The following is a 57,671-nucleotide window of genomic DNA, read 5'->3' as shown; positions in this document are numbered from 1 at the left end:
CGCGTGCTCGAACGCTTCGTGGAAAAACCGCGGCGTGAGATTGCCGAGCAATATCTGGCATCGGGCGAATACTTGTGGAACAGCGGCATTTTTGTGTGCCGTGCGTCCGTGTGGCTCGCCGCGATCGAACACTTTCAACCCGCCATTCACGCCGCGTGCATTGCCGCGTTCGAACGCGGGCTGCATCAGGACGGCTTCACTCAACTCGATGTCGACGCGTTCGAAGCGTGTCCGTCGGACTCCATCGATTTCGCGGTGATGGAACGCATTGCGCACGAGCCGGGTTTCCCGGGCGTGGTCGTGCCGCTCGCGGCCGGCTGGTCCGACGTCGGTGCGTGGGACGCCGTGTGGGACATGTCCAGTAAAGATGAAGACGGCAACGTGGCGCGCGGCCGCGTGCTTTTCGAAGGGTCCGAAGACAGCTTCGCGCATTCGGATGGCCGGCTCGTGGCGTGCGTGGGCGTGAGCGGCGTGGTCGTGGTTGAAACGGCCGATGCGGTCCTGGTGGCGTCGAAGGACCGGGTGCAGGAAGTGAAAGCGATGGTCGGCCGCCTGAAAGCCGCGAAAGGTACGGAGGCGCACGATCATCGCAAGGTGCAGCGTCCCTGGGGCTTTTACGATTCGATCGAACACGGCGAGCGCTTCCAGGTGAAGCGGATCGTGGTGCAACCCGGTCAGCGGCTTTCGCTGCAGATGCATCACCATCGCGCGGAGCACTGGATTGTCGTGTGCGGCACGGCGCTTGTTACACGAGGTGAAGAGACGTTCCTCGTGACTGAAAACCAGTCCACTTACATTCCGCTTGGCACCACGCATCGACTGGAAAATCCCGGCAAGACGCCGCTGGAAATGATCGAGGTGCAGTCGGGCACATATTTGGGCGAAGACGACATTGTCCGCTTCGACGATCAGTACGGACGCGTCGCGGATAAAAAGAAGCGCCAGACGGATGCATGAACCCGGCCAGCGAAGCTGACTCCAAGGAAGTTTGCGGGTCAAGGCGGGGCACAAAGGCAACAGGGAAGCACGGAGTACTTACTACAGCGGTTGCCGAAGCAGCGCTGCGGCGCCGGCAGGGATAACCCTTCAAAGGGACTTTCCGACTGGCGTTCGCGGTATTGAACACGCAATTTATCGAGCACGGTGTGGCATTGCCGGTTCATTGGCACGGCTCAGGCGTGCGGTTCCGGGAGCTTGGGGAAGCTTGCCGGATACGCAGGGACACAATGCAGGGCGCAAGGGGAGAGGGGTGATGGACGAAAATAAAGAGCGATCACTGGTAGCCAAGGTGATGGACGGGCTCGTATCGGGCATCGTCGAACAAAAGTATGGCGCGATCCTGCCGCCGCAGGACGTTCTGTCGAAGGAGTTCGACGTCAGTCGGACCGTGATGCGAGAGGCGCTCTCCATGCTTCTCGCGCGTCACATGCTGGACGTGCGGCCCAAGACGGGCACGCGCATCCGGCCGATGAGCGACTGGCGGCTGATCGATGAAGACGTCGTGAGCTGGCGCTTTCGGGCCACGCCCGATCAGGCGTTCCTGCGCGACGTGATCGAGTTCCGCATGTTGATCGAGCCGCGTGCGGCTGCCCTGGCGGCGGCGCGTGCAACGCCTGACGAGATTGCCGGGATTCGGGAGGCGTTCGACGCCCTGTCGTCGCTCGAAACAGGCGAGCCCGAGTTCCAGGCCGCCGATGTCGCGCTTCACACGCGCATTGTCGCGGCGAGCGGCAATCAGTTCTTCCAGCAGATGACCGCTATCGTGCGCGGTGCGCTGGTGACGGTGTATCCGATCGTGGAAGGCATTGCGACAATGCGTGAAGCGACGCTCGGCGCGCAGCGTGAGGTCGTGGAAGCGATCGGTGCACGCGACGCCGCTGCGGCCGAACGCGCGATGAGCCGGCTGATCGATGTCACGGCCGAGGAAGTCGGGCGTGCATTTTCGCTTGAACGGCGCGAGGATGATTCTTCTCCGCCTGTCGGCGAATCGCAGTCAGCGGGCGCTTGATTCCGCAGGCTGCCGTAACACGGCTCCACGCTTGACACCGGGACAGTACCGGCGGATTTCAAGCGAGGGCTGCCCGGATTCTGGTCACGTCATTCGTGGCCGGGCGCTTCTGGCGCCGGATTCAGGGTTCTTCCCTACGCAAACGTTACACTCCCTTTCTTCGCGTCATCTTCCGCTTCCCCCCGCTTCCTGCTTCCCGACAATCGCGCCCTTAGTGGACAATGAGCGCTGACCGAGTCACGACCATCAATTCAGGAGCGCAACAGATGAATGAAGAAAGCACGATTCGTTGGGGTATTGTCGGTGCCGGACGGATTGCGCACCGGTTCGCCGAGGGGTTGGCCTTTGTACCGGGAACGCAACTCGCAGGCGTCTGGTCGCGCCGGCCCGAACCCACGCGCGCTTTCGCCGACAAGTTCCAGACAACTGCTTTCGAGAGCTTCGACGCGATGCTCGGCAACATCGACGCGCTCTATCTCGCGACCATGCAGAACAGCCATCCCGAGTACGCGCTGCGTGCTTTCAAGGCGGGCCGTGCCGTGCTTTGCGAGAAACCCGCGGCCGTCAACGCGCGTGCGTTGCAACAGATGATCGATGCCGCGCGGGCCTCGAAAATCCTCTTCATGGAAGCCATGAAACCGCCGTTCTATCCGCTCTATACCCGGTTGCGCGGGCATCTTGCAGCGGATCCGGTCGGCCAGATCGGGCTGGTTCGAGCCGGGTGTTCCATCGCGAATGTTCCGCTCGACCATCCTTCCTACTCCATGGAAATGGGCGGCGGCGCGTTACTCGACATCGGTATCTACGAGGCGTTCCTTGCGGTCGACTGGCTCGGCGAACCGCTTGAAGTGCAGACGTTCGGGCGGCTCGGGCAAAGCGGCGTAGATAGTTTCGCGAGCCTGAATGTCCGGCACGAACGCGGCGTGGCGCAACTGTTTTGCGGCATGGATCTTCAGGGCAAGGGCGACGCGTTGCTCGCAGCTACGGGCGGCACCGTGACGATTCACGAGAACTGGTGGAACCCGGCGCGCGCGACCATTCGTTATCTCGATGGCCGCACGGTCGAGCTCGATGAACCGTTCGAAGGCGGCGGCCTCAACTACGAGACCGCGCATTTCTGCGAACTGCTGCGAAGCGGGGCGACTGAAAGTCCCGTCATGCGGCATGCGGTATCGATGCAGATGATCTCCATCACCGACGCCGCCCGCCGCGATCTTGGCGTGCGTTTCCCGTTCGAAACCGAGTGACGGACCGGCTTGACGTACGACCCTGTTTAAGCGTCGTTTCAGGTTTGCACGATACCCTGCGACGTCTTCACCTGCCGGGCATTCCTACCATGCGATTCTTATCCCGACTCTGGCGCGACAATCGCAAGCTGGTGGCGTTTCTGGTCCTGATGGCCCTGTTTCGAAGTGCGATTGCGGACTGGAACGTGGTTCCGAGCGGTTCCATGTTGCCGACCATTCGCGAAGGCGACCGGATTGTCGTCGACAAGATGGCTTACGATTTGCGCGTGCCGTTCACGCACATCGCGATCCTGCATCTTCATGATCCGCAGCGCGGGGATATCGTGACCGTGGATTCGTCGGCGGCGCACGAGCTGATCGTAAAAAGGCTGATCGGCCTTCCCGGCGACGTGGTCGCAATGCGTGACAACGTGCTTTATATCGATGGCAGGCGGGCCGCGTATCAGCCGGCCGACATCACGGGCGTGGCGGGCGACGCATCGTCACCGGGCGAGTATCTCGATGAAAAACTGGGACGCGTTTCGCATGTCGTGAGGTTATCGGTATTGGCGCCGAGTCCGCGACGCTCGTTCGGACCGGTCACGGTGCCGAAGGGACAATATCTGATGCTGGGAGACAACCGCGACGACAGCGCGGATTCGCGGTATTTTGGTTTTTTCCCGCGCGATGAGTTGATGGGGCGGGCACGAAGGGTGGCGTATTCGCTGGATCCCGAGCGCCACTACTTTCCCCGCCTGGGAAGATTCGGGGCGCGGCTGGACGGATAGGCGTCAGGCGTTCCCCAGCGCCGTGATGCTAATGCCTTCCCGGCAAAGCCAACCGTCGCTCGAACCGCCGCTGCACGAATTCCAGCACGCTGCAAAGCACCCAATAAACCACGGCGGCGGCCAGATACAACGGCAAAGGCTGATACGTGGCGGCGATCACTTCCTGAGCGCTGCGCAGCAATTCCGTCACCGTAATCACGGACACCAGCGACGTATCCTTGATCAAGCTAATGAGGCTGTTTGAAAGACTCGGCACGGCAATGCGCAGCGCCTGCGGCCCGATCACATAGCGCAGCGTCTGCGTCCTTGAAAGTCCAAGGCTGTAAGCCGCGAGCCACTGCCCGCTCTGGATCCCGAGAATCGCCCCGCGCATGCTTTCCGACAAATAAGCCGCGGCATTCGCCGACAACGCGATGACCCCGGCCGGCGTTGGATCGAGTGAAATCCCGATGCTCGGCAGCCCGTAGTAAATCACGAAGATCTGCACCAGCAGCGGTGTCCCGCGCATCACGCTCACGTAGGCGCGCCCGATACCCACCAGCGTCTTGCTGCGGCTGATACCCATGACCGCGAGCACGATGGCCGCGATCAGGCCAAAAAACATCGAGTAGACCGCGAACTTGATCGTCAGCACGGCGCCTTGCGCAAGAGCCGGTATCGATTGAACGAGGAGAGATGTCGTGGACATGAGGGAATGAAGTTGGCTTCGTGACAGTCGGGCAGGCATCAAAAGCCAAGGGCGGCATCAGGAAGACGCCGCCCCGATGCCGAAGGCGTAAAAGAAACGGTTGCTGCTTGACAGGCTTACTTGGCGGGCTTCGTCACGTCGATACCGAACCACTTGTCCGAGATCTTCGTGAAGGTGCCATCGGCTTCGAGCTGGGTCATCGCGTCGTCAATGGCTTTCTGGAACTTCGGATTGCCCTTCTTGAACGGAATGCCCGACGGATTGCCCGGACCCACATTCGCGCCGGTACGCAGCGGCAACTGCGAATTTTTCATCAGGTACGCGAGCATCAATCGGTCGTTCAACGCGGCGTCCAGCCGGTTCGACGCCAGATCGCGCAAGTATTCCGGCGCGCCCGGATACGTCTTTACATCGATACCCGGAACCGCCTTCGCCATGTCCATGTAGTTGGTGCCCAGACCCACGCCGAGCTTCTTGCCCTTCAGGTCATCGAGCGTCTTGAACTCACGCGTGTCGTCCTTGCGCTGGATCAGTTGCGCATTCGAATACGTGTAGGCCGGCGAGAAATCGAGCGTCTGCTTGCGCGCGTCGGTGATGCCGACCTGATTCACGATCACGTCGAACTTGCCTGCCTGCAGGCCGGCAATGATCCCGCTCCATTCGGTCGTGACAAATTCGGGCTTCACGCCGAGCTTCGCGGCAACGGCCTTGGCAATATCCACGTCGAAACCGACCAGTTCACCTTGCGGCGTTTTCGAGTTGAACGGCGGAAAGGTGCCTTCCAGCCCAATGCGCAACGTACCGCGCTGCTTGACGGAATCCAGCAGGTCTTCGGCATGAGCAACAGCCGAGAGCGACGCGCCGATCAATCCTGCCACGAGTACTTTCTTGAAGAAGGTCAGTTTCATGTGTTGTTTGCCTTTGTCTGAATCTGTGTTGGGTAAATCCGAAGTGCGGCGATGATAGCGAAATCGCAGCCGCGGTTTCATATCGATTCCTCATGTGGGTATGAGGTCAGGTAGTGATGCAACGCGCCTCAGACAACTGCGCCGTGACTCGCCAGCGCTTCGACGCACTCGGTCACGAGCGCCGGTCCGCGATAAATCAAGCCCGTATAGATCTGTACCAGCGACGCGCCCGCCGCGAGCTTCTCGCGCGCATCGTCGCCGGACATGATGCCGCCCACGCCAATGATCGGCACCGCGTCGCCGAGCTCCGCGCGCAGTTTTCGAATCACCGCATTCGATGCCTCGAACACCGGCTTGCCGGACAATCCGCCTGCTTCGTCGCTGTGTTTCATGCCGGCGACAGCCGTGCGCGACAACGTGGTGTTGGTCGCAATCACGGCGTCTATTTTGTGGCGCAGCAGGGTGGCGGCGATCTCCTTGATCTGTTCGTCGTCGAGATCGGGGGCGATCTTGAGCGCGAGCGGCACGAGCTTGCCGTGCATGTCGGAGAGGCGTTGCTGCTTGTCTTTCAATGCGCCGAGCAGCGCGTCGAGTTCGCCCGCGCCTTGCAACTGGCGCAGGTTCTTCGTATTGGGCGACGAGATGTTGATGGTCACGTAGCTCGCGAACGGATACACGCGCTCGAGGCAATACAAATAATCCTCCGCGGCGCGCTCAATCGGCGTATCCGCATTTTTCCCGATGTTCAGCCCCAGAATCCCGCGATACCGCGCGGCCTGCACGTTCTCCACGAACTGGTCGACGCCGCGGTTATTGAAACCGAGCCGGTTGATGAGCGCCTGTGCGTCGGGCAGCCGGAACATGCGCGGACGCGGATTGCCGGGCTGCGCGCGCGGCGTGACCGTTCCCACTTCGATAAATCCAAACCCGAGCGACGCCAACCCGTCAATACACGCGCCTTCCTTGTCCAGCCCGGCCGCCAGCCCGACGGGATTGCGAAAGTTCAGGCCCATGACCGTGCGCGGGGAATCGGGGGCGCGCTCGGCGAGCATGCCGGCAAGCCCGGTGCGGCCAGCGGCGCCCAGCATGCGCAGCGTCAGGTGATGGGCATCTTCCGCATCCATGCGAAAAAGTTGCGCGCGGGCAAGCGGGTAGAGGGAACTGAACACGAGAAGAGGCCGGAACGGCGAAAATTGAGACGCGCCATTTTAACGGCTTTACCGGCGGCGGCTGAAAAGCTGTTTCGGAATGGTGAAAATGGGGAACGAAGCGCCGTGTTCCGCAGGACGATCCTTCATCAACGACGCGGCTTGTCCGCAGCCATCTTGCCGGGCATTGGCGGTGTTCCGGCGGAGTGCATCGTGACGGGATCGAGCAGCCCCCAGCGGCCGTCGATCAATCCTTCGAGCGGCCGGAAGTTGGCCTTGTACGCCATTTTTTCGCTTTCGCGGATCCAGTAGCCAAGATACACGTACGGCAGGTCGAGGCTGCGCGCCTGCTCGATTTGCCACAGGATGTTGTAGGTGCCGAAGCTGGTATGCGGCAGGTCCGGGTCGAAGAATGTATAGACCGAGGACAGACCGTCCCCAAGGATGTCGATCATGCTGATCATGCGCAGGACGCCCTTTTCAGGGGGATCGCTGTTGGGCTTGCCGTCGCCGCTTTCCATGCCCTCCATAGCCGTCACCGGCTCGCGAAATTCCACGAGCCGCGAGTTGATCCGGCTTTGCAGGAGGAACTGTTCGTACTGGTCGCGGCTGTCGCGGTCCATGCCGCCGCCCGCGTGCCGTGCGGACTGGTAGCGCATGTAGAGTGTGTAATGCTCTTCGTCGTAGTGCAGGGGCGCGACGCTCGCGACGAGCCCGCCATGCAGTTTCCAGACGCGCCGCTGAGTACGGTTCGGCTTGAATCCGTCAATGGGCAGCCGCACCGGCACGCACGCGCGGCAGCCGTCGCAATAGGGCCGGTAGGTGAACACGCCCGAGCGCCGGAAACCCGCCTTGACGAGCTCGGTGTAGACGTCGGAATTGATCAGGTGGCTTGGCGTCGCGACCTGGGAGCGCGCAATGCGCCCGTCGAGGTAGCTGCAGGGATACGGCGCCGTTGCATAGAATTGCAACGCCGAAAGCGGTGAAAGCGGCAGCTCATTGGGGTGAGTCACGTTGGCAGCTCTCGTTCTAGGCTTCTGTCGTCTCGCTGTGTTGCCGGTTAAACGTCGCTGTTAAGCAAGGCACACAATGCAAATTACTCAATGATCTTCGATCGGCGCCGCTGATCTCAATGCGGTTTCAGCTTTCCGCGCGAACCCGCATTCACAACGACACTTGCGCGCCGAGCGTTGCGAGCAGCGCCGATTTATCGAACTGCCAGGGTATCGGCGGCTCGAACACGGCATCGCGCAAATGTCTCAAAAAAGCTTTCCGCGTGATCTCGCGCCCGCCCAGCGACGCCAGATGCGACGTATTCTGCTGGCAGTCTATCATCTCTATTTTATGGTGGCGCAAGTGTCCGACGAGTCCCGCGAGCGCGATTTTCGAGGCGTCGGTTCTATGCGCGAACATCGATTCGCCGAAAAACATCCGTCCGAACGACACGCCGTAAAGACCGCCGACGCGTTTGCCTTCGAACCAGGTTTCAATGCTGTGCGCCCGCCCTTCGCGATGCAGCGACGAATACGCCTCCACGATATCCGCCGTGATCCACGTGCCGCGCTGGCCTTCGCGCGGCGTCTGCGCGCACGCGCGCATCACGCCCGCAAAATCATGGTCCACGCGGATCTCCCACGCTGCGTCTCTCAACACGCGCCGCAGCGTCTTGCGCAGCGAATCGGAGACCTTGAATTCGTCTGGAACCAGGACCATGCGCGGGTCCGGGCTCCACCAGAGCACTGGCTGGCCATCGGAATACCAGGGGAAGATCCCGTGCTGATAGGCGTCGACCAGCCGCGCGCCTTGCAGCTCCGCGCTCGCCGCGAGCAAACCCGGCGCGCCGCTCGCCTCGCCGAGCGCGCGCTCGACGGGAGGAAACGGATCGTCGGAAGCGAGCCATGGAACCATGATGCGCTCGCCGCTCAGCCTTCGCGCAATGAGCGGAAGATGTCGCCGGTGTGCAGGGAATAGGTGCCGGCGGCGCGATCGGCGAAAAAGAAGCGCAGCGTCTGGCCAACGGTCGGGAATGCGATCTCGTCCCAGGGGATCTCGCTTTCATCGAAGAGTTTCACTTCCAGGCTTTCCTCGCCTGCATCGATGTCCAGGTCCAGCAGGCGCGCGAGGTAAAACAGATGCACCTGATGAACGTGCGGCACATTGAGCAGCGTGAAAAGGCTCTGGATCTCCACGCGCGCGCCGGCTTCTTCCAGCGTCTCGCGCGAAGCGCCTTCGCTGGTCGTCTCGTTCATCTCCATGAAACCCGCTGGCAGCGTCCAGTAGCCGTAGCGCGGTTCGATCGCGCGACGGCACAGCAAGACCTTTTCGTCCCACACGGGCACGGTTCCGACCACGTTGCGCGGATTCTGATAATGCACCGTGCCGCAGTTGCCACAGACGAAACGTTCGCGGTTGTCGCCGGGCGGAATAAGCAGGCTGACTTCATGACCGCAGACGGAGCAGAATTTCATAGGGGAAAAGTCTGAAAGTGTCGTGCGAGTGTATCACCGAGGCCGGGGCGCGCGGCATGGCTGGGAAGGGCGCCGATACCTGCCGAATGGTCTGGGAGCCTGCGGATCGGGCGGGAGCGAATCAGCGCGTTTGGCTGTTGCCTCGCTACAATAAGTGCTTCGGACGCGCCGTTTTCCTGCTCCGCCCATTTCACGGTTCACCAAACATTCCCGCCGATGTCCATCATGCCCGCTGCTTCACGCCCGCCAATGTTGTCCACCGCCGATGCGCTCGCCACCTTGCTCGCAGCCGCGCGCCGGGTGGATGGCGCGGAAACCGTCGATACCGCCAACGCGCTCGGGCGCGTACTCGCCGCCGATGTAGTGTCGCCGCTGGACGTGCCGCCCATGCGCACCAGCGCCATGGACGGCTATGCGGTCCAGGCCGCCGATCTTGCCCAGGCGTCCGATGCAAACGGCGTCACGCTGCCGGTGTCGCAGCGGGTGCCGGCCGGCGCGGCGGCCGAGCCGCTCGCCGCCGGCACGGCCGCGCGGATCTTTACCGGCGCGACCGTGCCGCCGGGCGCGGACACCATCGTGATGCAGGAAATGGTTCGTCTCGACGATTCCCGCGCGCGCTTTTCCCAGGCTCCGGCAGAAGGCGAGTGGATCACGCAGCAGGGCGCCGATATTCGCCGCGATTCCGTCATCCTGGCCGCCGGCACCCGGCTGACACCGCAGGCGCTCGGGCTGGCGGCGTCGGTGGGATGCGCCACGCTCGAAGTCGTGCGCCGCGTGCGCGTGGCCGTGTTTTTTACCGGCGACGAACTCACCATGCCCGGCGAACCGCTGCGGCCGGGCGCAATCTACAATTCGAACCGTTTTACGCTGCGCGCGCTGCTCGCCAGACTGGATTGCGACGTGACGGACCTGGGTATCGTGCCGGACCGGCTGGACGCGACACGCGAAACGCTGCGGCGCGCGGCGCGTGACCATGACCTGATCCTCACGTGCGGCGGGGTATCGGTGGGAGAGGAGGATCATGTCAAACCCGCCGTGGAAGCCGAAGGGCGAATCTCCATGTGGCAAATCGCGATGAAACCCGGCAAGCCGCTGGCGTTCGGCGCGGTTCGGCGCGAGGCTTCGCGGCTTGGGGAAGAAGCGTTTTTTATCGGCTTGCCGGGCAATCCGGTCTCGAGTTTCTGCACGTTCCTGCTGTTCGTGCGGCCCTTCATCCTGCGTCTGGCGGGCGTGGAAACGGTAAAGCCGCGCGTGTATTCCATGCGCGCGGATTTCACGCAGAAAAAGGGCGACCGGCGCAACGAATTCCTGCGCGCCCGCGTGAACGATGCGGGCGGCCTGGACGTGTTCGGCAACCAGAGCTCGGCGGTGCTGACATCGACGGTATGGGGCGATGGCCTCATCGATAACCCGCCCGATCACGCCATCCAGACAGGCGAAATCGTGCGTTTTATCCCGTTTTCAGAATTGATGCGTTGAAGGTGATCATGAAAGTCGAATTGCGGTTTTTTGCGAGCGTGCGCGAAGCGCTCGGTGTGGCAAACGAAAGTGTCGAAGTGCCGGACGGGATTGCAAGCGTGGGCGATGTCCGCGCCTGGCTGCGCGCGCGCGGCGGTGTTTGGGCCGAAACGCTCGCCGAAGGCCGCACGCTGCGAATGGCGTGCAATCACGAGATGACGGACCCGTCGCGGCGCATCACGGAAGGCTGCGAGGTTGCGTTTTTCCCACCTGTGACGGGCGGTTGAGATGACCCGAATCCGCGTGCAGGAAGCCGATTTCGATATCAGCGCCGAAGTTGCCGCGCTGCGTGCCGATAACCCCAAGGTCGGCGCGGTCGCCTGCTTTGTGGGAACGGTTCGCGACCTAAACGAAGGCCAGAGCGTCCGGGCAATGGAGCTGGAGCACTATCCCGGCATGACCGAAAAGGCGCTGGAGAAGATTGCAGCGCAGGCGCGGGAACGCTGGACGGGTTCTGACGTGCTGATTGTGCATCGGGTGGGAAAGCTGTTGCCGCTCGATCAGATCGTGCTGGTCGCGACGACCGCGGTGCATCGGGCCGAAGCGTTCGAATCCTGCGCTTTCGTGATGGATTATTTGAAGACCCAGGCGCCGTTCTGGAAAAAAGAGAAAACGGAACACGGCGAGAAATGGGTCGATGCACGCGAGTCGGACGATACCGCGCTTGCCCGGTGGCGTGCCGGCGGACCCAAAGGCGCGAACTAAGCTCCGACGCTCAGGACCCGTTGTTCTCGACGCCCGTCACATTCACAGGGAATGGCGCGCCGCTGCTCCGATCGGGTAGATCGGCTTCTGTTTCATGCCCGGCGGGCTCGCCTCTTCGCAAGCGTTTGAGCGACGCCAGCAACGCAAGCTGCGTGTCAGGAATGCGGTAGTCCCAGCCGAACTTACTCAATTGCAGGCTTTGCGCAATACGCAGCGCCGGTTCCATGAACTGCACGGCTGCGGCAGGTTCGTAACGGTTTTGGACGGTATCGAGAAAAAGCGAGAGCCAGCGGGCAAAGTGCTGCGGCTCGATATTGCCAAGCGGCCGATGCGCTTCCTGCACATTGCCGCGATAGTCCTTCGTTCCCAGAACCAGGCTCGACCAGAAAGTCGTCATCTTCGCCAAGTGAGCATCCCATCGGCCACTCAGTTCGCTTGAAAATATCGGGCCGAGCAAAGGGTCATCGTCCACACGCTTGTAGAAAGCGTCAACGAGTTCGCGGATATTCGCTTCGCTAGGCTGTGAAGCGGGCGCAGGTGATGAGGATTGGACAGCGAGATCTTTCGACATGTGGAGGCGGTGATTTAAACGCGGCGCAGCGCCGGGAATTCAGCAGCAAACATATTCAGCATGTTGAACCGGCCCTTTTAATTTCGCGGCACATTCCATAAGCAATTTCGGGAAGGATGAATAAACCTGAAATCTGTCGCAGAATAGCGCCGTTAGCAAAATGCAATTTCGCGGTTTTTGCAGAGCCGGCTTTCATGATAATCGACGTCAAGCTCGAAACCTGTTTAGCCGGAAGCGACCGCTTGCCGCATCGATGACCGAGCATGCTGAGTCCGGGTTCACGCACGCGCCATATCAATAGCGGCTTGAATCCGGGGCGCTGTTTGGCGAGCCGGCTGCACGCGCGTCCCGGGGAACGCGGCTGAATAACGCGACCATTTACGCGATTACCCTCATGCGACTAACCGATTACACCGACTATTCGTTGCGCGTCATGCTTTATCTCGCCGTTCGGCCGGAAGGTCTCTCGACGATCCAGGAGATTTCGGAGGCATACGGCATTTCGAAGAATCACTTGATGAAAGTAGTGCAGCGGCTTGGCGAACTTGGCTGGGTGGAAACCGTTCGCGGCCGCAACGGCGGTTTGAGACTGGACGCCCGCACGCCGTTTTTGACCATCGGCGAGGTGGTGCGTAAGACGGAGAGCGACTTTGACATCGTCGGTTGCTTTGCCGGTGAAAACGAGTCCCGCCGCCATTGCGTGATTCAGTCTCATTGCCAGTTGAAGGGCGTATTCGCGGCGGCGCGGGATGCTTTCCTCGCGGAACTCGACAGGCATACCATCGGTGATCTGGCATCGCCAGCCGACGAACTGGCGGGCCTGCTCGGTATCATGCGGTTCGCGCCTTCCCTAAAAACGGATGCAGGCATTTCCGGGCAGATCGCTGGCCGAAGTTAAGCTGGCGGCTCCATATCGGCCGGCGCGCTCGTTCACTGACCGCGCGCCGTCGCGTATCCGGCACTCCGGTTTCAAGCCGCGAGGCCTGACCGCACCGTCCCCGCCCGTTTTGACGATTTACGCAAAAAATTGCCGTTTCCGGGCATCGAAGCGCTTGAAAGTGCCCGATCGCGCCTCATTTTGAATACATCCCGATTTGGAGGTCTCAATATGAGAATCGACAAGCTCACTACCAAGTTTCAAGAAGCACTCGCCGACGCGCAAAGTCTCGCGGTCGGCAATGACAATCAATATATCGAACCGGTTCATCTGCTTGCTGCGCTGATTGCACAGCAGGACGGCTCCGCGCGCTCGCTGCTCTCGCAAGCGGGCGTGCAGGTTCAGGCGCTGGAAACCGCGTTGAAAGACGCAATGACGCGTTTGCCGCAAGTTCAGGGCACGGACGGCAACGTCCAGGTCAGCCGGGATCTCGCCGGCTTGCTGAACAGCGCCGACAAGGAAGCGCAGAAGCTGAACGACACGTTCATTGCGAGCGAGATGTTCCTGCTCGCCGTGGCCGACGACAAAGGAGAAGCCGGCCGCATCGCGAAGCAGCATGGTTTGACGCGCAAGGCGCTCGAAGCCGCGATCAATACCGTGCGCGGCGGCGGCCAGGTGCATAGCCAGGACGCGGAAAGCCAGCGCGGCGCGTTGAAGAAATACACGGTCGACCTGACCGAGCGCGCGCGCGCCGGGAAGCTCGATCCGGTGATCGGGCGCGACGATGAAATTCGCCGCTCCATCCAGATTTTGCAGCGCCGGACGAAGAACAATCCGGTGCTGATCGGCGAACCGGGCGTGGGCAAGACCGCAATTGTGGAAGGTCTGGCGCAGCGGATCGTGAACGGCGAAGTGCCGGAATCGCTCAAGAGCAAACGCGTGCTTTCGCTCGATATGGCCGCGCTGCTGGCGGGCGCGAAGTATCGCGGAGAGTTCGAAGAACGCCTCAAGGCAGTGCTGAGCGACATCGCGAAGGACGAAGGGCAGACCATCGTCTTTATCGATGAAATCCATACGATGGTCGGCGCCGGTAAAGCCGAAGGCGCAATGGATGCGGGCAACATGCTGAAGCCGGCGCTCTCGCGCGGCGAACTGCATTGCATCGGCGCGACCACGCTGGACGAATACCGCAAGTACATCGAGAAGGACGCGGCGCTCGAACGGCGTTTCCAGAAAGTGCTTGTCGATGAACCGTCGGTGGAAGCGACCATCGCGATCCTGCGCGGCCTGCAGGAAAAGTACGAACTGCATCACGGCGTGGAGATCACCGATCCGGCGATCGTCGCGGCGGCGGAGCTGTCGCATCGCTATATCACGGACCGTTTCCTGCCCGACAAGGCTATCGATCTGATCGATGAAGCGGCGTCGCGCATCAAGATGGAAATCGATTCGAAGCCCGAAGAGATGGACCGGCTCGACCGTCGCCTGATCCAGTTGAAGATTGAACGCGAAGCGGTCAAGAAGGAGAAGGACGATGCATCGCAGAAGCGCCTGCAATTGATCGAGGAGGAAATCGAGCGGCTGGATCGCGAGTATTCCGATCTCGAGGAAATCTGGATGGCGGAAAAAGCCGCCGTTCAGGGCAGCGCCACGCTCAAGGAAGAGATCGAGAAAGTGCGCGCCGATATCGTGCGTTTGCAGCGCGAAGGCAAGCTCGAAAAAGTCGCCGAATTGCAGTATGGCAAGTTGCCGGGGCTCGAAGCGCAGTTGAAGCAGGTGACGCAAGCTGAAACCGCGGAGCAAAGCAATCCCACACGGCCGCGCCTGTTGCGCACGCAAGTGGGCGCCGAGGAAATCGCGGAAGTCGTGTCGCGCGCCACGGGCATTCCTGTGTCGCGGATGATGCAGGGCGAGCGCGACAAGCTCCTGCAGATCGAAGCCAAGCTGCATGAACGCGTGATTGGCCAGGACGAAGCGATTGGCGCGGTGGCCGACGCAATCCGCCGTTCGCGCGCGGGTTTGTCGGACCCGAATCGGCCGTATGGTTCGTTCCTGTTCCTCGGGCCGACGGGCGTGGGCAAGACCGAGTTGTGCAAGGCGCTCGCCGCGTTCCTGTTCGATTCGGAGGATCACCTGATCCGTATCGACATGAGCGAATTCATGGAGAAGCACAGCGTCGCGCGTTTGATTGGTGCGCCGCCCGGGTATGTGGGTTATGAAGAGGGCGGTTATCTGACCGAACTCGTGCGCCGCAAGCCGTACAGCGTGATCCTGCTCGATGAAATCGAAAAGGCGCATCCGGATGTGTTCAATGTGCTGCTGCAGGTGCTCGACGATGGCCGCATGACCGACGGGCAAGGGCGCACCGTGGACTTCAAGAACACGGTTATCGTGATGACATCGAACCTTGGATCGCACGTGATCCAGTCGATGGTCGGCGAGCCGCACGAAGCGGTGAAGGACGCGGTGTGGGAAGAGGTCAAGCTGCATTTCAGGCCGGAGTTCCTGAATCGTATCGACGACGTTGTCGTGTTCCATTCGCTCGACCGCAGCAACATTCAGTCGATCGCGAAGATTCAGTTGCAGCGGCTGCACGAGCGGCTCGCGAAGCTGGAGATGCAACTCGATGTGTCCGACTCCGCGCTCGAGTTGATCGGCAAGGTTGGTTACGACCCGGTGTTCGGTGCGCGTCCGTTGAAGCGCGCGATCCAGCAGCAGATCGAGAACCCGGTCGCGAAGCTGATCCTGGCCGGCAAGTTCGGACCGAAGGACGTGATTCCCGTCGATACGCGAGATGGCGAACTGGTGTTTGATCGCGTCGTGCATTAAGACGCTGTTGGTAGTTTGATAAGAGCGCCCGGTGATATTCATCGGGCGTTTTTTTGTCCGGATCAGGAAGGGCTTTGGGTTTACCCCGTTTAGCGACACTAGGACATCGTGATAATCTGGGCTGAGTTATCTGACGTCATATCTAAATTGGAGTAAAAATAAGCCACCTTCGAATTAATTTAAGGCGATAGTTATAGGACGTCTGTTCAATAAACCAACCTGACTTCTACATGAAAAAAATCAAATTGTTGTTGGTGGCGGCTATTGCGTGTGTCGGCTCGGTGAACGTGTACGCCAAAACCAGCGATCAGGCATCCCTGGACTCGGCCGTCCAGCGTCTGCACGCGGCAATGATCGCCGGCAACGGCGCCGAACTGAAGGCACTGACCACGCCCACATTGAGTTATGGACATTCGAACGCCACGGTCCAGAACCAGCAGGTTTATATCGAGACGATCACGAGCGGTCAGACGCACTACAAGCGCATCGATCTGACTCAGCCGAGCACCACACTCGCCGGCGATAACGCCATTGTCCGGGATCATTTTTCGACAACGGTGGAAAGCGGAGGCAAACAGACCGACGTCGAACTCGATCAACTGATGGTGTGGAAGAAGTACGGCAATAGCTGGAAGCTGCTCGCGCGCCAAGGCTACAAGCACTGATGTGAAAAGGGGCAACGGATCACTCCGTTGCCCCTTTTTCCTGCATCAAGCGTCAAGCAGACCGATCAGGCCTTCGGTTCTTCGCCTTTGCCAAGCAATCCGCCCAGTGCGCCCAGACCACCCAGCGAACCCAGCACGCTCGTCAGATCGAGCTTGCCGTCTGCCGGCACTTCGCCGTTGGGCGTGGCCTTGTCCACGAGATGCGGCAGCACTGCTGCCAGCATGCCGCTCAACTGGTCGCCCGACACGCCCGCTTTTTGCGCGAGGTCCGTGACCGCGCCCGAGCCGAGCACGTTAGTCAGGGTGTCGGAGCTGATCGGCTTGTTTTCGCCATGACCGATCCATGACGAGACAACATCGCCCGCGCCGTTTTCATGGAAGCGCTGGATCAGTCCGGTCAGGCCACCCGGCTGGTTGTTGATGAATTCCATTGCTATGGCGACCAGACCGGCCGGTGCTGCGCCGCCACCTTCCGGTGACGATTTGCCAAACGAGGAGGCGAGGGTATCGAGTAGGCTCATGGCTGTCTCTCTCAAAAGCAGTACGGGTTGATATCGCCCGGCGGTTGTGTTGCCGTTGCTTGCCGGGCGAAGAAGGCGCCGTCCCGCAGGACGGCGGTTGTTCTGCTGCATGGCGACCTGAGCGCGCCTGATTTCGAGGCTTGATTTCGAACGTTGTGCCGGTGGCCATTGCACGAATGACACGCTCGTTGCGTCAAGGCTCAAACGCGCGTCAATGCGTCGCTGTCCTCAGGTTGCTGCCGCGTCGCTCGCGGCTTTCTTCTTCTTTGACTTCTTCGACGCCTTGGCGCCGCTCGCGCCAGATGCCGCGTCGGCGGTTGTAGTGGTAGAGCTGCTTGCAGCGTCCGCCGCTTTTGCTTTCTTCGATTTTCTGCCCTTCGGAGCCGAGGCCGCATCCGGCGTGACCGCGGGCGTAGTGGCGGTCGTCGCGGCGGGCGAAGTGGCGGCCGTTGCAGCAGCCGACGACTTCACTGTCGATTTACCCGGCGCAGCGCTCGTGCTCGTGACAGGCGTTTTGTTCGCGGCGGGCTTCGCGCCGGTTGGCGGCGCGGATGAGCCGCCGATGGTCAAACCGGCTTCCTCCAGATGCGTCACGGACTTCGTGCCAAGCCCTTTCACACGACTGGCGAGATCGTCGGCGTCCTTGAACGGACCGTTCGCAGTCCGTTCGTCGATGATCGCTTTCGACTTCACCGGCCCCAGCCCTTTGATGGCTTCGAGCGAGGATTGATCCGCGGTGTTCACGTCAGTGGCCGCGAATGCGGCGCCAATCGACAACGAGAAGACCAGAAACAGCATCAACAGCTTTTTAAGCATGACAAGTGCTCCAGGTTAAAAGCAAAAAGGAGAAATCAGTGTCGCGGTAGCCGTCACGACTTTACTGGAAGCTTGGCCAGAAAGTCCAACTAGCATAGGACAAAACGATCGTCAGGATAACGGCGGAGAAGGCCGATTAGCCCGGGCAGCATTAATTTTGACAACAGGGCCGGCTATTATTTTGCCGTCGAACCGCTTGCCCCGCGACGTTTCGCTTCTCTGTGGCAATTATCGCCAGTGGCGTGGCGGATAAGGAAGTTTCCGGCAAGATTTAACAGTTTCTGAATGTCGTGGCGATTAACTTGGGCCATCTATCTTGTCCACGTGTTTCAGCCCTTCGTCCTGGTCTTTGCAAATGCGCCGCGCACCTCGAATTTCACCGAATCGACCACTTCGCCGCGTTTATCGATAAGTTCCAATGTGTGATGTCCAGGCCACGGCAGCCACGCCATGCGTTGCGCGCGCCCGGCCGGCTTGCCGTCCAGACGCCATGCACTGCCCGAGGACGCGCCTTGTCCGCTTTCGAACCAGACGCGCTGGCGGGAGGCGGGAATATCCGGATCGAGCGCGAAGATCGTGCCGTCAGTCGGCGTGGCGATCCGCGCCGCACCGCCGTTGACCGTGCCTTTGCCGGGCGCGGCTCCTTCCGCATTCGCCGATAACGCGATCCGCGACATCTCGGTCCCGCTTAGAAACCAGTCATCGCGCGCCGGCTCTATATCGTTCTGATACACGATCTTCATGCGCACCACGCCCGCAGGCGCTGTAGGAGCGGAGCTCGCCGTGTGCCGATGCAGGTAATTGACGACCGCCGCCCACACGGGCGCCGCGCCGGTCACGCCGGAGACGTCCCACATTGGCGCGCCGTCGGCGTTGCCGACCCACACCCCGACCGTGTTGCGCGACGTGTACCCGACCGCCCAGTTATCGCGCATGTCCTTGCTCGTGCCGGTTTTCACGGCGCTGAAAAAGCGCGTGGCGAGCACGCTGTCAAAGCCGAATGTGCGGGTGCGGGCGTTGTTGTCGGCGAGAATGTTGGTCACGATAAAGCTCGCCTGCGGGCTGAAAATGCGCTTGTTCGGTACAGCGGACGCATGCGCGGGGAGATCGAACATGGGTCCGGCGAGACCGCCGTTAGCCAGCGTGCGATACGCGTTTGCAAGCGAGACGAGCGTCACGTCGGCGCTGCCCAGCGCGAGGCTGAAGCCGTAGTAATCGCCGGCTTGCGTGAGCGGCAAGCCGAGTGACACGAGGGTCTTCGCGAACTTGTGCGGCGTGACCATCACGAGCGTGCGCACCGCGGGCACATTCAATGACGACCCCAGCGCCGTGCGCATGCTCACCCAACCCTTGAAATCGTGATCGTAATTTTGCGGGATATACAGGCCGCCGCCGGTGGCGAGATCGAGCGGGGCGTCGTCGAGCAAGGTTGCCGGCGTGAGACGCTTTTCATCGATGGCCTTAGCGTATAAAAACGGCTTCAACGTCGATCCGGCCTGACGCAATGCGAGAACCGCATCGACTTCCGGCGCATTCGACAAACCGCCCGCCGAGCCGACCCACGCGAGAATCTCGCCGCTGCGGTTGTCCATGACGATGACCGCGCCGTCGTGCACGTTGCGTTGATGCGCGCGCGCGTTGAGTTCGAGCAAGGTGCGCGCGAGCGTATCGCGGGCGAAGCGCTGAAGGCGTGTATCGAGCGTGGATGAAATACGCGCGCCGGCTTGCGGATGGACTTCGCTTGCAATACGGCGCGCGAAGTGCGGCGCGAGCGATTCCGAATCGGACGGGCGTTGCGCTGCCGACGCCGTGTGCGTCAACGTCAATTGAACGTAGCTGTCGAGGTTCATGCACGGGTCCGCCGTCGATGACTTTGGCCGTTTCATGTCGCGCAAGATCCCGCACGCACGCGCCGATACCTTCGCGTAATTCGCATTCGGCGCGCGCACGAGCGCGGCCGTAAGCGCCGCCTCACGCTCGTTCAATCCAGAAGGCAGCTTGCCAAACAACGTCTGCGATAAAGCGGACAAGCCGACAATTTCACCGCGAAACGGCACGAGATTGAGATACGCCTCGAGAATTTGATCCTTGCGCCACGCGTGGTCGAGCCACAACGCGCCGACCGTTTGCGTCGCTTTTTCGGTAACCGATCTTCGGCCTGGCTGGCGATCGTCATCGATCAAACCGGTCAGTTGCATGGTCACCGTCGACGCGCCGCGCGTGCGCGTATTCCACAGGTTCGCCCACGCGGCGGCAGCGGCGCCACGCCAGTCGACACCGCTATGCTCGTAGAACCGCTTGTCCTCCGAAACGACAATCGCCTCGCGCAACGCCGGCGATACATCCTGCAACGCGACCCAGTCGCCGCGCCGCTCCTTTGTATCGATGCGCGTGCGCTGCAGCGGCTCGCCATCGCGGCCAAGCAGCACCCAATCGGAACTGCGCCAGCCCGAGCGCACTTCGTCGAAGCTCGGCATTGCGTAAGCCGAGCCGGCGAGCATGCATCCGAGAAGAGCGAGAGCGGCGCGTTTCATCGGCTTATCTCATGGGCTTATTTGGCGGCGGCAAGCGGCGCGACGACCACGGTTGCATTCGGAATCGCGCCGAAGACAGATGGCGCGTACAGCGCTTCCACGCGCGTTGGCGGCAAGCCGAACGTGCCCGCGTTATTCAGGCGGACCGTATATTCCACCGCCAGTTTTCCCTTCGGCAGATAGTCGTAGTACGCGCGATATCCATCGAAACCCCGTTCCGCGAACGCCGGCCATGCACCTTGCGGACTCTTTTCGCCTTCGGTCGCGGCTTCCGAATCGCGGCCAAGACCCGAGCCGAGAATCGTTGCGCCTGCCGGAACCGGATCGTTCACGACGACCCACGTCATGTCGCTTTGGGCATCGATATCCAGATGCACGCGCACAATGTCGCCGCGCGAAAGCGTGCCTTTCACGGCGGGATTGAGCGGCGTGATGGTCTTGGTGATCCGGTAACCCGCGGCGAACGGTGCCTTCAGCGCAACGGCCGCAAGGCTTTCGATGGTCGCCCAGGGTTTTCCGCTGCCGTCCTGCGTGAGGTTCAGCGCGCCGGAACTCCACGGCAACGTCACGCTGCGCGGAGTGGCGACCGAAGCGGCCGAAGCAGGCACGGCGGGCGTATTCCAGTCGATGGCTTTCTCGACTCCGCCGAGCGCAATTTTCGTTTGTCCCGCAACCGGCGTGCTTTCGAATACGCGCGAGAAGCGCTCGACGGCAAGCTTGCCCCACAGATTCGATGTCGTGGTGTCCCACGCGCCGTTCTTCTGCAATGCAAGCAATCCGCCGATCAGCCGGGGCATTTCGTCCTTCCACGACGGGTTATCGGCGAAAAGCAACGCCATGCGCGCCGCGTTCGTTTCCGGGCCAGTCATGAGCCAGTAAAGGTCGTCATCGGCGGCGGTCGAGAAGGTCAGGCGCGTGCCCGAATACGTCATTCTCGCGCGCAGGATCTGATCGACTTGCGCGCGCTGGTCGTCGCGTTGCGCAATGCCGTTCACCCGCGAAAGGATCGCGTAGTAATCGAGCAGCGCGGACGTGGGCCACTGGTTCGGCGCAATCGTGATCGAGCCGAGCATGCGCGGTTCGGCGAGCCCATACCGCGACAACGCCTCGATTGCCGAGAGCTTCACGAAATCCAGATCCTGGCGCGGCGACCAGAACGTGCGCTGGATCTTGCCTTCCACGAAGTTCGTCAGCGCGCCCGCGAGCCTGTCGCGCAGATCGTCGGGCAGGGCGTAGCGGCGATCCGCTTTCGAAGCTTCGTCGCTGACAGCAAGCAGATACGCCGACAAAGCCGGACTGCCGTAGGCACGTGAATCGTCGGCGGGCGGGAAGTAGTTCGCGAGCCCGTCGCTATCCAGATACGACGGCATGCGCGAAATCACGGTTTGCCATTGCGCGAGATCGTCGAGTCCAAGCGAACGCGATGTCTGCTGCTCGAGGCAACTATACGGATAACGTTCGAACCAGCGGCGCACGCCTGGCAAGCCATCGGCGAGTTTGGGCTGCAAAGTCACCGCAATGCCGCCGCGGATCTGACCATCGGCCGATGCCACCGCCGTCTCCGGCGGCGCGACCGGCAAGGTGTAAGCGCCATCGACTTGCGTGATGGTCGCCTGTTGAACGGTCACGGGAATGGCCGCCACGACGCGTTGCGTGAGCTTGATCGCGTCGGCGGCTTTCGGACCGCCTTGCTCGGCCGCGTTCACTTGCCAGTTCAACGCGCCGGTTGCCGCGAGCCCGATCGCGTCCGGCGTTTTCACGTCCCAGGCGATTTCCTTCGATGAATCCGGCCCAAGCTCCACCGTCTGCGCCTTCAGGTCGAGTGAAGGCACGTTCGGCGTGACCACGACCTGCATGCTGCGCGCGGTCGTGTTACGCAGCGTGAAGAGGGCGCGGAACTGGTCGCCCACGCGCACGAGCGGCGGCAAGCCCGAGATCAGTTGCAGGTCCTGCGTGCTGCGTATCGATGCGCTTCCCGTCCCGAATTGCCCCGCGCCGACGGCCGCTATTGCAACGATACGGAAACTCGTCAACGCATCGTTCAAAGGCACGTCGACGGTGGCCTCGCCGTTTGCATCCAAGGTGACGCGCGGGTTCCAGAGCAAGAGCGTATCGAAGAGTTCGCGCGTCGCGCTATGTCCGCCGCCGCCGCCTGCGGGCACGGCCTTGCGTCCAAAATGCCGGCGCCCGATGATCTCCATTTGCGCCGTCGATGTCTCGACGCCATACGCGCGCCGTTGCAGCATGGCGTCGAGCACGTTCCAGCTTTCGTTCGGCATGAGTTCGAGCAGGGCTTCATCCACCGCGGCGAGCGCGATTTGCGTGCCAGCAGGCGCGGGTTTGCCGCCGGGCAAGCTCACGCGGACCTTGACGTGGGCCTTCGAGCGCACGGCATACGACTTTGCGTCGGGCGTGACCGTCACGCCAAGCTTGTGCGTGGCCGTGCCGACCTTGATTTCGCCCAGGCCGTATCGGAAAGCCGGCTTCGACAAATCGACGAGCGGCGTTGGCGCTTCATATTGCCGGCCTTCGTACCAGAATGCGTGCGCCCAGTCGAGCGGCGATTTCCAGCCCCAGGTGAAGAACGAATACCAGGGCACTTCGTGAATCCGCCCGCGAATCGCAAGTACCGAGACGTACACGTTCGGCCCCCACGTATCCTTCACCTTTAATTCGATAGTCGGATTCCTGCCATCGAGTTCCACGACCTTCGTTTCCACAATGCCTTCGCGCTCCACGGCAACGAGCGCGGTCGCGAAACGGAACGGCATGCGTACCTGGAAGCGCGCGGTTTCGCCGGGTTCGTAGCTGGTTTTCTCGGGCAACACGTCAATGCGGTCCGTATTTTCGCCGCCGAACCAGAGCTGGTCTTCGCGCGTCACCCACACCGACGTGGTCGCGTTGGCCACGCGTCCATCGCCGTCTTTCGCGACCGCGATCAAATCCACGTTGCCGGCTTCCTTGAGTTTTGCATCGCAGGAAAGCAGGCCGTGGTCGTCGCTCTTGCCGCTGCACAGCGTCCCCAGGTCTTTGGTTTCCGTGTGGTTGTCGTAGGCGTAGAAACCGCCGACCATGCGCTTGCGCGAACTCGTCATGGTGCGCGCGACGCCGCGGATTTCCAGTGCAACGCCTGCTCTCGGCTTGCCCTGCAAATCGACGGCAAGCGCCTGGACCGGCACCGCGTTCCCAACCGATACCCAATCTCCCGCCTTGATGCCCACGGCAACCTCGGCGGGCCAGAGCGTGGCGTCGCCGCGCAATGTCTGGATCTCGCCGTTCGGGTCGGCGAAGGTCGCTTCCAGCGCCAGCCGTTTCGGCGCTTCGACCACCGGAAGCGACTTGAGCGTCAGCGTTCCCGCGCCATTGCGGTCGAGTGTGAGCGCGGTTTTATCGGCGACGAGTTTGGCTGTCGATGTGTCTTCCTGCAAGCCGGAATTGTCGTCGTCGCCCTGGGTTGCGGGCGCGCTGGCGCCGTCGTCGGCAGGCTTTTTATAAGGCGCGAAACTGAACGATTCGAACTGCGAAGCGAACGGCGGCGATGCGTCTTTCATCAACGCCGATATTTGCACAGGCAGGTTCGACGCCGGTCCACCCGACACATATTCAATCTGCACCGCGAGCGGCGCTTCCTTCGCCGCCACGAGCGCGCCGGTTTTCTGGTCGCGTATCCCGATTGATCCCTTGAACACCGGAAGACGGAATTCTTCGACGCGGAAACTGCCTGTATCGATGCTCATGGAACTGGACGCGGAATCGTCGTCGCTGGCGTCGACCTTGCCATCGTCCAGCGTCACGCTGTATTCGCCGAGCTTCGCCGCGGCGGGAATGGGAAAGGTGGAATCCGCGCTGTGATCGGCGGTCCATTTGAGCGGCAGGCGATAAGTCTGGCCGCTGCCCAGATGCCGGATCGTCACGCGCGATGGCATATGCGCCGGGAATGCAAAACCGCCGAGCGTTTCCTCGCGCATCAGATGCTTCATGGACACCGTTTCGCCCGCGCGCAAGAGTGTCCGGTCGAACACGGTCGTGGCGCGCGTGGTGTGATCGCGGCTCATGTCGGTCGGGACATTGAAACGCCAGTTCTCGATGCCGCGATTCCAGTCCGAGCGCACGAACGCCATGTCGGGTCCGGTCTTCGGATCATCCACACGCGCCGATACGAAAAATCCCGACCAATCAAGACTATTTTCATTGCAGTCGTTGAGCGCCGCGAGCGGTTTGTTGATTGTCGCGATGCCTTGCGCATCCGTTTTCGCCTCGGCGATCTGGGCGCCGTTGCAATCGCTCACGCGGACTTGCGCGTTGGGCACGGATTTGCCGCTGTCGAGCGCCGTCACCCAGACAATGCTGTTCTCGCGTCCCTGCTTGAAGTGCACGCCAAGGTTCGTGACCAGAACGGACGTGCGCACATACATGGCTTGCGGCTTGCCAAGCAGCGACGCCCCAAGCGCCGGCGACGCCAGTTCGACCACATAAAAGCCCGGTTTCGCGAGCGGGATGCCGACCACTTCGAACGGCCGCAAGGACTTCGGATCAGCTTGCGGCACGCTCAAGGTCTCGACGCCCGGCTGCTTTGCGAGCAGGGACAGCGAGCGGATATCGATTTGCGGATTTTTTGCCGTGCTGCCCGGCGCGTAGACCGGCTTGATACCGGTGTGAAGCGCCTGCGGCATGTCCTCTTCGATTTGCGAGACCGGCATGGAGAAGCCGTCGAACCGGTCGACGGTCTTCATCCATCGGCGAATATCCGTGTCCGCGTCCACACGCAACTCGGTCACGCTCGATGCGCCCGCGTTCAATCCGCTGACCTTCAGGTCGGCTTCCACGTGGCGCAGCGTGACCGGCAACATGGCGGGCATGTTCGGCTCGGCGAAGCGCTCGATGATCCCGAACGTGGACGATGAAAACTTCGCAAGCGGCGGCATGGGCGCGGTTGCGGTTTTCAGCGGAAAGAGATCCGCATTGGACAACGCGCGGCCGCTCGCGTCCTTCAATCCATTTGGCAATTCGATTGATAAATCTGCGTGTTCCGGCAACGGCGCCGCGAACTCGACCGTGCTGATTTCGCTGTCTTTTTCGTCTGGATCGAATTTCGGTGCTGCATTGCCGCCCGGGCCATGCAGCGTGATCTTCGCGGCGTCGGCGCGCGGCACGGGCGAACTGAAACGAATCCGCAGCGGACGCAACGGCGTGCAAGGCGCTTTTGCGTTTTCGCGTTCGCACGAGAAACTCGCGGTGAAGGGTTCGCGGACATCGAAGTCGAAGCGCTTTTCCACGTCGTTCGCTAGACCGCTCGGACCTGTTACGCCACGGCCGTACACGAGTTGCATCTTGGTCGCCGACGGCAAGGTCTGCTGGCAAGCAAGCGTGAGGACGCGTGCGCTGTCTTTCTCGAGATGGAAGTGCTTGAGAAGCGCTGTGCGCGACGTGGTGTCGACGGATTTCACGGGAATGCGGTTACCCAATCCGTTCGATTCGCACCAGATGTTTTGCAGCGCCGATGCTTCGGTTGCAGGGCCGTTCAGGCGCAGCACGAAGAACTGGTTTTCTTCTATTTCGCCGTAGCTCGGCATGACGCCGAGGACGAACGGGCCGCCCGTTTCAAATCGATACTCGCGCGGTCCGGTGAGCGCATTGCCGGTGCTGGATTTGAGGCCGTCGGCGAGTGTCACCGAGCAGCGCATGCCGGGACTCAGGTCCTGATTGAAATCGTAGGCCCACGTCTTACTGTCGATCCAATGGGCCGAGCCAGCCGACGCGCCGCCGCTGCAATGTACCTGGGCCGGCGGTTTCGCGGCCGCGTCGCCAAACGCGGTCATGGCTTCGTCGAACTTGACCACCACCTGCCGCACCTGCGTCACCTTGCCTTGCGGCGAAACGCTTACCGTGCGGGCGGCGTCGGCGCGATGCGTGGCACCAAGAAATCCCGTTGCCACCAATGCGACAGCGACGGCCGAAGCCAGCGGCCATGTTCGTTTTTTTATGACGCCGATCATCGATTACGCTCCAGGATGGCCAAAATCGCTGGCGATTTTACCGGAGCATTACGTCATCCTTGCCCGTTGTTTCCATCGCGCGACAAGAATTCTCAGATTGTTTGCATTGAATGCGCGGTGTTGCGCATCAGGCGATATGCCGCCGGCTCACTTTGCGCCAATAGAGAAACAGTCCGACGCCCGCCACGCCCAGGCTCGCCGAATTCGCGACCCAGAAGCCGCGCGCGCCTTGCAGCCACGGCGGCGCAAATCCGCCTACGTTGAAGCCGAGCAGATAACCGCCGCCCAGCCCGATTCCCCACAGCGCAACGGCGTAGATGACCGTTGGCACGACCGCGACCTTGTAGGCTCGCAGCACGAACGCCGTGGTGATCTGGAGGGCGTCGAAGAGGTGATAGAACACGACGATCGCGAGCAGCGGCATGGCTGCGGCGATCACCTGTGCATCCGGCGTGTAAGCCATCAGCACGTACGGCCGCAGCGCGAACAGCACGATGCCGTACACGCACGCAATTGCGCATGAGAGCGCAATGCCGTGGCGCGCGAGGGAGCGGGCGGCATCGAAACGTTGCGCGCCGAGCGCCTGCGAGACCAACGTGGCCGAAGCCACGCCAATGGAAAGCGGAGTCATGTAGAGCACCGCGCCAATATTGCCCGTGATCTGATGACCGGCAAGCGTGGTTGTGCCGAAGTGCGAGATGAACAGCGCCATGAACGTGTACGACGTCACTTCGATGAGATAGGACAAACCCATCGGAATGCCGAGTTTGAGCAGCGCCTTTTGACGTTGCCACACCGGCCAGCAAAAGCGCGAAAAGATGCCGAGCGGCCGGAAGAACTCGACGCGCACGAGGACCGTCAGTCCGACGATCGCAATCAGCCAGTTGATCAGCGTACTCGCGATGGCGCAGCCCGGGCCGCCCAGCGCCGGCATGCCGAAACCGCCGAAAATGAACCACAGGTTGAGCGGCACTTTCAGCACGAGCGCGCCGATTTGCAGGAACATTACGAGGCGCGGCTTGCCGAGCGCGTTGGCGAGCGAACTGTAGACGCGAAACGCGAGACTCGCGGGCAAACCCAGCGAGAGAATGCGCAAATAGGAGAGGGTGCGTTCATGAAGCGCTGGCGGGGCATCGGCGATGCTCAGGAGCGGTTGCGGAAAATACAGGCAGACGAAGCCAATCACCGACAACACCGCCGCGAGCCACAACGCCTGGCGCACTTCCTCGCCGATCTCCGCTTCCTGCCGCGCGCCGAACAGTTGTCCGGCGATGGGCTGCAAGGCGGTGAGAATGCCGGTCAGGCCAATGTAGACGGAAATGTATATCGATGAACCCAGGCCGAGCGCGGCCAGGTCGGTGGCGGAAAAGCGGCCGACCATGGCGGTATCGATTACGCCGAAAGCAATGATCGCCAGTTGTCCGATCAGCACCGGCCACGCAAGCGCCGCGATCTTCCGTACGTCTGGCCACATGGTCAGTTCGCGCTCCGGCGCAGCGCCTTCGGACCGGGCCGCCTGATCGGCGGAACAGGCCGCTCGATGCGCACATACAGCCGGAAACGCTCGTCGCGGTCGGCGACGCGCCGGCCTTCCCACACGAGTTTCCATGCAAACGTGGAGATGGACGACGGCTCGCCGTAATCCTGTGTGTCCTGGCGCAGGATGACGTCGCAGTCTTCATCGAAGGCGAAATGCATGCCGCCGAAATAAGCGAACGTCGCGATCTGCGCATCGCCCAGGCGGACCGGGGAAATGCACGTGTAATCGGCCGGAAGGTGGTCGGCAATCTGCTCCGCCACGTCACGATACGTCCGGCTGTAGTTCACCACTGGAAGCCACAGTGTCATCAGCAGCACCCACATCAGGGTGGTGCCGGCGCTCGAAAGCACCACGCTGCGCCACAAGACCTTCGGATGCCGCGAAAGCCGCCAACGCGCGAGCGAGAACCAGCACACCGTCACCGCTACCGCGCATATGAACGAGAGGATCTTGAATTCCGGCTGGAAACCGGGTGCGAGCCGCGCGAGATTGCGGGCGAGCGGCGCGGGAAAACCGTAGAGACCCGCCGTCCAGACCAGCCAGACGAAGGTGGCGAGGAGGGTGAAGCTCAGCATCGCGAACCAGTCGATGGCGTTGATCGCGCCACGCTTGAGCGTGGGCAGCGCGAAGGTGGCGAGTACGGAAAGCGGCGGCAGCAGCAGCATGAACAGCCGGTTCGACTGATGGCTCTGCAGGATCACGAGCACCAGCAACGGCCCGATCACCGATACCGGCACCGCCACGTGCGGCGAGCGCCGCAGTCCCGCCCAGCTCACGAAGGTCCAGATGGCGAGCGGCCATGCCGGCCAGGTGAACAGCGGCAGGTTCTTGAACGCGTAGGAAAGCGCGAGGATCGGCGAACCGGAGAACGAGTCGAAACTGTTGCGCCACCATTGGCGCAGCCACCATTCGCCGTCGTCGGGAAAAAAGTGCAGCACCGGCCAGACCCATGCGCCGATCACGACGACCGCAAGCGGCACGCCGAGCACGAGCAGGTAAAACGGCCGCACTTCGCGCACAATCACCGTCATGGCGAGCGTGCAGATCAGAAGCGCGAGCACAAGGACCGGACTGCTCGACAAGCCGACCAGGCCGATCGCCGCACCCCAGATGAGCGCGCCCTGAATGGGTTTGTCGCAACTGCGCACGAGGCCGTACACCAGCATGGCCGTGCCGGCGAACTGCGCAAGCTGCGGCGTGGTCTCGTGGCCGCGCTCGGCGAGGCCGAAGCAGGCGAGCAGGATCAAGAGGGCGCCGTCGGCAAGCGTGCGGCCATAGTCGCGCGGCTCGGGCTCGCCGCCAAACGCATATTTGAAAGGCTGGGCTTCGTCGCGGCGGCCAAGCAGGTAGGCCGTGTACCAGACGAATGCGCACGCAATACAGAACAGCAAGCCGGTGACGACCCGCGAGGCGTTGCTGGCATCGACCCAGGGACTCAGCAGGCGAATGAAACCCGCGCCAAACCAGTAGACGAAGGGACCATCGGCGGTCAGCGCCTTGCCGACCAGATTCGGCAAGAGCCAGTCCTTCAGGTCTCCGTTGGCCATCGTCCACATCACGCCGAAACCCGCCGCGTCCTCGTTTTTCCAGGGGTCGCGGCCAAACAGGCCAAACGACGCGTAGACAATACATATGGCGAGCAGCAGCCAGCGCGGCAGGGCGCTGGTTGCGGAGGCGGTCAGGCGGACGACATTTCGCATGCGGTGGCGACAGAAAACAGAACTGATTGGGCGAGGCGGCGGCGCCGGATCGTGACGGAGATGCCGGACGCACGCGGTTTTCGTGACGATTTTTCGTCACTTTCTAGTTAGTGCAATTTTTAACGAATCCGGCATTGTAGACGGGAGCCGCGGCGCGCGTCATTGCGGTGCGTCCAGGCGTGGCTTTCCGTGAAAAAATGGGAAAAAGCGGCGAAAAAAAAGGCAGCTTTCGCTGCCTTTCTTCAGTCCTGCCGTGCTGCAGTCCAAGTGAATTACTTCTTCGACGAGAACGCTGCGAACTTCTTGTTGAACTTCTCGACGCGGCCGGCCGTGTCCATGATCTTTTGCTGACCGGTGTAGAACGGATGCGATTCCGACGACACTTCGATCTTTGCCAGCGGGTACTCTTCGCCTTCGAACTCGCCGGTTTCGCGCGTGTTGATGGTCGAACGCGTCACGAACTTGAAATCGTTCGACATGTCGACGAACAGCACTTCGCGGTAATTCGGGTGAATGCCTTCTTTCATGGTATTTCCTTTGGTATCTGTTGGTAGCCAGCCCGCTCTGCATGCGCTCAAAGTACTCGACGGTACTTCCAGTGGAACTTTTCCGAGCGCGAGCCACTTGCCTGAGGTCGAAAACCGTGGATTATGCCAGAAAATCAGTTGTTTGGCATGTTTTTGCGGGCTTTCTGCGGGCGACGTCCTGTGGGTTTATGCAAGCGCACCCACACCCGCCGGGTCCTGCCGGTAATACCGCGCGAGCAGCCTGTACAACTCTGGATATACCCGTTCGAAGGCCGCTGGCTTGACAAAAAGCGCCTCGCTGCATATCGCGAAAAACTCCGACGGATGATCGGCAGCATAAGGATCGATCAGGGATTCGCGCTCGAAACGGTACCATCGGCGATCTGAAACGGCGTCGACCTGGGCGCAAAAATGATCGTAGGCGTGATCGAAGACATCGTTCCATGCAGCGGAATCGAGCGGCGCATGCCATTTTCGATACAGCGGCGGGTGCCCGTCCGCCTCGCCGTTGAGCATGTCGATCTTGTGCGCAAACTCATGAATCACGACGTTGTACGCGTCCTCGCCATCGGTCATTTGCGCGTCTTCCCACGACAACACCACCGGGCCGCCTTCCCACGCTTCGCCGCTGGCGTCGTGCTCGATCTCGTGCACCACGCCGTCTTCGTCCTCCACCGTTTTCCTGATGACGAATTCGCCCGGATACACGATCACTCCGACCCATCCGCGATACAACTCCAGGCTCAGATTGAGCACGGGCAAACACGCCTGTACGGCGATGGCGACGATCATCGCGTCGGTCAGCGGCAGGTCGTGCGCCGTCGAAAACTCCTTTTCCGCGATAAACAGCGTCGTGTTCTCCCGCAAGCGCGCGAGATCGCCCGAATCGAGATGTCCGAAAAACGGCAACCGGTCGAGCGTCGCGCGCCAGAGCGTATCTTCGATCGCGTACTTGCGCAGCGCCCGCTCCCGGCGATTCCCGCCGATGAGGCGAGTCAGAAAATTGGCCATGCGGTCCGTGTCAGTCTCTCGAATTCAGTCAATCTGCTTTTGCCACAACGCGAACAGACCGCCGCACACCGCGACGCCCATCATGAAGTAAAAACCATCGAGCGACGCCAGGAAACTCGCCTGCTGCGTGACCATGCGCGAAATTGTCACGATGGCGAGCGCATGCGCTTCGCCGGCCGTATGCCCGGCGGCGGCAAATCCGTGCGCCAGCGCGGCTACGGCGTTCTGGAACTCCGGATTGTACGGATTCACGGCCTCGGCGAGCCGGGATTCATGCAGCGCCTGCCTGTGCTGTTCCACGATTATCACTGCCGCCGTTGCAAACGACAGCGTCAACTGCCGCACGATATTCTTCAGCCGGTAACCATGCGTGAATTCCTCGATCGCGAAGATCTTGAACGTGAGATTCGCCACCGGCAACACGATAAAAAGCAGCAACAGGCCGCGCAGCAGCATCGGCAGAAGGAGGTCGATTTGCGCCACGCCCGGCGACATGCGCGTCATCAGCCATCCAACGAGCGCTGCAATCGCAAAACCCGGCACGATGATCCATTTCTTGCGCGTGACGAACTTCGTGTATCTGAAATAGAGAAACAGCGCGGACCCCGATATCAGCGACGTAATTCCCACAAGCCGGCCTGCATTCTCGACCGGATAGCCGAGTCCCTGTTCGAGGAAACGCGCGATCAGATAGCTGAATCCCGTGGACTCGAAGTAATAGAGCATGTAGAGCAGAAGGCCGATCTGGAACGAGCGTTCTCGTAACGCGTGAAGGCGAACCAGCGGAGCAGGGTGATGCCACTGATGCCATGCAAACCACACGAGGGCGCCAATACCCGCCGCGGTCAGCATGACGAGCGTGGGTGACGTGGTGAAGTGCTCGAACCGCACTTGTTGCATCACGATCTGCAGCGCGCCCTGAGCGAATGCGAATAACAGATACGGCCAGAACGGCGTGGCACCCCGTTCGTCGCGATGAACATTGCCCGAATCGGGCAGCGCGATCAATGCAAGGCCCGCGAACGCAAACGCCACAGGCGCCGTGCAGGCAAAGAGCGCACGCCAGTCGAAATGCGAAACCAGCCAGCCGCCGAGCAACGGCGCGATCGCGCTGCTGCCTACGATCAACATCAGGAACGCGCGTGTTGCGCCGGCGCGTTTTTGCGGCGTGAAGCTGATCTGGATCAGGATGCGGCAGGCGCCCATCATCGGGCCGATGAAATAGCCTTGAAGCCCGCGCGTGAACATGAGTTCGAGCGAGTTTTGCGTAAGCGCCGACAGTATTGCGCCGCATCCGTAGAACAGCATGCACCCGGCCACGTAGCGGCGATGCCCGAGCCGGTCGACCCACCATTGCTGCTGCAGGATCCCGAGGACGGCGGCGACCGCGTAGGCACTCGATGACCACACGAGTTCATCCGGTGATGCGTTGATTCCGCCCGCAATGTAGCTCGCAAAAAACGAGAAGATGGCGTTGTCGAAGTAATCGAGGCCGGTGACCAGCGCGAGCATCCACGGGAAGAAGTCGCCGCGCAACCGCTCGACCACAAATACGGGTGCCCGGGCGCTCATTACTTCTTGCTCCCCGGCCTGGCCCGTGCTTTCGATTGATGTTCGAGCAGCGCATCGGCGGAGTGGCCCGCGAGCCGCGCCTCCACGTAATCCAGGTCGAGCCGCAACTCCGCGCGCACGGCCTGTGCTTCGTTGAGTTCGCGGCGCACGGATTCGATGCGTGAATCGATGGCATCTAGTTGTTGCCTCAAGCCTTTCCTGATTTCGGCCAGCGAATCCGGCGAATAACGGTTTTGGCCGGCCTCGGTTTTTTCGAGCGGCCGCTTGAGCATCTCGACAATTCCGTGCAGCGAAAACCCAAGCGACCTCAGCCGTAGAATCCGACCGAAGCGTTCCAGATCGTTCGCGTCGTACAGCCTGTACCGGCCCTCGCTGCGGCTTGGCACCACAAGTCCGCGCTCTTCGTAATATTTCAGCGTGCGGGGCGTGACGCCGAGACGTTCGGCTGCATCGCGTACGGTCAGAAGTTCTTCGGACATGGCGTCGGTCGGTTTTGGTCCGGCGGTCAGGATGATCTGCGAATTATAGATCAACATGGACGTGAACGTTCACGTTACCAATCGCGTCACTGATTTCGATACACGAAAAAAAGCCGCCCGCGAATGCGGGCGGCTTGCAGTGTTTCCTTCTGGTGTCCGGGCTTAACTGCCGCCGCGGCGCATCAGGTCGAAGAATTCAGCGTTGTTCTTGGTCTGACGAATCTTGTCCAGCAGGAATTCCATGGATTCGACCTCGTCCATGTCGTGAATGAACTTGCGCAGCACCCAGACCTTTTGCAGCAGGTCCGGCTTGATCAGCAGTTCTTCGCGGCGCGTGCCCGACTTGTTGAGGTTGATCGACGGATAAACGCGCTTTTCAGCAAGCCGGCGTTCCAGATGCACTTCCATGTTGCCCGTGCCCTTGAACTCTTCATAGATCACGTCGTCCATCCGGCTGCCGGTTTCGATCAACGCCGTGCCAATGATGGTCAGCGATCCGCCTTCCTCGATGTTGCGCGCCGCGCCAAAGAATCGTTTCGGCCGTTGCAGCGCGTTTGCATCGACACCACCGGTCAGCACCTTGCCCGAAGCCGGCACGACCGTGTTGTAGGCGCGTGCGAGACGCGTGATGGAGTCGAGCAGAATCACGACGTCGTGCTTCATTTCGACCAGGCGCTTGGCCTTCTCGATCACCATTTCCGCGACTTGCACGTGGCGCGCGGCCGGTTCGTCGAACGTGGAAGCGATCACTTCGCCAACCACCGAGCGCTGCATTTCCGTCACTTCTTCCGGGCGTTCGTCGATCAGCAGCACGAACAGCACGATATCCGGATGATTCGATTTGATGGCGTGCGCGATGTGCTGCAGCATCACCGTCTTGCCCGATTTCGGCGACGCCACCAGCAAGCCGCGCTGACCTTTGCCAATAGGCGAGATCATGTCGATGATCCGGCCCGTCACGTTCTCTTCCCCGCGCATTTCGCGCTCAAGCGGCAACGGCTTGTTCGGATGCAGCGGCGTCAGGTTCTCGAACATGATCTTGTGCTTCGAGGCTTCCGGCGCCTGGCCGTTGACCTTGTCCACCTTGACCAGCGCGAAATAGCGCTCGCCGTCTTTCGGCGTGCGCACTTCACCTTCAATGGTGTCGCCGGTGTGCAGGTTGAAGCGGCGGATCTGCGACGGGCTGATGTAGATATCGTCCGTGCTGGCGAGATAGGAAGTCTCGGGAGAGCGCAGAAAGCCGAAACCGTCCGGCAATACTTCGAGCGTGCCGTCGCCGAAAATCGTGTCGCCAGTCTTGGCGCGCTTTTTAAGAATCGCGAACATCAATTCCTGCTTGCGCAGGCGATTGGCGTTTTCGATCTCCAGGCCATTGGCCATTTCGATCAATGCGGAGACGTGCTGAGACTTGAGCTCGGATAAATGCATACGGATTTCCCGCCAGGGAGAAGAGGTACAACAGAGAATTTGGGAGGAGAAGTGAGCTGAACGCTCAAGGACCTAAACCGTCTTGGTCTTGCAGTCTTAGGATTCTAGCATAGCACATGCCGACAGAGCCTCGGCTAGGCTTGGTGGCAGGGGAATTCGCTCATGTTGTGGTCGCACAACATTCTGCGAGAATCTCACACGTGCAGCTAATCTTTTTTACTTGTATTGACCCAGCGCATTGATCTGGCGCATGAATCGGTATTCACGCCGGACCGAGTAGAGCTACGAGCTTGCCGCTGTATCCGAAGCGCCCGCCAGCTTGCCGGCCGCTGGCGCTCCGGATTCAATCTCACAGGTTGCTGTCGAGGAACGCGGTCAATTGCGACTTCGACAGGGCGCCGACCTTTTGCGCCGCGACTGCACCGTTCTTGAACAGGATCAGCGTGGGGATGCCGCGCACACCGAACTTCACGGGGGTGGACTGATGCTCGTCCACATTGATCTTTGCAATTTGCAGGCGATCGCCGTAATCCTTGGCGACTTCGTCGAGGATGGGCGCAATCATCTTGCAGGGACCGCACCATTCGGCCCAGAAATCGAGCAGAACGGGTTTGTCGGACTTCGTCACGTCCTGGTCAAAGGATGCGTCGCTAATATGTTTGATCGATTCGCTCATTATTGAATACCTCTCTGAATTCGAGGCCCGCGTTTGAATGCTCGCCACGATACACCAAAACAAGGAAATTGTTCGCCCGCGCTGCGGGGTGTAGAACCGCTCGCTTGGGTGGGCGCAGCCGCTGCCTGATAAGCCGCTTTCGCCCGCCACACGGTGTTTTACCGGGGCTTCAAAATGTCATCTTAGCCTACTTTGCTATCTGTTGCCGGGTACCGATAGGACACACCCGGACACGTCTGTTTCATCACGCAGCGCACGATTTTTATGCGCCGAGGCTGCTTGGGAAAGTTCGTTCGAGCCGGATTCATGAAGCGTGTATTCCAGCCCATTACAGCCGGGGAGTGGGCGGCGCAATCCTTCTCTGATATGATTCTCTGTGACGGGCCTCCTCGCATGGTGGCGCGGTCAACCTGGTCAGGTCGGGAACGAAGCAGCCACAGCCGTTTTCTACCAGTGCCGAGGGTCGGGCTCGTCACCTTCGCTTTGTGTTTTCGTACTATCTCCGCTTCCGGTTCATTCCTCCTGCTTCGAATGTATGGCCGTCATGTCGCATTTCAATGCGCATCGTGACGTGCCTGACGCGTGTATTTTTGCGCAAGCCCCTCCGTTATTCGAACTGATTTCATGCTCTTTGTGCGCCACGCCAAATGCTTTGTGTGGCACGTGTCATCCCGCCCTGGGAAACGCTTGGCCTCTTGACGTTGCTGATACAATTTCGGCATGACCTATCAAGTTCTCGCACGCAAGTGGCGCCCCAAATCTTTCGCCTCGCTCGTCGGCCAGGAGCACGTGGTTCGCGCGCTTACGCACGCGCTCGACGGCGGGCGGCTGCACCACGCTTACCTGTTCACAGGAACGCGCGGTGTCGGCAAGACGACGCTGTCGCGCATCTTCGCCAAGGCGCTCAATTGCGAGACCGGTGTGACCTCAACGCCGTGCGGCGTCTGCCGGGCGTGCAAGGAAATCGACGAAGGACGGTTTGTCGATTATGTGGAGATGGACGCGGCCAGTAATCGCGGCGTGGACGAAATGGCGGCGCTCCTCGAGCGTGCTGTGTACGCTCCGGTCGACGCGCGCTTCAAGGTCTACATGATCGACGAAGTCCACATGCTCACGAACCACGCGTTCAACGCCATGTTGAAAACGCTCGAAGAGCCGCCTGCGCACGTCAAGTTCATCCTCGCCACCACCGATCCGCAGAAGATCCCGGTCACCGTGTTGTCGCGTTGTCTGCAGTTCAATTTGAAGCAGATGCCGGCGGGGCATATTGTCGGGCATCTGGAACACGTGCTTGGCGAGGAAAAGATCCCTTACGAGCCGCAGGCATTGCGGTTGTTATCGCGTGCGGCAGACGGGAGCATGCGCGACGCGCTATCTCTGACTGATCAGGCCATCGCTTATTCGGCAAATCAGGTCACAGAGGAAGCCGTGCGCGGCATGCTCGGCGCGCTCGACCAGAGCTATCTGATCCGTTTGCTCGATACACTCGCGGAAGGCGACGGGCCCGGGGTGCTCGCGATCGCGGACGAGATGGCGTTGCGAAGCCTGTCGTTTTCCACGGCGCTGCAGGATCTCGCCGGATTGCTGCACAAGATTGCATGGGCGCAGTTCGCGCCGGCATCGGTGCTCGATGAATGGCCCGAGGCCGCGGATATCCGCCGCTTCGCCGATGCGCTCAGCGCCGAACACGTTCAACTGTTCTACCAGATTGCGACGATCGGACGTGGCGAACTGGGTCTCGCGCCCGACGAATACGCCGGCTTCACAATGACGCTGCTGCGGATGCTTGCGTTCGAACCTGCCGGTGGTCCGGGGGGCGGTGGAGGTGCGCGCGTGAAAGCTGCGGAAACGGGGGCGAGCGTCCGAGGGGCCGCGCCCAGCAGCGTAGCAGCCGCCACAACTCGCGCTGCGGATGTGGCGACGCGTCCGCATGGTGCGACTCAGCCGTCGGCATCGAGTGAGCGCATTGACGTTGATGGCGGGGTGCGCGGTTCGAAGGCGGCAGAGCAAGCCGCTGTCGATGCGGCACCTTCCCTGGGCGCATCTGAAGTAGGAGCGAAAGGTATCGAGGGCGGTTTGGCTGATGTCCCTGCTGCTTCGACAGCCGCGCCGGCTGCCGCGAGTGCGCTGGAGACGAGCATACAAACTCCCGTCGATACCTCTTCGCTTGAAATCGCCGAGCCCGAAGTCCCGGCCGAAATCGAGCCGCCATCCGGGATTTCCAAGCCAGGACCGGCGCCTGCGCCAATAGCCGCTGCCGCTCACGAACTTGCCGAGCGCTCGGCAACAGAAGCGACCCGGAACGCACCGGTTGAAAATCCGGCAATCCTCTTGCCGCGCGCACCCGGCGGCGCGAGTGCGGCGCTTGACGTGCTGCGCAGCGCCGGCATGCGGGTATCGTCGGATCGAGGGGCGCGCGTCGCCGAACCGGTGCGCAAAGCCGTCGCGCCAAAGGCCGCGCCGATCGTGCAGGTTCCGGTGCCGCGCCGTCCCGCGGCGCCTGAGCGAAGCGATACCGCGAGCAATGTCCGGCCCGGTTCTTCCGCCAGTAGCAGCACAAGCACGAACGCGAATACGAACGCCCGCGATCAACGCAGCGGCGACGCCGTGCCGCCGTGGGAAGAAATACCGCTGGATGACTACCAGCCGGCGTCATCGGACGATGCTTATTTCATGTCGCCCGACGACGGTTCCATGCCCGCGTTCGAAAGCGGTCCCGACGACGTGCGTTTTAACGACGCGCCCGGCTTTAAACCGGAAGTCAAGGCGGATCTCCGTCCCCTCCCGCCAGCCATTGCGCTCGACGCAATCGGCGTGAGCGGCGACTGGCCGGCGCTGGCCGTGGACTTGTCGTTGAAAGGCATTGCTTATCAGCTCGCGTTCAACAGCGAACTGACGGCCTGCGACGCCGGATCGATAACGCTTGTCGTGCCCGTTCCCCAATACGCCGAAAGCGCACAAGTCGCGAAGCTGAAAACCGCGTTGACCGAGAAGCTCGGCCGGACTCTCGAAGTGATTGTGAGCGTCGGAGCCGCGCGCCGTACCGCTGCGGCCGTCGATGCAGCGCTTCGCGCCGAACGCCAGCAGCAGGCGGAAAAGGAGATCACGCAGAACCCTTTTGTACAGTCGCTGATCCGCGATTTTGGCGCGAGGATCGTGCAGGGATCCATCAAGCCGATCGCGCCGGAAAGCAATGCGCAGGGCGGCCAAAGCGCGGCATCGGCGAATTGAGTTTGCAGAGAACACTAGAACATCATTTTAAAGCGCCCCAAGGCAAGGCGCACATTCGTTGCCAGCGCGGACCTGAGCCGGACTCGGCACCCGCAGCACACATCCAGTTTTCCATCCGTTTCCCGTAAGGAGCCCGATCATGATGAAGAACCAACTCGCCGGCTTGATGAAGCAAGCGCAGCAAATGCAGGACAACATGAAGAAGGCGCAGGACGAACTCGCGCTTATTGAAGTGGAAGGCCAGTCGGGCGCCGGTCTCGTAAAAGTGACGATGACCTGCAAGAACGACGTGCGCCGGGTCGTGATTGACCCGAGCCTGCTCGCCGATGACAAGGATATGCTGGAAGACCTGGTCGCTGCCGCGTTCAACGACGCCGTGCGCAAGGCCGAAGCCACCACGCAGCAAAAAATGAGCGGCATGACCGCCGGCATGCCAATGCCGCCGGGTTTCAAGCTGCCGTTCTAAGCCGCCGGCATATTCATTCCGAGACCAACGGCCACCGCGCATGAAACAACCTTCCGCCTTGTCGGCGCTCGTCGAAGCGCTGCGCGCACTGCCGGGCGTGGGTCCCAAGTCGGCGCAGCGCATGGCCTATCACCTCATGCAGCACGATCGTCCGGGCGCGGAAAAGCTCGGCCGGTCGCTGATGTTCGCGACCGAGCATCTGCAGCACTGCGAGAAATGCAACACGTTCACCGAAGCGGCGATCTGCGAAGTCTGCAGCGACCCGGAGCGCGACGCCGAAATGCTGTGCGTGGTCGAAACGCCCGCTGACCAGATCATGCTGGAGCAGACGCTGACCTACAGTGGGCTGTACTTCGTGCTGATGGGCCGGCTGAGTCCGCTCGATGGAATCGGGCCCAAGGAAATTCATTTCGATCGCCTGATCCAGCGTGCCACTGACGGAATCGTGAAGGAAATCGTGCTTGCCACGAACTTTACGAACGAGGGCGAGGCAACTGCGCATTACCTCGCGCAGACGCTGAAATCAAAAGGTCTCAAGGTGACGCGGCTGGCCCGCGGCGTACCGGTGGGCGGCGAACTCGAATACGTCGATGCAGGCACGATCGCGCGCGCGATGCTGGATCGGCGCTCCGTGTAGATGTTCCATATAGACGGCGGAAGTCGGCGGAAGACGGCAGACGGCCAAGGGAAAACAGACATGACCGAAGCAGAAGCATTGGCGCTGGCGACGCATCGCCACTACAAGGGCGGCTTGTATCGCGTGATCGGCGTGGCGCGGCATTCCGAAACCGAAGAATCGATGATCGTCTACGAGCATCTGTGGCCGCACGACCATGGATTATGGGTGCGCCCGGCCGCGATCTTCAACGACACGCTCGCGGATGGTTCGCCGCGTTTTCAGGCGCTCGAGATTCCGCTTTAGGCTGTTCGTCACATCCTTGCTTCAACACCGCAATCAAAACAACACGTCAGGAGACAGCATGGGCGCATCCTCGGGACCGCTCGCCGGCGTCAAGGTGCTCGAACTCGGCACGCTGATCGCCGGGCCGTTCGCCTCGCGTTTCATGGGCGAGTTCGGCGCCGACGTCATCAAGATCGAAGATCCGAACGGCGGCGATCCGCTGCGCAAATGGCGCAAGCTCTATCCGGAAGTGGGCGGCACATCGCTATGGTGGGCCGTCCAGGCGCGCAATAAAAAATCGGTGACGATCAATCTGAAGGCCCCGGAAGGCAAGGAAATTGTCCGCCGGCTCGCGAAGGAAGCCGATATTGTCGTCGAGAATTTTCGGCCGGGATTGCTCGAGAAACTCGGGCTCGGCTATGAAGTCCTGTCCGCCGGGAATCCAGGCCTCGTCATGGTGCGTTTGTCCGGATACGGCCAGACCGGGCCGTATCGTGACCGGCCGGGGTTTGGCGCGATTGCCGAGTCCATGGGCGGATTGCGTCATATCACGGGCTACCCCGACCTGCCGCCGCCGCGCATTGGCATTTCCATTGGGGACTCCATCGCGGCGCTCCACGGCGTGATAGGCGCCCTGATGGCGCTGCATCACCGGCAGGCGAACGGCGGCAAAGGGCAGGTCGTGGACGTCGCGTTGTATGAAGCCGTCTTCAACATGATGGAAAGCGTGGTGCCGGAATACGGCGTGTACGGCATGGTCCGCGAGCGCACGGGCGCTTCGCTGCCGGGTATCGTGCCCTCCAATACCTATCCGTGCCGCGATGGCAGCATTGTGATTGGCGGCAACAGCGATCCCATTTTCAAGCGCCTGATGATGGCGATCGGCCGTGACGATCTGGGCAACGATCCCGCGCTGGCGTCGAATGATGGGAGGGTGCCGCGCACACGGGAAATCGATGACGCCATCCGCGTCTGGCTCTGCACACGTTCCATCGATGAAGCGCTCGCCGTGCTCAACGCGGCCGATGTGCCCGCCGGCCGCATCTACAGCGTCGCCGATATGTTCGCCGATCCGCAATACATCGCGCGCCAGATGATCCAGCATTTTCCGTGGCAGGACGGCCGCGAGATTGCGCTGCCGAACGTGACGCCCAAGCTTTCCGAAACCCCCGGAGAGACGCGGTGGCTTGGGCCGCAACTCGGTGAACACACCGATGAAGTCCTGCAATCGCTCGGGTATGATCCTGACGAGATTGCAAGATTGCGGGCGAACAAGGCGATTTGAGTTTCGGCACAGACCTCGGCGTATGCCTTGGCTTCCCCGATAAAGCCGCAAAAAATAAAAAATCAAGGAGACAAGATGCAACGCAGGACTTTCATCGCAAGCGGCGCGGCGCTCGCTGCCGGCACGCTGATCGATACCCCGTTCGCGTTTGGGCAAGCGAAACTGGAACATCCTAAGATTTCGATCGCGGTCGGCGGCAAGAACCTCTTTTACTATCTGCCGCTCACTATTGCGGAGCGCCGCAACTACTTCAAGGACGAAGGCCTCGAGATCGAGATATCCGATTTTGCCGGCGGCGCGAAGGCGTTGCAGGCGGCGGTGGGCGGCAGCGCGGACGTGGTGTCGGGCGCGTTCGAACATACGCTGCTGCTGCAGGCGAAAGGGCAGATGTTCCGCGAGTTCGTGCTGCAAGGGCGCGCGCCGCAGATCGTGCTGGCGGTATCGAAGAAAGCGATGCCGAATTACAAGAGCATTGCCGATCTCAAAGGCAAGAAAATCGGCGTGACCGCGCCCGGTTCGTCGACTTCCATCATGGCGAGCTTCGTACTGGCCAAGGCCGGGCTCAGCGCGAGCGACGTCTCGTTCATTGGCGTGGGTGCGGGAGCGGGAGCGGTCGCCGCGTTGCAGTCGGGCCAGATCGACGCCATGGCAAATCTCGATCCGGTCATGACCAAGCTGGAGCGCTCCGGCGATATCCGCGTGGTTTCGGACACGCGAACACTTGCGGACACGCGTGCGGTCTTCGGCGGCGACATGCCGGCGGGTTGCCTGTATGCGTCGCAAAGTTTCATCGCGAAGAACCCGAACACCACGCAGGCGCTCACGAACGCCATGGTTCGCGCGCTGAAATGGCTTCAAACCGCATCGGGCAAGGACCTGATTTCGACGGTACCGGAAGCCTACTTGCTCGGCGACAGTTCGCTCTATTTGGACGCGTGGCAGCACGTGAAGGAAGCCATGTCTCCCGACGGGCTGATGCCGGCGAACGGTCCCGCGACGTCGCTCAAGACCCTTCAGGCTTTCGATGAAACCGTGAAAGGCAAGCCGATCGATTTGTCGAAGACGTGGACCAACGACTTTGTGAAGAAAGCCTTGGCCACGGTCAAGGCCTGAACGATGCTGCAGATAACCACACAGGTTCCCGCGCTTGCGCTGGAAAACGTTACCTGCACGTTTATTTCCCGCGATGACCGGCGCTCGCGCTACACGGCGGTCAAGGGAACAACGCTGCGTGTAGCGCCCGGAGAGTTTGTCTCGGTCGTGGGTCCCACGGGTTGCGGCAAGTCCACGCTGCTGAACGTGGGCGCGGGTTTGCTCGCACCTTCCTCGGGCACGATCAATGTCTTCGGCAATGAACTCCAGGGAATCAATCGCCGCGCCGGCTACATGTTCCAGGCCGAAGCGCTGATGCCGTGGCGCTCGGCGCTCGACAACGTCACGGCAGGTCTGTCGTTCAGGGGCGTGCCTAAAGACGAAGCGCGCGCGATGGGCGAAGAATGGTTGAAACGCGTGGGCCTTGGCGGTTTCGGCGATCGCTATCCGCACCAGTTGTCGGGCGGCATGCGCAAGCGCGTGGGCATGGCGCAGACGCTGATCCTCGATCCCGACATCATCCTGATGGATGAGCCGTTTTCCGCGCTCGATATCCAAACCCGCCAGTTGATGGAAAACGAGCTGCTCGAGCTGTGGGCCGCCAAGCGCAAAGCCGTGCTGTTCATCACGCATGACCTTGATGAGGCGATTTCGTTGTCCGATCGCGTGGTGGTGTTGTCGGCGGGTCCGGGCACGCATCCGATCGGCGAGTTTGTAATCGATCTGCCGCGTCCGCGCGATGTTGCCGAAATCCGCTCGCATCCTCGCTTTGTGGAACTGCACGCGCAAATCTGGTCCGTGCTGCGAGAAGAGGTCCTGAAGGGCTACAAGCAACAGTTGACCGCCGTTTAAACTGATTAAAAGAGCATCCCGATCATGTGGAAAACGTTGCGCCCGAACCGCGCAAACCTGGTCTTGTGGCAGTGGTTGGTGCTCGTGCTGTGTTTCGTACTCTGGTACGTGTTGACCAGCCCGACATTGCTGCCGGCTTTTTATTTCGACGATTCAAGCAAGGCCGCATTCTTCTTCGGCGAACCGCAGAAGGTGTTGCTGCGCATCTGGCAGTGGTTTACGACCGGCGAGATCTACGTGCATCTGTGGGTCACGCTGATAGAAACCGTGCTCGCGTTTGTGATAGGTACGGTCTTGGGATTGGGCGTTGGCTTGTGGCTCGCTCTTGCTCCCATGATGAGCGCGCTCTTCGACCCGTACATCAAGGCCGCGAACTCCATGCCGCGCGTGATCCTCGCGCCGATCTTCGCCGTCTGGTTCGGGCTTGGGATCTGGTCGAAAGTGGCGCTCGGCGTCACGCTGGTCTTTTTCATCGTGTTCTTCAATGTCTATCAGGGTGTCAAGGAGGTGAGTCCTGTCGTGCTGGCGAACGCCCGCATGCTCGGCGCCAATCGAAAGCAATTGCTCACGCACGTATATTTGCCGAGCGCGACAAGCTGGGTGTTTTCGAGTCTGCATACATCGGTGGGACTTGCGTTTGTGGGCTCCGTAGTCGGCGAATACCTGGGCTCGGCGCGGGGCGTCGGATACCTGATCCTGCAGGCGGAAGGCACTTTCGATATCAACACTGTATTCGCGGGGATTCTCGTGCTTACGGCGTTTGCGTTGATTCTCGACGGCATCGTCGCGCTGGTCGAGCGCCGCCTGATGAAGTGGCAGCCAAGCGCCGGCGACACCGAGAAGATGTAGGTCAGGCAAGGTTTCGAACACGAGTGATTCAAGTGGTTCGTATTGACGGCATCGAATGGTACGCATCACCCCTCCGTTGAAATATCTTGACGCGTCCAGTGTAGAACGGCTTTGTCCGGCTGTGCCTCTGCACGTACCGCGTTAGCCATCTGGTCTAATAAAACGGCTTGAAGCAGCGCGTGTTTCAGGGAAAACCTGACCGTTCGGCCGAGGGCTCCGCCGCCAGTCCGCGCGCCATCTTTCCTCGGTTACAATCGTCCAATGCAAATCCTACTCAGCAACGACGACGGTTATCTGGCTCGCGGGCTCAACGTGCTGCACGCGGCGCTGCAGCCGCTTGGCCAAGTCACGGTCATGGCGCCCGAGCAGAATTGCAGCGGCGCTTCGAACTCGCTTACGCTCTCCCGGCCGCTCACCATTCACAGTGCGCCCAACGGTTTTAACTACGTGAACGGTACGCCCACGGACTCCGTGCACATCGCGCTGACAGGCATGCTGGAAACGCAGCCGGATCTCGTCGTCTCGGGTATCAATAACGGCCAGAACATGGGCGAGGACACGCTGTATTCAGGGACCGTGGCGGCTGCAACCGAGGGCTTCATGTTCGGCGTGCCGGCCATTGCGTTTTCGCTGGTTGGCCGCGACTGGTTACATCTGGAAGACGCCGCTCGCGTGGCTGCCGACATCGTTGCGCATTTTCTGGCGCATCCCATGCCCGGCCATCCGTTGCTGAATGTGAATATTCCGAGTCTTCCCTATGAGCAGATGGGAGAGTGGCGCATTACGCGGCTTGGCAAACGTCATCCGTCGCAACCGGTGATCCGGCAGATCGATCCACGCGGAAACCCCATCTGGTGGATCGGGCCATCCGGCGACGCGCTCGATGCAAGCGAAGGCACAGATTTTCACGCCGTTGCGAACGGACATGTTTCAATTACGCCGCTGCAACTGGATCTCACGCATACCAAGCTGTTGCCCGCTACACGCGAGTGGGCCGAGGCACGGAGCCGCCGTTCATGACGGACGAACGTGCGAAACGCTTTCCGCTGGCGCTCGCTGATCTGGTGCGCGAGCCGCGCAAAGCAACTGCGCGTCCGGATGCAAGCGGCAAGTCGAATGCTAGGTCGGCCGGCAAGCCGGCGTTCAAGTCGATTACTGGCGGGAACGGTGCGGCACGGCCGGCAGCCGCGGTGCACAACGCAGGCGCGGCCACGCTGAAACCGGCCGGTGCAAAGGTTGCAAAATTGTCGACGGCGCTTCATTCCGGAACGAAAACCAATGCCATCGTCAAGCCCGCAGCGACTGTGAAAGCAGCAGTCAAGCCGGTCGGCGTTGCTGAAACCGCTGGCCCGCGAGGCGCTTCGGCAGGCGAGGTTCATCGTCCGGCAGTCAAGCCACACCCGGTCACGAAACCGTCCGCAGTCGTGGCTCATCATCAACCGGGCGCATTGCGTTCGGGCGCCCGCGCGAATGCGATGCGGGACTCGGCCGTGAGCGCGAAAATTGAGGCCGTGCCGGAGGCGAAGCTGGTGCAGCAACCGGACATCAGGCCGGGTAATGTCCGCAAGACGCCGCTGCAAGGCACGCACACCGGCACGCATGCCTTGACATCGGAACGCGTGCGCGAGCGAATGGTCGAACGGCTGCGTGCAAACGGTATCACGGACCCGCGTGTGCTCGCGGCAATGTCCGCAGTGCCGCGTCACATGTTCGTCGATCCGGGGCTTGCCGCGCAGGCCTATGAGGACGCTGCGCTGCCGATTGGTCATCACCAGACGATCTCGAAACCGTCTGTCGTCGCGCGAATGATCGAATTGGTTGCGGCGGGGCGCACGCTCAAGAGCGTGCTGGAGATCGGTACGGGCTGCGGATATCAGGCAGCCGTGCTGTCGCAGGTCGCCACGGACGTGTATTCCATCGAGCGGATTCGGCCGTTGTCGGAGCGCGCGAAGTTGAATTTGCGTCCTTTGCGTGTGCCGAATATCCGTCTCCATTACGGCGATGGCCGGCTCGGATTGCCGGCGGCCGCGCCGTTCGACGCTATTGTCATAGCGTGTGCGGGGCTTGATGTGCCGCAGGCGCTGCTTGATCAACTCGCTGTTGGCGGCAGGCTGGTTGCGCCGGTCGGTTCCCAGACGGCGCAAGCGCAGATACTGACGCTCGTCGAGCGCGTTTCGCCCACGCAGTGGCGCGAGTCGCAGCTTGATAGGGTTTTCTTTGTACCTTTAAAATCCGGAGTGATTTGACACCGATGAGTATGTTGCGTGCTAAACAAGAAGTGAGCGCAAACCGCGGTTTGACGGCGGTTCAGCGCATGGTGTGCGTCGCGGCGCTGTCCGTGCTGGCTGCGTGCGCAACACGGATGGACAACGCGCCCGTCGTCGACCGGACCGGAGCCGCTATCGGGACGCAAGCCGCTCAGGATGGCGCCGTGTTGCCGCCCGGTCCGCCGCCGCCGGGCTATTACCGCGTGAAACCGGGTGACACCCTATACCGGATTGCGCTGGAAAACGGTCAGAATTATCGCGATATTGCGTCGTGGAACAACATGACGAACCCGAATCAGATCGAAGTCGATCAATTGCTTCGGGTCGCACCTCCGGGCGCGAATCTCGCCGCCGCAACGCCGGGTGTTTCTACCGCTCCTATCGCAGGTGGAGGCGTGCAGGCCCAGCCGCTGACGAACACGTATGGCGCGAACAATTACAATTCCAACGGCGCAACCCTGCCGACCGCGCCTGCTTACGGTTCATCGTCCGGTATGGGTACGGCGCCTGCCCCGTTGCCTGGGACAGCGCCGGCGGTGGCGCCAGGATTGGCGATGAATCAGCCGGGAGCGAGTGGGATTGACAACGGCGCAGCAGCGGCGCCGGCGGGTCAGCCGGCATTCATCTGGCCTGCGCGTGGACCGATTCTCGGCACGTTCGACGACGCGAAGAACAAAGGCGTCAATATTGGCGGATCGCCCGGAGATCCGGTCAATGCATCGGCGGATGGACGCGTCGTTTATTCCGGCAACGGGCTGCGCGGATACGGTAATCTCATCATCATCAAGCACGACGCAACTTTTCTGACCGCGTACGCACATAACCGCGCTTTGATGGTAAAAGAAGGTGACGCGGTGACAAAAGGGCAGAAGATCGCCGAGATGGGCAACAGCGATTCGGACCGTGTGATGTTGCATTTCGAAGTTCGCCGGCAGGGCAAACCTGTCGACCCTCTGACGTATTTGCCGCCGCAATAAGCGAAATCACCATGCCTAAATCGAAGCGCCGCCCGCCGCAAGCCGAGACTGAGCCAATCAGCCGACCCACGCAGACAACGGTGGAAGACGGCGCTTCGAGCCACGCAGACGAGTCGGAATCCGAAACGGTTGAAGCCGAACTCGACGGTGACGAAGAAAGCGGATCAGGTGGCAAGGATGCAGCGGAGGGCGCAAACGATTCCGTGCCCGACGTCGACGACTTCAAGTCGATCCTGCAGGCCGAACTGACCGCCGACACCATTCAGCATTACCTGAATCGTATTAGCGTAAAGCCGCTCTTGACTGTCGAAGAAGAGCAGCGTTACTCGCGGCTCGCTAAAGCCGGTGAGTTCGAAGCGCGGCAGGTGATGATCGAGCGCAATCTGCGGCTGGTGGTGAGTATCGCGAAGGGTTATCTCAATCGAGGTGTGCCGCTGCTCGATTTGATCGAGGAAGGCAATCTCGGCCTGATGCACGCGATCGAAAAATTCGATCCTACGCGTGGTTTCCGGTTTTCGACCTATGCCACATGGTGGATCCGCCAGAGCATAGAGCGCGCAATCATGAATCAGGCGCGCACAGTGCGTTTGCCCGTTCACGTGATTCGTGAACTCAATCAGGTGCTGCGCGCGAAACGCCATCTCGAGAAAAGCTCGGCTAATTCCACGGCGGCCATAGCGCCGGATAGACGCGACGCGAGTATTGACGACATCGCGCATCTCACCGGCAAGACGCCCGAGGAAGTCACTGACATCCTGGCGCTGAATGAACACACGGCGTCGCTGGATGCGCCGCTGGACCTTGATCCGGCGAGCAGCTTGCTCGACCTGCTTTCCGACGACGCCAGCCAGTCTCCCGATTCCGAAGTCCAGCATCGCGAACTGGAAACGCTGACGAAGCTCTGGCTTTCGCGTCTTTCCGACAAACACCGGCACGTGATCGAACGCCGTTTTGGCTTGAATCACATCGAACCGGCCACGCTCGAGGAACTCGCCGACGAAATGGGCCTGACGCGTGAACGAGTGCGCCAGATCCAGCAAGAGGCGCTGGTGCGGCTGAAGCGTTTTTTTGCATCGAACGGCGTGCGCAAAGATGCGGTGTTGTAGTGGTTTGTAGTCAGGCGGCGACCGGTCAGCGCTTTCCTTAGAAAAACGCCGAATCCAATCAAGTAATGACTCCCATTCTCGTATTCGATATCGAGACAATCCCCGATGTCGAGGGTATTCGCCGTCTCGAAGATCTCCCCGCCACGCTCACCGACGCCGAAGTCGCCGAGCACGCCTTCGCCGCGCGCCGCGAACGGGTCGGCAATGACTTCCTGCCGCACCATTTGCAGCGCATCGCCGCCATTTCATGCGTGTTCCGCGACAACACCGGTTTTCGCGTGCGCTCGCTCGGCGCCACCACGGATTCGGAAGCTGCGCTGATCCAGTCGTTTTTTCGCGTGATCGAGAAATACACGCCTCAACTCGTGTCGTGGAACGGCGGCGGTTTCGACCTGCCGGTCTTGCACTATCGCGCGTTGATTCATGGCGTAACGGCTTCCCGATACTGGGACCTGGGCAACGATGACCGCGAATTCCGCTACAACAATTACATCAGCCGTTATCACGCACGCCACACCGACCTCATGGATGTGCTCGCGATGTATCAGGCACGCGCGAATGCACCTCTGGACGCTCTCGCAAAGCTGTGTGGTTTTCCGGGAAAACTGGGCATGGACGGCGGCAAGGTCTGGCAGGCGTATTCGGAAGGGCGGCTCGACGAAATCCGCAATTACTGCGAGACCGACGTGGTCAATACTTACCTGATGTATTGCCGCTTCCAGTTGATGCGCGGCGGGTTTTCCCAAGAGGAATATGTTGATGAAATCAACGTGGTGAAAAACGCGCTCGCGCTGGAACCCGCGCCGCACTGGGCCGAATACCTTGCGGCGTTCGGCCAATAGGCATCTGCCGATTGCTGGTGCGGCATCGTTTACAATTCCCGCCTTCGCAGTCTTTCCCTTCAATTCATATATCAGTCAGGAAGTCCGCAGGTGCCTCGCGCTCGTAAAAAATCCAATCGCCGATGGAATCCGCCTGGACGAATCGTTCCGCTCGACCCCGCGGCGGCACCACTCGAGATCGAAATCCAGTCGCTAGATATGGAGGCCCAGGGCGTCGGCCGCACGCGTACGGAAGACGGTTCGGCGGGCAAGGTTATTTTCGTGGAAGGCGCGCTGCCGGGCGAACGTGTCTCGTATGCGACCTTTCGCCGGAAAGCGGCATTCGAGCAGGGGCTATTGGTCAAGGTATTGCGCGAAAGCGTGATGCGGACGCGTCCGAAATGTCCCTATTTCAGTAAATGCGGCGGCTGCTCCATGCAGCATCTCGATGTGCGTGCACAGATCGCGGTCAAGCAGCGGGTGCTCGAGGACAACCTCGAACACATTGGCAAGCTGCGCGCCGAGACAATCTACCGGCCGATTCATGGGCCGTCTTGGGGTTATCGTTATCGCGCGCGTCTATCCGTTCGGCTGATCGCGGGAAAGGGCGGCGCGCTGGTCGGATTTCATGAGAAGAAAAGCGATTTTGTCGCCGATATGCCAACTTGCGAGGTGCTGACGCCACACGTGTCGGCGCTGCTCATGCCGCTTCGCAAGCTTGTTCAGGATCTTTCCGTTCGCGATCGCCTGCCGCAAATCGAAGTCGCTGTGGGCGCCGAAATCACGGCGCTGGTCCTGCGGATTCTTGAACCGTTGACCGAGGCCGACGAGGCGCTGGTCCGTGCCTTCGCCGACAGGCACGGCGTACAGTTCTGGTTGCAACCCAAAGGACCCGATACCGCATATCCGTTTCATCCGGTCGAACGTGAACTGGCGTACACCTTGCCGGAGTTCAATATCCGGATGCCGTTCAAGCCAACCGATTTCACGCAGGTCAATCATCAGATCAACCGCGTGCTGGTGAGTCGCGCGTTGCGATTGCTGGCGCCTTCACGCGCGGATCGCGTACTGGATCTTTTTTGCGGTATCGGCAATTTCACGCTGCCGCTTGCGCGGGTGTCGCGTGAAGTGATGGGTATTGAAGGCAGCGAAGGGCTTACGCAGCGCGCGCTCGAAAATGCCAGGGCGAATGGCGTGGATGGTCATACATCGTTCGCATGCCGAAACCTGTTCGAAGTCACGGCCGACGATCTGCGTGCACTCGGACGCTTCGATAAATACCTCGTGGATCCCCCTCGCGACGGTGCGCTGGCAGTGTCGAAGGCGCTTGCTGAACTGGCGCAGCATGGGGACTACGACGTGATGCCTGGGCGTATTGTGTATGTATCGTGCAATCCTGCAACGCTCGCGCGCGACGCGGGCGTGCTTGTCCGGGAGGCGGGTTACCGGCTCAAGGGCGCCGGCGTGATGAACATGTTTCCGCACACGTCGCACGTCGAGTCGATCGCATTATTCGAACGAGACTGATTCTTCGTCTATCCGGATGCGTTTGCGCCAGGCATAAAAAAACCGGCCTCCAGAAAGGCCGGTTTTTTTGTTTGAAACTTTCGAGGACCAGATCAGTTCCGGTTGCCGCCGAAAATACCGAGTAACGCGAGCAGGTTCGTGAATACGTTGTACAGGTCCAGATAGATTGCGAGTGCGGCACTGATGTAATTCGTCTCGCCGCCGTTCACAACGCGCTGGACGTCGAACAGCATATACGCCGAGAAGATCACGATCGCCAGCACGGACACTGTCAGCATCAATGCGGGCAAGTGCAGGAATACGTTCGCGAACGCAGCGAGCAGCAGCACGAGCACGCCCACGAACAGCCACTTGCCGAGGCCGGAAAAGTCGCGCTTGCTGACCGTTGCGATGGTCGCCATGGCCGCGAAGATCACGCCCGTGCCACCAAAGGCCATCATGATGAGCTGCGGTCCGTTCGAGAAGCCGAGAATGAAGCTCAGCATGCGCGACAGCATCAGTCCCATGAAGAACGTGAAACCAAGCAGTACGACGACGCCCAGGCTGCTGTTTTTCGTGCGTTCGATAGCAAACATGAAGCCGAACGCTATCGCGAGGAAGGCAATGAAGCTCATGGCCGGGCTGGTCGCTGCAAACAGCGAAAAGCCCGTTGCAACGCCGACCCAGGCGCCGAGAACTGTCGGCACCATCGAGAGGGCGAGTAGCCAATACGTATTGCGCAACACACGGTTGCGGGTTTCGGACGACGTGACGCTGCCGGTACGGCCAAAACCGTAAGGGGACTCGTTCATGGTTTCTCTCCTTGCCTAAACTTGTGTAAAGCAACCTGGTTCAAAAAATACTGGCCCGACTTGTTCTACGCCGCAGCGTTGCGGGCCACTGGCGGGCCCTTACAGACGCAATATGCGTCTATGTTGCGCCAAATTCAACGGTGCTGCACCGCAACGAGCGGGTCATTAAAATTACCGCGCATTTCGTTACTGCACATGTGCTTTGATACTTACGATGCCGTAAGGTTTCCATCGCAATCATACAACGCTTCGTGCTACAATTGTCGATTCATTTATATTCGTAACCCGTTCATTTTTTGGAGTTTTTCATGGCAATCGAGCGCACCCTGTCGATTATCAAACCGGATGCAGTGGCAAAGAATGTGATTGGCCAGATCTACAGCCGTTTTGAACAGGCGGGCCTGAAGATTATCGCAGCTCGCATGGTTCACCTGTCGCGTGCTGACGCGGAAAAGTTCTACGCAGTCCACGCTGCGCGTCCGTTCTTCAAGGACCTCGTTGAATTCATGATCTCCGGCCCGGTGATGATCCAGGCGCTGGAAGGCGAAAACGCCATCCTGACGAACCGTGACCTGATGGGCGCAACGGATCCGAAGAAGGCGGACAAGGGCACGATCCGCGCTGATTTCGCGGACAGCATCGACGCTAATGCAGTGCACGGGTCGGACGCAGCAGAGACCGCGCGTCAGGAAATCGCGTTCTTCTTCCCCGAAGTAAACGTTTATTCGCGTTGATTCGGGAGTAGATTTATCGCAGGAATTGGCGCGAAATGACCGGAGCGCGACTTCGAACGCCTCCGGCTTCGCTTATCAGGAAATGGCAGAAATCGAATGACAGCTTCCACCGTCAACCTTCTGGATCTCGATGCCGCCGGGCTCGTTGCATATTGCGACAGCCTGGGGGAGAAGCCGTTTCGCGCCAAGCAATTGCAGCGCTGGATCCACCAGTTCGGCGTTGACGATTTCGACGGCATGACCGATCTCGCGAAATCATTGCGCGAGAAATTGAAAGGCCGGGCAAGTCTGGACATGCCCGCCATCGTTCGCGACCACGTTTCCACCGACGGCACGCGCAAATGGCTGATCGACGTGGGCAACAGCAACGCGGTCGAGACTGTCTACATTCCAGAAGAAAATCGCGGCACGCTGTGCGTTTCATCGCAAGCGGGCTGCGCGGTCAATTGCCGGTTCTGCTCGACCGGCAAGCAGGGGTTTTCCCGCAACCTGAGCACGGGCGAAATCATCGGCCAGTTGCGAATGGCGGAATTTGCGCTGCGTGCATCCAGGAGCGGTACTTATGGCGTGCCGAACAACGGCAAAGCGGACCGCGTCGTGACCAATGTCGTGATGATGGGCATGGGCGAACCGTTGCTCAATTACGACGCCGTGGTGCCCGCCATGCGCCTGATGCTCGACGACAACGCCTACGGGTTGTCGCGGCGCCGGGTGACCTTGTCCACGTCGGGCGTCGTGCCCATGATGGACCGGCTTGGCGCGGATTTGCCGGTGGCGCTCGCCGTGTCCCTGCATGCGCCGAATGATCCGCTGCGCGACATGCTTGTGCCGCTCAACAAGAAGTATCCGCTGCGCGAACTGATGGCCGCGTGCCAGCGTTATTTGAAAGTGGCGCCCCGCGATTTCATCACGTTCGAGTATTGCATGCTCGACGGTGTGAATGACAGCGAGGCGCATGCTCAGGAGCTCGTTGCGCTGACTCGCGACGTACCGTGCAAATTCAATCTGATTCCGTTCAATCCATTCCCTGAATCCGGATTGACGCGATCCGGCAATGAACAAATCAAGCGTTTTGCACAGGTATTGATGGACGCCGGTGTTGTGACCACGGTGCGTAAGACCCGCGGCGACGACATCGATGCAGCGTGCGGGCAACTGGCCGGCGCGGTACAGGACCGTACGCGTCTTGCGCAGCGCATGGGCAAGGCGTCGAAGGTTATTGAGGTTCGGGCTGTTTGACGCGCGTATCGGCCAAGCCGCCACGGCGTTGCGGCTGCACGCGCGTTAGTTAATTAGCCGATATGTGCCATTCGGTTGCGAAATCGGAAAATTCGGCAATAAACGATCAAAGTCGGCGCACAACACCGTGCATTTTGTTATAAAGCGGTCTGCAACGCCGGTGCGGCAGTTTCGTGCGGTAGCGCCGTGCTCGGCAACGAAGCCGAGCAGCGACAAAAAAGAATCGATGCGAGGAAATTGGGATGAGTGAGCCGCAGCACCCGACGCCATTTGGCGCTCATAAAGGTGGCCAGTCGGGCGGTCAGGCCGGGCCTGTGTCCGCAAGCCAGCCGGAGCACACTCCGAGCGCAGTGCAGGGCGGAGTCCAGGCAGCAGCGGGCCTTGAGTCGGTCGCAGCGGTGGGCGTTCGTCTAACGCAACTTCGCGAGGCGAAGAACTGGTCGCTGGATGACGTGTCTGCGCGGCTGAAGGTATCGCCGCAAAAGTTGCGCGCGCTCGAAAGTGGCGATCTTAGCCTTTTTCCGGATCGCAACTTTGCAGCGGGCATCGTGCGCAGTTACGCGAAGATCATGGGCGCGGATCCCGCACCGTTCACGGCAGCGCTGCGTCAGGCCAATGGTCCGGTAGAACAGAATTTGTCGTTGCCCGCGTCGTCGGGCGCGGGATTGCCTCGCGGCCGTGTCTCGGTGCCGCTTGGCAGTTCGCCGAAGCGCCGGTCCTGGTTGTGGGGTGTCGCGGCAGTAATTGTCGCGGTGATCGCGCTTGCAATGTGGCATACCGGCGGCGACTCGGCGGCGTGGCTCTCACGATTGAAGGCTAGCGCCAATGGTGCGAGTCAGTCGGCGGGCGGCGAAACGAGCTCGGGCTCGGCCGTGGTCGCGTCCGAAGAGTCCAGCGCAAACGCGGGTTCGGTCGCACCTGGCGATACGGCTGCGAGTGGCGCTGCATCGAATAATTCGACCGCGCAGCAAGCGGCCGCTCAGCCAATGCCGAGTCCGTTGGGCACGAACGCGCTGCCCGCGTCTTCCTCGACTATTACGGCTGTTCAGGGCACGGCCGCCAAGGGCGCAAGCGTCCCGGCCGCCGTGCCGCTCGCGAACGCGGCTAAACCCGAGGCGCCTGCGTCGGCTGCCGCTGTGGTTGGGACCGGTGCAAATACGCTCGAATTAAAGGTGGCGCGCGATAGCTGGTTCAGCGTGCGCCAGAAGGACGGTAAGGAAGTCTTCTCGGGTCTGGTCAAGGCCGATTCGGTGCAGCGCGTAGCGGGAGACGCGCCGTTCAAGATCACCGTTGGAAATCGCGCGGGTCTCGACTCGCTGACGTTCGATGGACAGCCGGTCGATCCTGCCAAGTTCGGACCGGCCAAAGGCAATGTCGCGCGTTTTTCCTTGCCGTGAGGCGGATGCCGCAAGCTCCGGGCGAAGCGCGCCGGGGTTTGGCGAACAACGGATGCTGGCCGGTTCTCGTGCTGCGCTGAATCGAGCCGTCTGGCCTCGATCTTCAGGTCTGACACGAAACCGTGCGAAGATTTCGGCGAGGCGTTGCGAATTTTCAAACGCCGTTCCTTGTCCTTGAGTCTCATTCATTCCAGAAACGCGTCACCGTGCGGTATCCGGCAACGCAGAGGGCCATTTAGATGCAATCCGAAGCTCAACAACCCCTAATTGAAAGCAGGATTTGTTCGTCGGAGCCTGTCTTCGGCGGATCGTGGAAACGAAGGGCGTCGCACGCGGTTGACGTTCGATGGGGCGGCCAGCTCGTCACCATTGGCGGCGATTCGCCCGTGCGCGTCCAGTCGATGACAAACACCGACACCGCAGATGCAATTGGTACGGCAATTCAGATCAAGGAACTGGCGCAAGCCGGCTCGGAGCTGGTGCGGATCACGGTGAACACGCCTGAAGCCGCGGCGGCGGTACCGGCCGTGCGCGAACAGCTCGACCGAATGGGTGTGACCGTGCCGCTCGTCGGCGATTTCCATTACAACGGTCACACGCTGCTGCGCGACTATCCTGCTTGCGCGGAAGCGCTGTCGAAATATCGTATCAATCCGGGCAACGTCGGTGCTGGCGCAAAACGCGACACACAATTTGCCCAGATGATCGAAGCGGCCGCGCGTTACGACAAGCCGGTGCGGATCGGGGTGAACTGGGGAAGTCTCGACCAGGACCTGCTCGCGCGCATGATGGACGAAAACGCCGCGCGTGCAACACCCTGGGAAGCGCAAAGCGTGATGTACGAGGCATTGATCCAGTCGGCGATCGGCTCGGCGGAACGTGCGGTCGAACTCGGCTTGCGGCGCGATCAGATCATTTTGTCGTGCAAGGTCAGCGGCGTGCAGGACTTGATCGCGGTTTATCGCGAACTGGCCAAGCGCTGCAGCTTCGCACTGCACCTTGGGCTCACCGAAGCGGGAATGGGCTCGAAAGGCATTGTGGCGTCGACGGCGGCGTTGTCGGTGCTGTTGCAAGAGGGCATCGGCGACACCATCCGGATTTCGCTCACGCCCGAACCCGGCGGCGCGCGAACTGGCGAAGTGATCGTCGGGCAGGAAATCCTGCAGACCATGGGCTTGCGTTCGTTCACGCCAATGGTCATTGCCTGCCCAGGCTGCGGGCGCACCACGAGCACGTTGTTCCAGGAACTGGCCTCGCAGATTCAGACTTACCTGCGCAACGAAATGCCGGTCTGGCGCGATCAGTTCCCCGGCGTCGAGAAGATGCATGTTGCGGTGATGGGTTGCATCGTGAACGGGCCGGGTGAATCCAAGCAGGCGAATATTGGCATCAGCTTGCCGGGTTCGGGCGAGAATCCCGCGGCGCCGGTGTTTATTGACGGCGTGAAGGTCAAGACGTTGCGCGGCGAACATATCGCTCAGGAGTTCCAGCAAATCGTCAGCGATTACGTCACGCGCACTTATGGCAAGCGCGAAACCGCGCAGGCAGAAACAATCTAAAGACAGATGACTGAAGTCAAGAAAAAGCTTGAAAAGCTGAGCGGCGTGAAAGGGATGAACGACATCCTGCCCGAGCACGCCGCGTTGTACGAATTCTTCGAAAGTACCGTGAAGTCGATGCTGCGGGCCTACGGCTACCAGCAGATCCGCACGCCCATTCTCGAGCATACGCAACTGTTCACGCGCGGCATTGGCGAAGTGACGGATATTGTCGAGAAGGAAATGTACAGCTTCACCGACGCGCTCAATGGCGAGCAACTCACACTGCGACCGGAGAACACGGCCGCAGTGGTGCGCGCGACGATTGAACACAATTTGCTGTACGACGGCCCGAAGCGGCTCTGGTATGTCGGGCCGATGTTCCGTCACGAGCGTCCGCAGCGTGGGCGGTATCGGCAGTTTCATCAGGTTGGCGTGGAAGCGCTTGGTTTTGCAGGTCCGGACACCGATGCTGAAATCATCATGATGTGTCAGCGCCTGTGGGACGATCTCGGGCTCTCCGGTATCCGTCTGGAACTGAATTCGCTTGGTCAGCCTGAAGAACGCGCAGCGCACCGGAAGGAACTGATCGCCTATCTCGAGCAACACATCGACACACTCGATGAAGAAGCGAAACGCCGTCTCTATACGAACCCGTTGCGCGTGCTCGACACGAAAAATCCGGCGATGCAGGAAATCGCGCAGAACGCGCCAAAGCTTGTCGATTTTCTCGGGCCCGAATCGCTTGCGCACTTTGAAGGCGTTCAGCGTTTGCTGAAGGCGAACAACGTGCCGTTCACGATCAACCCGCGTCTCGTTCGCGGTCTTGATTACTACAATCTGACCGTGTTCGAGTGGGTGACCGACAAGCTTGGCTCGCAAGGCACGGTCGCGGGCGGCGGGCGCTACGATCCGCTGATCGAGCAGCTTGGCGGCAAGGCGGCGGCTGCGTGCGGCTGGGCCATGGGCGTCGAGCGGATTCTTGAATTGCTGAAAGAAGAAGATCTCGTGCCGGCGCCGGAAGGCACGGACATCTACGTCGTGCATCAAGGCGAGGCTGCGGCGTTGCAGGCGTTTATCATCGCGGAGCGTTTGCGCGATACCGGCCTCGACGTCATCCTTCATTGCAGCCCGGATGGCGCCGCGGCGAGCTTCAAGTCGCAAATGAAAAAAGCCGATGCGAGCGGTGCGGCATTTGCAGTCGTACTCGGCGAAAACGAGCTTGCGCAGGGCATGGTGGGCGTCAAGCCGTTGCGCGCGACATCGCTTGAATCAACGGGTCAAAAGAACGAGCAGGCCACCGTGCCTGTGGAAGACTTGACCGAATTTCTAATCAATGCGATGGTGGCAACCGCCGACGACGGCGCCGACTGATTGTCCGGCGGCGTCGCGCGGAAAG

At 60.9% G+C, this 57,671-nt stretch carries 49 protein-coding genes and 1 other RNA gene (1 of these 50 only partly in view); 30 read left to right on the top strand and 20 right to left on the bottom strand.

Features of this window, described 5'->3' with window-relative positions:
* The 4 genes from AWB64_RS15680 to lepB all read left to right on the top strand — a co-directional run.
* On the top strand, positions 1-957 hold the 3' portion of the coding sequence (locus AWB64_RS15680) for a mannose-1-phosphate guanylyltransferase/mannose-6-phosphate isomerase (protein ID WP_060856362.1). Its footprint begins 627 nt before the window's first position; 957 of the gene's 1,584 nt are visible here — the last part of the coding sequence; its start codon lies beyond the left edge, outside the window; the stop codon is at positions 955-957.
* Positions 958-1,252: 295 nt separating this feature from the next.
* Positions 1,253-2,008, top strand: coding sequence for a FadR/GntR family transcriptional regulator (locus tag AWB64_RS15675; protein WP_060856327.1), 756 nt, complete (start codon positions 1,253-1,255; stop codon positions 2,006-2,008).
* Positions 2,009-2,274: 266 nt separating this feature from the next.
* Positions 2,275-3,255, top strand: a complete 981-nt coding sequence (locus AWB64_RS15670; RefSeq protein WP_060856326.1) for a Gfo/Idh/MocA family protein — start codon at positions 2,275-2,277, stop codon at positions 3,253-3,255.
* A gap of 89 nt (positions 3,256-3,344) precedes the next feature.
* Positions 3,345-4,022, top strand: a complete 678-nt coding sequence (lepB, locus tag AWB64_RS15665) for a signal peptidase I (protein WP_060856325.1) — start codon at positions 3,345-3,347, stop codon at positions 4,020-4,022.
* 28 nt (positions 4,023-4,050) lie between these two features.
* Here lepB and AWB64_RS15660 read toward each other — a convergent pair whose 3' ends face one another.
* From AWB64_RS15660 to AWB64_RS15635, 6 genes are all read right to left on the bottom strand, one after another.
* The gene (locus AWB64_RS15660) at positions 4,051-4,710 is read right to left on the bottom strand and encodes an amino acid ABC transporter permease (protein ID WP_060856324.1); all 660 of its coding nucleotides are present in this window, start codon (positions 4,708-4,710) and stop codon (positions 4,051-4,053) included.
* A 116-nt stretch (positions 4,711-4,826) separates the two neighbouring features.
* Entirely contained in the window at positions 4,827-5,618 is a 792-nt protein-coding gene (locus AWB64_RS15655; RefSeq protein WP_060856361.1) for a cystine ABC transporter substrate-binding protein, read from the bottom strand.
* A gap of 128 nt (positions 5,619-5,746) precedes the next feature.
* Positions 5,747-6,787: a quinone-dependent dihydroorotate dehydrogenase gene (locus AWB64_RS15650; protein ID WP_060856323.1), complete on the bottom strand. Its 1,041-nt coding sequence runs from the start codon at positions 6,785-6,787 to the stop codon at positions 5,747-5,749.
* Positions 6,788-6,915: 128 nt separating this feature from the next.
* Positions 6,916-7,779 carry an arginyltransferase gene (locus AWB64_RS15645; RefSeq protein WP_060856322.1) on the bottom strand — a complete coding sequence of 288 codons (864 nt, stop codon included), beginning with the start codon at positions 7,777-7,779 and terminating at the stop codon, positions 6,916-6,918.
* A gap of 151 nt (positions 7,780-7,930) precedes the next feature.
* Complete coding sequence (gene aat / locus AWB64_RS15640) at positions 7,931-8,674, bottom strand: leucyl/phenylalanyl-tRNA--protein transferase (protein ID WP_060856321.1); 744 nt, start codon at positions 8,672-8,674, stop codon at positions 7,931-7,933.
* A 14-nt stretch (positions 8,675-8,688) separates the two neighbouring features.
* Positions 8,689-9,234: an NUDIX hydrolase gene (locus tag AWB64_RS15635; protein ID WP_060856320.1), complete on the bottom strand. Its 546-nt coding sequence runs from the start codon at positions 9,232-9,234 to the stop codon at positions 8,689-8,691.
* A gap of 249 nt (positions 9,235-9,483) precedes the next feature.
* On the opposite strand from AWB64_RS15635, the gene AWB64_RS15630 reads away from it, so the two are divergent.
* From AWB64_RS15630 to moaE, 3 genes are read left to right on the top strand one after another with little or no spacing between them, the layout of a single operon-like run.
* Positions 9,484-10,713 (top strand): molybdopterin molybdotransferase MoeA, encoded by a 1,230-nt coding sequence (locus AWB64_RS15630; protein WP_060856319.1) that lies wholly within the window; start codon positions 9,484-9,486, stop codon positions 10,711-10,713.
* An 8-nt stretch (positions 10,714-10,721) separates the two neighbouring features.
* Positions 10,722-10,979 (top strand): molybdopterin converting factor subunit 1, encoded by a 258-nt coding sequence (gene moaD / locus AWB64_RS15625; RefSeq protein WP_060856360.1) that lies wholly within the window; start codon positions 10,722-10,724, stop codon positions 10,977-10,979.
* Position 10,980: 1 nt separating this feature from the next.
* A complete protein-coding gene (moaE, locus tag AWB64_RS15620) occupies positions 10,981-11,457 on the top strand; it encodes a molybdopterin synthase catalytic subunit MoaE (protein WP_060856318.1) in 477 nt (158 codons plus the stop codon).
* Between the two features lie 10 nt (positions 11,458-11,467).
* Here the strand turns inward: moaE and AWB64_RS15615 are convergent, their stop codons facing one another.
* On the bottom strand, positions 11,468-12,028 hold the full coding sequence (locus AWB64_RS15615; protein ID WP_060856317.1) for a group III truncated hemoglobin: 561 nt from the start codon (positions 12,026-12,028) through the stop codon (positions 11,468-11,470).
* 394 nt (positions 12,029-12,422) lie between these two features.
* Between AWB64_RS15615 and AWB64_RS15610 the strand changes: the two genes are divergently transcribed.
* The 3 genes from AWB64_RS15610 to AWB64_RS15600 all read left to right on the top strand — a co-directional run bounded on the left by AWB64_RS15610 (position 12,423) and on the right by AWB64_RS15600 (position 16,399).
* Positions 12,423-12,926 carry an Rrf2 family transcriptional regulator gene (locus AWB64_RS15610; RefSeq protein ID WP_060856316.1) on the top strand — a complete coding sequence of 168 codons (504 nt, stop codon included), beginning with the start codon at positions 12,423-12,425 and terminating at the stop codon, positions 12,924-12,926.
* A gap of 210 nt (positions 12,927-13,136) precedes the next feature.
* Positions 13,137-15,734: an ATP-dependent chaperone ClpB gene (gene clpB, locus AWB64_RS15605; protein WP_060856315.1), complete on the top strand. Its 2,598-nt coding sequence runs from the start codon at positions 13,137-13,139 to the stop codon at positions 15,732-15,734.
* A gap of 230 nt (positions 15,735-15,964) precedes the next feature.
* Complete coding sequence (locus AWB64_RS15600) at positions 15,965-16,399, top strand: nuclear transport factor 2 family protein (protein ID WP_060856314.1); 435 nt, start codon at positions 15,965-15,967, stop codon at positions 16,397-16,399.
* A gap of 65 nt (positions 16,400-16,464) precedes the next feature.
* Here the strand turns inward: AWB64_RS15600 and AWB64_RS15595 are convergent, their stop codons facing one another.
* From AWB64_RS15595 to trxA, 12 genes are all read right to left on the bottom strand, one after another.
* Positions 16,465-16,920 (bottom strand): YidB family protein, encoded by a 456-nt coding sequence (locus tag AWB64_RS15595; protein ID WP_060856359.1) that lies wholly within the window; start codon positions 16,918-16,920, stop codon positions 16,465-16,467.
* A gap of 228 nt (positions 16,921-17,148) precedes the next feature.
* The gene (locus AWB64_RS15590; protein ID WP_060856313.1) at positions 17,149-17,736 is read right to left on the bottom strand and encodes a ComEA family DNA-binding protein; all 588 of its coding nucleotides are present in this window, start codon (positions 17,734-17,736) and stop codon (positions 17,149-17,151) included.
* Positions 17,737-18,065: 329 nt separating this feature from the next.
* The gene (gene pbpC, locus AWB64_RS15585; RefSeq protein WP_060856312.1) at positions 18,066-20,270 is read right to left on the bottom strand and encodes a penicillin-binding protein 1C; all 2,205 of its coding nucleotides are present in this window, start codon (positions 20,268-20,270) and stop codon (positions 18,066-18,068) included.
* 17 nt (positions 20,271-20,287) lie between these two features.
* On the bottom strand, positions 20,288-26,266 hold the full coding sequence (locus AWB64_RS15580) for an Ig-like domain-containing alpha-2-macroglobulin family protein (RefSeq protein WP_060856311.1): 5,979 nt from the start codon (positions 26,264-26,266) through the stop codon (positions 20,288-20,290).
* A 127-nt stretch (positions 26,267-26,393) separates the two neighbouring features.
* On the bottom strand, positions 26,394-27,740 hold the full coding sequence (locus AWB64_RS15575) for an MATE family efflux transporter (protein ID WP_060856310.1): 1,347 nt from the start codon (positions 27,738-27,740) through the stop codon (positions 26,394-26,396).
* Between the two features lie 2 nt (positions 27,741-27,742).
* Positions 27,743-29,506, bottom strand: a complete 1,764-nt coding sequence (locus tag AWB64_RS15570) for an ArnT family glycosyltransferase (protein ID WP_060856309.1) — start codon at positions 29,504-29,506, stop codon at positions 27,743-27,745.
* Between the two features lie 272 nt (positions 29,507-29,778).
* Positions 29,779-30,033, bottom strand: coding sequence for a type B 50S ribosomal protein L31 (locus AWB64_RS15565; RefSeq protein ID WP_060856308.1), 255 nt, complete (start codon positions 30,031-30,033; stop codon positions 29,779-29,781).
* Positions 30,034-30,219: 186 nt separating this feature from the next.
* Positions 30,220-31,044, bottom strand: a complete 825-nt coding sequence (locus tag AWB64_RS15560) for a M90 family metallopeptidase (RefSeq protein ID WP_060856307.1) — start codon at positions 31,042-31,044, stop codon at positions 30,220-30,222.
* 24 nt (positions 31,045-31,068) lie between these two features.
* Positions 31,069-32,616 carry an MFS transporter gene (locus AWB64_RS15555; RefSeq protein ID WP_060856306.1) on the bottom strand — a complete coding sequence of 516 codons (1,548 nt, stop codon included), beginning with the start codon at positions 32,614-32,616 and terminating at the stop codon, positions 31,069-31,071.
* Entirely contained in the window at positions 32,616-33,152 is a 537-nt protein-coding gene (locus AWB64_RS15550) for a MerR family transcriptional regulator (protein ID WP_060856305.1), read from the bottom strand. Before AWB64_RS15550 ends, AWB64_RS15555 begins: the two co-directional genes overlap by 1 nt.
* 105 nt (positions 33,153-33,257) lie before the next feature.
* Positions 33,258-34,523 carry a transcription termination factor Rho gene (rho, locus tag AWB64_RS15545; protein WP_056363952.1) on the bottom strand — a complete coding sequence of 422 codons (1,266 nt, stop codon included), beginning with the start codon at positions 34,521-34,523 and terminating at the stop codon, positions 33,258-33,260.
* Between the two features lie 349 nt (positions 34,524-34,872).
* Entirely contained in the window at positions 34,873-35,199 is a 327-nt protein-coding gene (gene trxA / locus AWB64_RS15540; protein ID WP_031356443.1) for a thioredoxin TrxA, read from the bottom strand.
* Between the two features lie 378 nt (positions 35,200-35,577).
* On the opposite strand from trxA, the gene ffs reads away from it, so the two are divergent.
* The 15 genes from ffs to rlmD all read left to right on the top strand — a co-directional run bounded on the left by ffs (position 35,578) and on the right by rlmD (position 50,573).
* Positions 35,578-35,676, top strand: an RNA gene (gene ffs, locus AWB64_RS15535) — signal recognition particle sRNA small type.
* A gap of 243 nt (positions 35,677-35,919) precedes the next feature.
* Entirely contained in the window at positions 35,920-38,430 is a 2,511-nt protein-coding gene (locus AWB64_RS15530) for a DNA polymerase III subunit gamma/tau (protein WP_060856304.1), read from the top strand.
* A gap of 139 nt (positions 38,431-38,569) precedes the next feature.
* Positions 38,570-38,896: a YbaB/EbfC family nucleoid-associated protein gene (locus tag AWB64_RS15525; RefSeq protein WP_056363948.1), complete on the top strand. Its 327-nt coding sequence runs from the start codon at positions 38,570-38,572 to the stop codon at positions 38,894-38,896.
* Between the two features lie 40 nt (positions 38,897-38,936).
* On the top strand, positions 38,937-39,533 hold the full coding sequence (gene recR, locus AWB64_RS15520; protein ID WP_060856303.1) for a recombination mediator RecR: 597 nt from the start codon (positions 38,937-38,939) through the stop codon (positions 39,531-39,533).
* Positions 39,534-39,593: 60 nt separating this feature from the next.
* Positions 39,594-39,818, top strand: a complete 225-nt coding sequence (locus tag AWB64_RS15515; protein ID WP_060856302.1) for a DUF1653 domain-containing protein — start codon at positions 39,594-39,596, stop codon at positions 39,816-39,818.
* A 58-nt stretch (positions 39,819-39,876) separates the two neighbouring features.
* Complete coding sequence (locus AWB64_RS15510) at positions 39,877-41,082, top strand: CaiB/BaiF CoA transferase family protein (RefSeq protein WP_060856301.1); 1,206 nt, start codon at positions 39,877-39,879, stop codon at positions 41,080-41,082.
* A gap of 75 nt (positions 41,083-41,157) precedes the next feature.
* Positions 41,158-42,195 carry an ABC transporter substrate-binding protein gene (locus AWB64_RS15505; protein WP_060856300.1) on the top strand — a complete coding sequence of 346 codons (1,038 nt, stop codon included), beginning with the start codon at positions 41,158-41,160 and terminating at the stop codon, positions 42,193-42,195.
* A gap of 3 nt (positions 42,196-42,198) precedes the next feature.
* Positions 42,199-43,026 (top strand): ABC transporter ATP-binding protein, encoded by an 828-nt coding sequence (locus AWB64_RS15500; RefSeq protein WP_060856299.1) that lies wholly within the window; start codon positions 42,199-42,201, stop codon positions 43,024-43,026.
* 24 nt (positions 43,027-43,050) lie between these two features.
* The gene (locus tag AWB64_RS15495) at positions 43,051-43,875 is read left to right on the top strand and encodes an ABC transporter permease (protein ID WP_060856298.1); all 825 of its coding nucleotides are present in this window, start codon (positions 43,051-43,053) and stop codon (positions 43,873-43,875) included.
* A 261-nt stretch (positions 43,876-44,136) separates the two neighbouring features.
* Positions 44,137-44,895, top strand: a complete 759-nt coding sequence (surE, locus tag AWB64_RS15490; RefSeq protein WP_060856297.1) for a 5'/3'-nucleotidase SurE — start codon at positions 44,137-44,139, stop codon at positions 44,893-44,895.
* Positions 44,892-46,121 (top strand): protein-L-isoaspartate(D-aspartate) O-methyltransferase, encoded by a 1,230-nt coding sequence (locus tag AWB64_RS15485; protein WP_060856296.1) that lies wholly within the window; start codon positions 44,892-44,894, stop codon positions 46,119-46,121. Before surE ends, AWB64_RS15485 begins: the two co-directional genes overlap by 4 nt.
* Positions 46,122-46,126: 5 nt before the next feature.
* On the top strand, positions 46,127-47,119 hold the full coding sequence (locus tag AWB64_RS15480) for a peptidoglycan DD-metalloendopeptidase family protein (protein ID WP_060856295.1): 993 nt from the start codon (positions 46,127-46,129) through the stop codon (positions 47,117-47,119).
* An 11-nt stretch (positions 47,120-47,130) separates the two neighbouring features.
* On the top strand, positions 47,131-48,225 hold the full coding sequence (gene rpoS / locus AWB64_RS15475) for an RNA polymerase sigma factor RpoS (protein ID WP_060856294.1): 1,095 nt from the start codon (positions 47,131-47,133) through the stop codon (positions 48,223-48,225).
* A 65-nt stretch (positions 48,226-48,290) separates the two neighbouring features.
* Complete coding sequence (locus AWB64_RS15470) at positions 48,291-49,067, top strand: 3'-5' exonuclease (protein ID WP_060856293.1); 777 nt, start codon at positions 48,291-48,293, stop codon at positions 49,065-49,067.
* Between the two features lie 66 nt (positions 49,068-49,133).
* Positions 49,134-50,573: a 23S rRNA (uracil(1939)-C(5))-methyltransferase RlmD gene (gene rlmD, locus AWB64_RS15465; protein ID WP_374728629.1), complete on the top strand. Its 1,440-nt coding sequence runs from the start codon at positions 49,134-49,136 to the stop codon at positions 50,571-50,573.
* 92 nt (positions 50,574-50,665) lie between these two features.
* Here the strand turns inward: rlmD and AWB64_RS15460 are convergent, their stop codons facing one another.
* On the bottom strand, positions 50,666-51,364 hold the full coding sequence (locus AWB64_RS15460) for a Bax inhibitor-1/YccA family protein (RefSeq protein ID WP_060856291.1): 699 nt from the start codon (positions 51,362-51,364) through the stop codon (positions 50,666-50,668).
* A 308-nt stretch (positions 51,365-51,672) separates the two neighbouring features.
* Between AWB64_RS15460 and ndk the strand changes: the two genes are divergently transcribed.
* From ndk to hisS, 5 genes are all read left to right on the top strand, one after another.
* Positions 51,673-52,098, top strand: a complete 426-nt coding sequence (gene ndk / locus AWB64_RS15455; protein WP_047897645.1) for a nucleoside-diphosphate kinase — start codon at positions 51,673-51,675, stop codon at positions 52,096-52,098.
* A 96-nt stretch (positions 52,099-52,194) separates the two neighbouring features.
* Positions 52,195-53,337, top strand: a complete 1,143-nt coding sequence (rlmN, locus tag AWB64_RS15450) for a dual-specificity RNA methyltransferase RlmN (protein ID WP_060856290.1) — start codon at positions 52,195-52,197, stop codon at positions 53,335-53,337.
* Positions 53,338-53,579: 242 nt separating this feature from the next.
* A complete protein-coding gene (locus tag AWB64_RS15445; protein WP_060856289.1) occupies positions 53,580-54,734 on the top strand; it encodes a RodZ domain-containing protein in 1,155 nt (384 codons plus the stop codon).
* Between the two features lie 239 nt (positions 54,735-54,973).
* On the top strand, positions 54,974-56,293 hold the full coding sequence (ispG, locus tag AWB64_RS15440; RefSeq protein ID WP_060856288.1) for a flavodoxin-dependent (E)-4-hydroxy-3-methylbut-2-enyl-diphosphate synthase: 1,320 nt from the start codon (positions 54,974-54,976) through the stop codon (positions 56,291-56,293).
* A 6-nt stretch (positions 56,294-56,299) separates the two neighbouring features.
* Complete coding sequence (hisS, locus tag AWB64_RS15435) at positions 56,300-57,646, top strand: histidine--tRNA ligase (protein ID WP_060856287.1); 1,347 nt, start codon at positions 56,300-56,302, stop codon at positions 57,644-57,646.
* The last annotated feature ends 25 nt before the right edge of the window (positions 57,647-57,671 follow it).

This window comes from Caballeronia sordidicola (genome assembly GCF_001544455.2).
In the GTDB taxonomy this organism is placed as follows: Bacteria; Pseudomonadota; Gammaproteobacteria; order Burkholderiales; family Burkholderiaceae; genus Caballeronia; species Caballeronia sordidicola.
Note: the sequence above shows the minus strand (reverse complement) of the source record. Positions and strands in the feature narration are given on the sequence as shown.

Bases quoted from the DNA above. Each gene is read 5' to 3' on its own strand.
- AWB64_RS15675 (WP_060856327.1), top strand. From the start codon at position 1,253: ATGGACGAAAATAAAGAGCGATCACTGGTAGCCAAGGTGATGGACGGG.
- AWB64_RS15670 (WP_060856326.1), top strand. From the start codon at position 2,275: ATGAATGAAGAAAGCACGATTCGTTGGGGTATTGTCGGTGCCGGACGG.
- lepB (WP_060856325.1), top strand. From the start codon at position 3,345: ATGCGATTCTTATCCCGACTCTGGCGCGACAATCGCAAGCTGGTGGCG.
- AWB64_RS15660 (WP_060856324.1), bottom strand. From the start codon at position 4,710: ATGTCCACGACATCTCTCCTCGTTCAATCGATACCGGCTCTTGCGCAA.
- AWB64_RS15655 (WP_060856361.1), bottom strand. From the start codon at position 5,618: ATGAAACTGACCTTCTTCAAGAAAGTACTCGTGGCAGGATTGATCGGC.
- aat (WP_060856321.1), bottom strand. From the start codon at position 8,674: ATGGTTCCATGGCTCGCTTCCGACGATCCGTTTCCTCCCGTCGAGCGC.
- AWB64_RS15635 (WP_060856320.1), bottom strand. From the start codon at position 9,234: ATGAAATTCTGCTCCGTCTGCGGTCATGAAGTCAGCCTGCTTATTCCG.
- AWB64_RS15630 (WP_060856319.1), top strand. From the start codon at position 9,484: ATGTTGTCCACCGCCGATGCGCTCGCCACCTTGCTCGCAGCCGCGCGC.
- moaD (WP_060856360.1), top strand. From the start codon at position 10,722: ATGAAAGTCGAATTGCGGTTTTTTGCGAGCGTGCGCGAAGCGCTCGGT.
- moaE (WP_060856318.1), top strand. From the start codon at position 10,981: ATGACCCGAATCCGCGTGCAGGAAGCCGATTTCGATATCAGCGCCGAA.
- AWB64_RS15615 (WP_060856317.1), bottom strand. From the start codon at position 12,028: ATGTCGAAAGATCTCGCTGTCCAATCCTCATCACCTGCGCCCGCTTCA.
- AWB64_RS15610 (WP_060856316.1), top strand. From the start codon at position 12,423: ATGCGACTAACCGATTACACCGACTATTCGTTGCGCGTCATGCTTTAT.
- clpB (WP_060856315.1), top strand. From the start codon at position 13,137: ATGAGAATCGACAAGCTCACTACCAAGTTTCAAGAAGCACTCGCCGAC.
- AWB64_RS15600 (WP_060856314.1), top strand. From the start codon at position 15,965: ATGAAAAAAATCAAATTGTTGTTGGTGGCGGCTATTGCGTGTGTCGGC.
- AWB64_RS15595 (WP_060856359.1), bottom strand. From the start codon at position 16,920: ATGAGCCTACTCGATACCCTCGCCTCCTCGTTTGGCAAATCGTCACCG.
- AWB64_RS15590 (WP_060856313.1), bottom strand. From the start codon at position 17,736: ATGCTTAAAAAGCTGTTGATGCTGTTTCTGGTCTTCTCGTTGTCGATT.
- pbpC (WP_060856312.1), bottom strand. From the start codon at position 20,270: ATGAAACGCGCCGCTCTCGCTCTTCTCGGATGCATGCTCGCCGGCTCG.
- AWB64_RS15580 (WP_060856311.1), bottom strand. From the start codon at position 26,266: ATGATCGGCGTCATAAAAAAACGAACATGGCCGCTGGCTTCGGCCGTC.
- AWB64_RS15575 (WP_060856310.1), bottom strand. From the start codon at position 27,740: ATGTGGCCAGACGTACGGAAGATCGCGGCGCTTGCGTGGCCGGTGCTG.
- AWB64_RS15570 (WP_060856309.1), bottom strand. From the start codon at position 29,506: ATGCGAAATGTCGTCCGCCTGACCGCCTCCGCAACCAGCGCCCTGCCG.
- AWB64_RS15565 (WP_060856308.1), bottom strand. From the start codon at position 30,033: ATGAAAGAAGGCATTCACCCGAATTACCGCGAAGTGCTGTTCGTCGAC.
- AWB64_RS15560 (WP_060856307.1), bottom strand. From the start codon at position 31,044: ATGGCCAATTTTCTGACTCGCCTCATCGGCGGGAATCGCCGGGAGCGG.
- AWB64_RS15555 (WP_060856306.1), bottom strand. From the start codon at position 32,616: ATGAGCGCCCGGGCACCCGTATTTGTGGTCGAGCGGTTGCGCGGCGAC.
- AWB64_RS15550 (WP_060856305.1), bottom strand. From the start codon at position 33,152: ATGTTGATCTATAATTCGCAGATCATCCTGACCGCCGGACCAAAACCG.
- rho (WP_056363952.1), bottom strand. From the start codon at position 34,523: ATGCATTTATCCGAGCTCAAGTCTCAGCACGTCTCCGCATTGATCGAA.
- trxA (WP_031356443.1), bottom strand. From the start codon at position 35,199: ATGAGCGAATCGATCAAACATATTAGCGACGCATCCTTTGACCAGGAC.
- AWB64_RS15530 (WP_060856304.1), top strand. From the start codon at position 35,920: ATGACCTATCAAGTTCTCGCACGCAAGTGGCGCCCCAAATCTTTCGCC.
- AWB64_RS15525 (WP_056363948.1), top strand. From the start codon at position 38,570: ATGATGAAGAACCAACTCGCCGGCTTGATGAAGCAAGCGCAGCAAATG.
- recR (WP_060856303.1), top strand. From the start codon at position 38,937: ATGAAACAACCTTCCGCCTTGTCGGCGCTCGTCGAAGCGCTGCGCGCA.
- AWB64_RS15515 (WP_060856302.1), top strand. From the start codon at position 39,594: ATGACCGAAGCAGAAGCATTGGCGCTGGCGACGCATCGCCACTACAAG.
- AWB64_RS15510 (WP_060856301.1), top strand. From the start codon at position 39,877: ATGGGCGCATCCTCGGGACCGCTCGCCGGCGTCAAGGTGCTCGAACTC.
- AWB64_RS15505 (WP_060856300.1), top strand. From the start codon at position 41,158: ATGCAACGCAGGACTTTCATCGCAAGCGGCGCGGCGCTCGCTGCCGGC.
- AWB64_RS15500 (WP_060856299.1), top strand. From the start codon at position 42,199: ATGCTGCAGATAACCACACAGGTTCCCGCGCTTGCGCTGGAAAACGTT.
- AWB64_RS15495 (WP_060856298.1), top strand. From the start codon at position 43,051: ATGTGGAAAACGTTGCGCCCGAACCGCGCAAACCTGGTCTTGTGGCAG.
- surE (WP_060856297.1), top strand. From the start codon at position 44,137: ATGCAAATCCTACTCAGCAACGACGACGGTTATCTGGCTCGCGGGCTC.
- AWB64_RS15485 (WP_060856296.1), top strand. From the start codon at position 44,892: ATGACGGACGAACGTGCGAAACGCTTTCCGCTGGCGCTCGCTGATCTG.
- AWB64_RS15480 (WP_060856295.1), top strand. From the start codon at position 46,127: ATGAGTATGTTGCGTGCTAAACAAGAAGTGAGCGCAAACCGCGGTTTG.
- rpoS (WP_060856294.1), top strand. From the start codon at position 47,131: ATGCCTAAATCGAAGCGCCGCCCGCCGCAAGCCGAGACTGAGCCAATC.
- AWB64_RS15470 (WP_060856293.1), top strand. From the start codon at position 48,291: ATGACTCCCATTCTCGTATTCGATATCGAGACAATCCCCGATGTCGAG.
- AWB64_RS15460 (WP_060856291.1), bottom strand. From the start codon at position 51,364: ATGAACGAGTCCCCTTACGGTTTTGGCCGTACCGGCAGCGTCACGTCG.
- ndk (WP_047897645.1), top strand. From the start codon at position 51,673: ATGGCAATCGAGCGCACCCTGTCGATTATCAAACCGGATGCAGTGGCA.
- rlmN (WP_060856290.1), top strand. From the start codon at position 52,195: ATGACAGCTTCCACCGTCAACCTTCTGGATCTCGATGCCGCCGGGCTC.
- AWB64_RS15445 (WP_060856289.1), top strand. From the start codon at position 53,580: ATGAGTGAGCCGCAGCACCCGACGCCATTTGGCGCTCATAAAGGTGGC.
- ispG (WP_060856288.1), top strand. From the start codon at position 54,974: ATGCAATCCGAAGCTCAACAACCCCTAATTGAAAGCAGGATTTGTTCG.
- hisS (WP_060856287.1), top strand. From the start codon at position 56,300: ATGACTGAAGTCAAGAAAAAGCTTGAAAAGCTGAGCGGCGTGAAAGGG.